Genomic DNA, 43,612 nt, shown 5'->3' with positions numbered 1-43,612 from the left:
CTTGGCAAAGTACGCTGCGGCCTTTTTTAGGATGTCGCGCTCCTCGGTCACCCGCTTGAGTTCAGCCTTGAGCCAGCGCACCTCCTCGGATTGCGATACCTGCCCTTGCGGCTCTGCCACGGGCTGGCGTCGCTGTTTGATCCACTGGTACAGGCTGTGCTGGCTCACGCCTAACCGCTGCGCGACCTCGGCCACGCTGTGGCCTCTATCCACGACCTGATTGACCGCCTCGACCCTGAATTCTTCGGTGTATCTCTGTGCACTCATCGCACCTCCTGTCTAACCTCTAGTTTGAGGCTCACAGGTGTCTACTGGGGCCGGGGCGATTCAACCTCCGTATGGTGGCAGGTGCAGTCGCGAAACAAGCGCTCCGTGGCGCTCGACCTGCGCAACCCGGAAGCGCAAGAGATTGCACGAGAACTGATTGCTTCAGCCGATGTGCTCATTGAGAATTTTCGCCCCGGCACGCTGGAAAGCTGGGGGCTGGGCTGGGATGTGCTGTCGGAACTGAACCCGGGCTTGGTGATGTTGCGTATCTCTGGCTACGGGCAGACGGGGCCATACCGTGACTTGCCCGGGTTCGGCGCCATCGGTGAAGCCATGGGCGGCCTGCGCCATCTCACCGGTGAGCCTGGTCGCATACCTGTGCGATGCGGCATCTCAATCGGCGACACGCTCGCCGCGTTGCACGGCACGATCGGCATTCTCACTGCGCTGTACCACCGCAAAGTGAACGGCGGCAAGGGCCAGGTCATCGACGTGGCCTTGAACGAGGCCGTGCTCAATGTCATGGAAAGTCTGATCCCGGAGTACAGCGCGTTTGGTGCTGTACGAGAGCCTGCAGGTAGCGCCTTGCCGGGTATCGCGCCGTCGAATGCCTATCGTTGTGTCGACGGCTACATCCTGATCGCTGGTAATGGTGACAGCATCTTCAAGCGCTTGATGCACACCATCGGGCGCACAGATCTCGCGGACGATCCTGCCTTTGCCAATAATGCCGGCCGGGTCGCCCGAGTTGAAGAGCTGGATGGCGCCATTGGCAGCTGGACGACATTGCGGACGGTGGAAGAGGCATTGTACCTGCTGGCTGAAGCGCGCGTACCGGCTGGCAAGGTCTATACCGCCAAGGACATCGTTGAAGACCCGCATTACCGTGCGCGGGACATGATCCTCTCGCAGTGCACCCGTGAAGGGGACACGTTGGAGGTACCGGGCGTGGTCCCCAAATTGGAGGGCACACCGGGCACCGTTCGTACCGCTGCGCCGCGCTTGGGAGAGGACACCAATGCTGTGTTGCGAGAACTTGGCATCACCGATGATCAGATCGACGTGCTGCGGAACAAAGGAGTCATCGCATGAGCGCCTGGAACGGGAATCGCCGCCGCATCCACATCCAAGAGGTCGGTACGCGGGATGGATTGCAGGCTGAATGCACATTTGTGCCCACTGAAGAGAAGATTGCGCTGATCGATGCGCTGTCTTCTTTGGGCCTAGCCAAGATCGAAGTCACTGGATTCGTTTCACCCAAGGCGATTCCCGTCCTGGCCGACGCAGAGGCTGTGATGAGAGGAGTCCGCCGCGTGCCTGGCACGGTGTACAGCGCGCTCGTGCCGAACGTACGGGGCGCCGAGCGCGCGATCGACTGTGGGGCGGATGAGGTGAACCTCGTCATGTCGGCCACCGAAACGCACAACCTCGCAAATTTGCGCATGACCCGAGAGCAGTCGTTTGGCGGGCTGCAGGAAGTGGCCGCATTGGCTCGCAGGGCTGGGGTCCGCATCAATGTCTCGCTCTCATGCGCATTCGGCTGTCCGATGGAAGGCGAAGTCGAGATGGCAACCGTGCTGGACTGGGTGGAGCGCTTTCACACGCGGTTGGGCGCCGACAACGTCACGCTGTGCGATACCACGGGGATGGGGTATCCCACTCAGGTGAACACACTGGTGCGAGCGTTCCGTGAACGTTGGGCCAATGCGGCGTTGACGCTGCACTTCCATAACACCAGAGGCATGGGGCTCGCCAATGTGCTGGCGGCAATCGACGGCGGCGCAGACCGCTTCGACGCTTCACTGGGTGGCATTGGCGGCTGTCCGTACGCACCTGGGGCCACCGGGAACATCTGCACGGAAGATACAGTGCATGCGCTGGAACTGATGGGCTACGACACAGGGGCCAACCTGGGTGGGCTGGTGGCTGTATCGCGTCGCCTTCCTGCGTTGGTGGGACACGATACGCCAAGTCAGATCGCTAAAGCCGGACAACGGCTTCAACTGCATCCCGCTCCGCACGACCTCGAGGCGATACGAGCGCGAGCAGAGGCGCGAGTCTGACAACGTACTCAGCGCAATCCAGTCTGCCGTTTGCTGTTGGGGGGTGGGGCAGGCTCCACTTTCGGAGCTTGCGTGTCCGCCCCTTCGACTGACCAACACTTCTGCCATCGGAAGACGGCATTGCTCGCCGGGGCTTGATCACTGTACAAGCGCGTGGGTAGGCCGTCTTAACTGATCTGTCTATGGACCTTGGGGGCGGCCGGCCGTCGATCCGGTGGCTCCGTAATTGCGGGAAGTCCAGTTATTGTCGTTGGTGAAAACCCAGTCGGAATAGCTTTCCTTGCCTTCGAACGTTTGGAACGGAGGAGGGAAGTTCGCGATCTTGATCGGAACCCGTTGCGATGCGCTGTGAAGGCCAATGATCCCACCGCCTGGTGCTTGCAGAAGAACCCAGTCATCTTTGGACGTCAGAGGATCGACATAGATCTTCCGAAGATGCCGCCGCACATTCGGATAGCGGGCATCCCTCAGCAAGTCCTGAAGCGTCATGGGATAGCGGGAAGTCCCGGCTGGCGTTGCGCGCGAATAGCTATCAAGCGCAGCACGATATTGTTCGCCAACATAGAGCAGTTCTTCTTCTGCCATGCGGCGTTCGATGAGAGCTCCCAATGTCAAGGCGGTAGTTGTAGTTATGCCCAGCACCGCCACAAGAATCAGGACTCCAAGATACGTGAGACCGGCTTCTTTGCGACACCGGCAGCCGCTATAGGTCCGCATAGGGCGTTCCCTCGGCCGTTTGTCCAGATGCCGAACTCTTCAAGGTATACACCGCGCCCTTCGTCGAGTCGTCTGGTGGGATGATCACCCACGTACTGTTGCTGCCGGTCAGTGGGTCGACAGGCAGTGCCCTGAGGTAGTGGTGGTCCACCAGATCTTGCAATGAGTCCGGATAGTGACCCGTGTCATCGTAATACTTGTCGATTGTCTCCCTGGTGACGCGCAGATTCTCTTTGAGGACCGTCTCCTTGGACTTGTCGATGCTGTGGAAATACCGAGGCAGTGACAGTGTTAGCAAGAATGCGACGATCGCTAGCACCACCAGCAACTCGATAAGTGTGAACCCATCATGGGGCGGGCGCATCAGAGATGAGAATCGTGCTCTCGTGGACATGGCTTACCAGCGACGATATGGAATGCCATTGAGACCGGTTGCGGGAGACCGTGAGTACACGTCGTAGACGTCGTCCCCTTCCTGCGGGTCGGACGCCTCGCTTGAGTAGCTACGCTTTCCCCATATCTGGTCTTCTCCAAGGCGCATGTCGCGTTGCATTGGGTCAAGCGGAATCCGCCGGAGAAAGTAGATCTTTGCCTTCTTGGGGTCGCGCGCGTCTTCGATTCCCTCAACCAGTATCCTCAGAGAGGGGGGGTACCCGGTGCTGTCGATCGTGTGAGGGATTCTCCCTTCGTCCGACGCTCGTTTGTACGCGTCTATCGCAGTGCGTATCTCTCGTAGCGATCGTCTGAGTTCCTGCTCGCGTTGGCGCTGTACCGTTACCTCAGCCAGCGGCACCACCAACGTGACCAGGACGGCCATGATTGCAAGTGTTACTAGCAACTCAATCAGCGTAAAACCCAATGCGGAACGATGATAGGTCAGCGCCGGCATGGTATTCAGAATCAAGGTGTGATCTTGATGGCTTGAGGACTTGGGGACGATGCATTGACCGAGGTCCCGTTGAGCCCGACCGGTGCAATCGTCACCAACTGCAGTTGAGCTGCATCTGCTGCTGCCATCGCGCGCAGCGAGAGTGTCACTAATACGCCTGACGATCCCGCACCCGAGTCGTCTCCCTGGCCCGCCGCGCTGCGCGTGTTGGTGACATAAATCTGCCCCGCATTCTGATCAACCCGCTCGTTGAAGGCCGTCGCAGCACCTCCTTGCTTCATGAGGTCTCCTTCCGTGACGGATAGAACCTGCAGGAGCTTCGGATCAAACGAAAGCGCGTAGGGAATGCTGGTAATGGGCTGCGACGGCTGCATCCAGAGCTGCGCGGAGAACGTCTCCCCGACTTTCACCTGCGACGGCGCTTGCCATCTCATTAGTCCCTGGGTAGTACTGCTTCCGGCATTGTTGCCACTGTTGGTTGGGGTAGGCGAAGGCAGAGCGCCTGTGGGCGGTGTTGGCGAACCTGACAGAGGGGCCGGTGCACTGTCGATTGCGGGAGCAATGCCGGAACTGGACGGGGAGTCGGGTGCGGATCGGGATGAGAGACCATGCAGACTCGATTCAGTGCCAGCTGCAAACTCAATTTGCGTGAGGTCCGGGCGAGGTGTGTTTCGAACGAGCCGCGGCGTGATCGACAGTACGATTTCATTTTTCGTCGTCTGATTCAGGCTGCTGGAGAACAACCGTCCAATTCCTGGGATGTCGCCAAGCCCAGGGACCTTGTTCGTTGTACGCTGGTCCTGATCGTTAATGAGACCCGCGAGGACTTGGTTCTCTCCATCTTTTAGGCGGAGAACCGTTGATGCGGTACGCGTGCCGATTTGATATGCCAGCGTTCCGGTGGTGGTCGTGACCTGATTGGCGATACTGCTGACTTCCAATGAGACCTTGATGGCGATCTCATTGTCAATGGAGATGACCGGGGTGACCTCGAGCTTCAGACCGACATCAAGATACTGAACGCTCTGCGCTACAAATCCGGTCGACGTTGAGGTCGTTGTGATGTTGGGAACGCGGTCTCCGATCAGGATCTTGGCGGTCTCTCTATTGCGCGCGCGGATTCGAGGGTTCGCCAGGAGATTGACATCTCCATCCACTCCGCGGGCGTTGATGTTTAACGGCGAAAGCGTTGCGCCGACGCCGCTTGGTGTTAGGTGTAGAAGATCATTGAGCGTCACGCTCCCGCCGGAGGTGGATGGCAACGGGACCAAGGAAAGCTGCTCGGGAAACTTAATGCCGAGCTCGGAAAGGCGAGTGCGATTGACTTCGAGGATTTCGACCTCCAGCATAACCTCCGGTTCAGGAAGATCGTGAAGTGCGACAAGCTTTTCTGCAGCGCGAATTGCATCCGGAGTGTCTCGCATGATGACCATGTTCTGCTTCTTGTCGACAACGACGTCGCGAGACTTTAGGATGGTCTTCAGGGTTCCGGCCACCTGTTCCGCATCCGCGTTGGAGAGGAAGAATGACCGTACGGCGAGCGGTTGATAGTCCTTAAGCTTTGCCGGTGTGTTTGGGTAGACCAGAATCGTGTTCCGATCAAGGATGCGTTGCTCCAACTGATTGGTTAGCAGCACAACGTCCAAGGCATCCTTGATGGATGTTCCCTTCAGGAAAATCGTCGTCTTCTGGTCTCCCTTGATGTCTTTATCAAAGACGAAATTGATGCCGCTGGTACGAGCAAACACTTCGAAGACCTGCTTGAGCGGTGCATCCTTGAAGTCGATCGAGAGTGTCTTCTTAAGCGCTGAAGAGAGTTGAGGCGAAGCGGAGTTCTTTGCGGCCGTTTCCTCAAGTGCGCTCCATAGTCGGAGTGCTGCAGGATTGACGGGGTCCTCCGACAGCACGGTACGCAGTGCGGATCGAGCTCCATCCTCATCCTTCTTCCGAACCGCAGTCTCTGCCTCCTGCACAAGCTTGGCATGCCGTGCAGTTCGTTCCATCAATTGCAGTCCCGTTCTCGCAATCGCGTTACTTGGATCGACGGCGAGTACCCGACGATAGTAAGTTTCGGCGGTTCTTGAGTCACCACGGCTAATTGCTCCGGCACTTTGCGCAAGCCAATTCGCGACGGCTTGTTCTCTGAGCGTCAGATACATCTCGCGCAGTTCTGGGTTGGAGGGCTTCTCCACCAGTGCTACCTTCAAACGTGCGAGGCTTTCTTCCACCTTCCCTTGACTATAGAGCTGGCGAGCTTCCTCCTTGGCTACGTTTGATGTGGCGCAAGCGCACAGCAGGCCCGATAGGACTAAAAGCAGTAGAGGATTCCGACAAGTGAGCATGCGTGTTTAGCCAGCAGTCATTCGATCGTGAGGGTCTGCGATTCGTTCAACGGCAGGTACTTCATAACCAAGGTCGGGGGAGCGATGGAGATGACCTGATAGGAAGAATCGATACGCTCGCCCGCTTTTGTGATTACGGTGGTGCCTTCCCGGCTCAGAAAGACCGTCCATACGCCGTTGTCCTGCTGTTTCCCTAAATAGCTGAATGGCAGGGCTGGGGCGGACGGCGGTGGCGGAGGTGCGGGCGGTGGCGGCGGTGGCACCCAAGTTTGACTGGTGAATACCGATGTCGCCCCATCTGCTATCCGTGAGCCCGTAGTTTCGGCCCTTGGCGTGAGCGCAAGAATCATCACGCTGTTGCTGGGGTTGGCACGGCTAGTCGCCACTACTGCTGGAGCGCTTGCAGAAGCAGTGGAGTTCACGTTCGATGTGGAGTCCGATCGATCAACTGAAACGCTACGGGCGGAACTCGTTGGCCGGCTTTGTTTTGCATCGTCAACAACGGAGTTGGACGGTGTCCGGTCTCCAAGGGCGGAGATTGCCGCTGCGCTGATGAGTCCCAATACGAGCAGAACGTGGCGGCGTTTCATAGGGTCCCCTCTGTCGCCGAAGGTGTGGGGGGCGTTGAATCGAGTGTGGGGCTCTGTCCTCTAAAGTACAGCGTGAACTGGAGCTTCGCCTCGATGCTTGGGTCGCTGATGGACGCGCGCTTGAAGTGCAGCCCATCAAGAGCGGCATACGGGATGGCCTTGAGTGCCTGGTCGCAGAATTTTCGGATGTTGGAATAGGACCCACGCACTGGCAGTGTGATTCGATATGCGTAGTAATGGCCGGCCCGCTCATAGACGACCTGGTAGTCACCCTGCTTGAGTGCGAGAGCGGTGTCACCTGCGATCTGGAAGAACGTACTGATTGGTGTCTCGATCTCTGGATACCTACCGAGAGCGCGATAAAAGACTGCCAGGTGCTGAGTTGACGTGGCTTGCGGCACAACAACTTGGGGGGGCGGGTGCGACAGCTCAGCACTGGCTTTCGCAAACTCAGTCTTTGCATGCTCCAGCGCGACGCGTTCGGACGGCAACCACCAGGCGAACAGGGCGACGGATATCACTGCTAGAACAACAACCGCCGGGATCATCCAGCCCATTCGTATCAGGCCAATGTGCAGACGTAAAGCTAGCGGCTTCATTTTCTGACTTCGCTCCAGTTGGCTTCAAACTGAAATCGAAGCGGATGCATTGAATCCTGCTCGTTGAGCTCGTGTCTGGTCAGCAACACACTTTCGAAGTGACCACGTGACCTCAGTTGCGTTAGATAGGCCAACATGCCAGCGGAGTCTGGCGCCTCAGCCGTTCCCTTCAGTACGTTGCGCTTGGCATCGGGCTCAATCGATAGTAGAGCGATCTCCTTGGGGGTGGACGCCTCAACGTCTTGCAGCAACTGTCGCCAGGGCAAATTGAGTTGACTGATTGCTTTGTTCACGGAAGCAGCTTGGTCGGCCCTGATCGGCAGGCTGGTTTCATTTGTTATGGGTTTTTGGCGTGCGGCCATCCGTGCACGTACGCTCGCCGTTCGACTCTCGATTTGTGTCCGTTGCATTCCGGTGTGCACAGATTCCACAGCTACTATCCCGATGCATAGCAGCATAGCCACACAGGCAGCGAAAGAACTACGAGTGACTTTGGCGCGAACCGTCGGCCCCAGGCGGAAGTCGATGTCGAACGAAGGGAGGTACTGCCAGACGGTAATCCGTCGTGGCCGCTTCGACACTTGGAATGCCATCTCCGGAGATGCGCTTTTCTCGAGTTCAGGAGGGATGTCACCGCGACCATATGCAACCCTTGGGGCCTGCCGGTCAAGGCGCATTGCCTCCACTTGAACGGCTTCATGCAACGCGCTGACGGACTGCCAGATTTCGTCAGGCCATTGCACGCTGCGTATCGCGTGAACCCGCCGCTTGTCGCAAACAAGGAGCGTCACCGCAGTGCCTTGCCGGCTCACAAGCCAACTCTCCGAGGATGGCGACAGAACATCGACGTCCCGCCGCCAGACCTCCAACGGAGCCGCTGCGATTCGCTGTACACGTAGCTTGCGCGCACCGACGAATCCGGTCAGTGCATCCAGTAGGGTTCCCCGGACTCCAGCGGCAAGAAACGGATGGCGCGAGTCCCATGCTGCAGCGATATGCCAGTCTTCGGGCTTTAGTCCGTAAAGCGTTGAGAAGCGCAGCGATGCTGCACCTTTCAAATCATCGATTCCCGTTGCGTTGCTGGGTGGTGTGACCAGAAATAGGCGTACTAGCGGTGATGACACCACAATACTGACGCGAGCATAGCGGGGAAGCACAGTCGGCCCAATTGACATGAGCCCAGTTCGCAAAGCTCGCTCGTAGGGGCCCGGCTGCAAGTCAACGGACTGCAGTAGTTCTGCCTGTTCATCACCATGGCCCGTTGGCGCCCACAATCCCAGATCGGTTTGCGACACGGTGAGCACAAACTCTTTATGCTTGAAGAGTGACACGCTTCACCTCCTCCAGCGTTGTTTCACCCGTCCGCGCTAAGTCAAGTGCGGCCTCGCGCAAGCTTCTCGTTCCAGTCTTTCTGGCTGCGTCCTTGATATGTCGGATAGGAGCCTTCGCAACGACAAGCTCTCTGAGTTCGTCGTTGAGAACGAGAATCTCGGCGATCGACTTTCTGCCAAGATATCCCGTACCTCGACAATCGCCACATCCACGGCCAGCACGCAAGGTGAAGTCAGTCAATTCTGCAGAAGTGAGTCCGAGACCCTGTACCAGTTCGTCGGACGGGCGGACGTGCTCAGCACATCGTGGGCAAACCATACGGACGAGGCGCTGTGCCCAGATACCATTAAGCGCCGAAACAAAAGCGTACGGATCGACCCCCATGTGGGTAAATCGGCCAAATACGTCGAAGACGTTGTTGGCGTGTACGGTTGTCAGGACCAAATGACCTGTTAGGGCTGACTGGACGGCGATCTCTGCGGTTTCACGGTCCCGTATTTCACCAACCATGATCTTGTCTGGATCGTGGCGGAGAATGGAGCGCAGGCCCTTGGCGAACGTGAGCCCCTTCTTGTCGTTCACCGGAATTTGAAGTACACCTGGGAGCTGGTACTCGACGGGATCCTCAATCGTGATGATCTTGTCTCGGCCATTGTGGATTTCCGAGATGGCTGCGTACAAGGTCGTTGTTTTGCCCGATCCGGTAGGGCCGGTCACAAGCAACATGCCGTAGGGTTCAGCGGCCAGGCGACGTAATGCCACCAACGATTTCCCATCGAATCCGAGGGCTTCCAGTGTCAAGGCTCCATGGGCTTCGATCATGGCTCGCTTGTCCAGGATTCGGATGACGGCATCCTCACCGTGAATGCTGGGCATGATTGAGACCCGAAGATCGATTTCCCGGCCTCGAGATTCCACTCTGAAGCTACCGTCCTGGGGTACGCGCCGTTCGGCGATATCAAGTTCGGCCAATACTTTCAGTCTTGAAATGACCTGCTCAGCGAGTTCTGCTCCCGATAAGGAGGCAGCGTGATCCAGTACACCATCGACCCGGTACTTGACGGCGAGACCGGTCGCCGTGCTCTCTAGATGGATGTCGGATGCCCCCACGCGCAAGGCGTCGTAGAGCGTCGAGTTGACAACTTTGACTACCGGGCTCGCCGTGTCATTGACGGAAACGTACGAGAGAATCTCGGTGGTGCGTGACGAGCCTGGACTATCGCTAACCGACGCCGAGAGCGTATCGATTGCCCGTACCAATTCCTCTTGCCTTGCTAAGTAGGCCTCGATGTCGGGTTCCAGTGCCAGTCGAAACGTGATGGGCTGATCGGCCTGCGCTTCCAGCCAAGTTTGTTGATCAATATCTTGCGGGTCCGTGATCGCCGCGCATATCGATCCGGCCTGATTCCTGAATAGGACGGCACAGCGCTGCATCGCACGCGCAAGCGGTAGAAGATCAAATGCGGGCGTCTGCGCGTTCAATTCATGCAAAGCGAGCGCTGGCATGCCAAACAAGGCGCCCACCTGCTCAAGTGCGGCATGCGGCAGCAGGTTGCCGATAACCTCCAGCTCGCTGGAGATCGACCGGCCGGAAGCTCGAGCAGCAACCCGTGCGGTTTCAAAGAGAACGATATCTGCTTGAGTGCCGTCTCTCATTGGAGACTCCCGGCCAAATCAAAGATTGGCATGTACAGAAGCACCACAATGAATCCTACAATCACGCCGATGACGGCCATTAGGATTGGCTCAAAGGCGCGCATGAAGCGATCGATGAATCGAATCACATCGCCGTCGTAAAACTCCGCAGCTTGGGTCAGCATTGCGCCGAGTTGGCCAGATTGTTCTCCCACGCGAAGCATCCGCAGCGAAATCGTCGTGGTGAGCCCGTTGGCTTCGAATGCAGTGGAGAGTGCTCGGCCATCTCGTATCTCCGTTTCAGCCGAGATCAAGCGTTTGCGCGACGCAACCGATACAGTTGAACGTGCAGTCGCAAGGGCATGCATTGCTGGAATGCCGCCTTCAAGCAACATGCCGAGGGTGAGATACAGCCTCGATAGCTCGTAGAGTTGAAGGTGATACCCAATCGTTGGTAGTTGCGTGGCAATGCGTGCAAGCCCGCCGGTTTGGATCAATCGCCGAACTCCGCCTACTGCAAGGATTGCAATTGCCAAGACAGCACCGAGCATCACCCAAGCGTGTTGCGCGGCGAGTTGTCCCCAGTCCAGCATGCGTTGAGAGAGCCAGGGCAGCTCGCGGCCACTATCTTGGTATACCAATGCAAAGCGCGGAACGACGTAGCAAAGCAAAAATACCGTGACGGCAAAGCCGACAGTGATCAGGACAAGCGGGTAGATCGAGGCACTGACGACTTTCGTGCGAATGCTGTCTACGCGCTTCTGATATTCGACAAAGCGCCCGAGCGAGCGCGGCAAATCGCTGGTTCCCTCCGCCGCCTGCATGAGGCCGATGTAGAGAGGAGGAAAGTGGTCGGCTTGCTCTGAGAGGGCTGCCGAGAATCGTCGACCTTCTCGTAGAGCAGCCAGCAGTCGGTCCAGAATGTCGCATGTCTCTGGCGCCGTCTCCTTTTCTCTGAGCGCTTCGATCGCTTCAAACAGGCTCAATCCAGCCTTGATCAAGGCGAGCAATTCCTGGCTGAACAGTAGCAACGAGAAGCGCTTGGAGGACGAAAGTTGCGGCGTTTGTGCTGACCGAACGCGCTTGATTGACACGGTTTGTAACGCCAACGCTTCGATTTGCCGGCGCGCATCCTGTTCATCCCGAGCGTCGAGAACGACGGTCGAGATCATGTTTGTGGCAGAGAGGGTCTTAGCTTCGTAGCGCATTGCACTCTCGTGACCTATTGACTCACGATGTCGGCGTTCTCACCCGTTCCGCCGGGTTGACCGTCTTTGCCACGTGAGACGATCTCAAAGTCGCCTTTTGTACCTGGCGCGCGATAGGCGTAAGGGCGTCCCCAAGGGTCTGGTGGGACATCTTTCTTAAGGTAAGGACCGTTCCACCCATTGGCATTGGCTGGGCGGTGAAGGAGTGCATCAAGCCCTTCTTCGGAGGTGGGGTAGCGGCCAACATCCAACCGAAAACTATCTAATGCACGTTCGAAGGCTTCGATCTGACTGCGGGCTACTGTGACTTCGGATTTGCCGATCTGAGAAAAATACTTTGGCCCGACGTAAGAGGCCAACAAACCGATGATCACGACAACGACCAGCAGTTCAAGCAAGGTAAATCCATCTTGGCGGGGAGGTATCGACGGTCGGTACGAGAGACGACTGCGATTTTCTAGGTGACTCAAACAGTTGGTGTGGGGCACGGTGTGCTCTCGCTTCTACGTTTGAACTTGCCACGACAAGAACGCGCGCTGTGAAGATACTCAGTGCAGGGTTGCTCGTTGAGCTGTTTCGCCAGTCAAGCTTTCGAGAAAGTGAACAAGATCGGTCTTTTCTTCTGGGGTTAAAACTATAGGTCGGCCATTCTGATTAGACCGATAGTAAATTTCTTGATCGACCGCTTGCGCAAGTGTGTCGATACTTCCGTCATGCATGTATGGCGCGGTAAGCGCTACATTGCGCAGGCTGGGTGTGCGGAATTGCCCGATATCCGCGGGGTCGAGCGTGACAAAAAATCGACCTAGTTCTGAAATGTCTGTGTCGCTGAGGACTGTGGCATCAGCAGACTGTTTTCCGTGGCGTGCGGCGACGGCATGCTTAGTGATGTCTGCCAACCGGGTTTCAATTCGACTCATCCCGATATGTAGGCCATGAAATTTTTGATCGGAGAAGGATGCGCTTGATGGTCCGATCTGATGGCAAGTTGCACATTGCGCTCTTCCCAAAAATAAGGTTAGCCCACGTCGCGCACTTTGTGACAACGCAGTTTGCTCCCCACCATAGTAGTAATAGTCGAACGCCGAGGCCCCGCCGTTCAGTGAACGCACATAAGAAGCAAGCGCTTTGGCGATAGAGTCTTCGTCGATCGAGGCTTGTGTGATCCCGAATGCTTGAGCAAATAGGGCGGGATAGGACGGATCAGCTCGGACGAGCGCCACCAGTCGCGCGGTATTCGGTAACCCGTGCTCTCTTGGGTTGACAAACGGATCCAACGCCTGTGCTTCCAGTGTGGTCCGGCGGCCATCCCAGAATTGGGTTTCCATGACGCCGGCATTCAGAAGGCTGGGGGCGTTGCGCGTGCCGACTAAATTATCGACACCTCGAGATATCGATAGTCCGTCGCTAAAGGCACGATCTGGCTGATGACAACTTGCGCAGCTTATTTTCCCGCTCGCGCTAAGACGATTGTCAAAGAAAATTTTCCCGCCCAACGTCACCTTTTCGGCTGTGGGAGGGTTGTTTGCGGGGTGCCCTACTGTTGGCAGACCAATATGCCCTCCCACGGACTCTCCGTAGGAATACGTGAAAAGCGCTGCCCCCGAGATGGCGATAACCGCTCTCTGTAGTATGTGCACCGTCGATTTGCCCCAATGGACCTCGATCTCAACTTCTTCCCGTATCGATAAGTACGGCTTTCAATGATTAGGGGGTGATTGGCTTGACTGCAAGAAAAATTTGGTGGGGTATCCAATTTAGGTAATTGTGTAAATCTATCCCGCCCGAAGAGGGGTGTCCTTGAAGCCCGGTGTGGCGTCTGCTATACACGACCAGATGTGCCATCATCACAGGAAGGAGAGACAAAAAATAGAGGAAATAGAATCCCCTAAGAACGAGAAGTTTGACCGCTGAGCCTTATCTGCGGCTGCATTTAACCAAATCAAAACGATATTTCACGCGAAGGTTGTGGCGATAAAGCTCTATCGCTACGTCTGTTGCGTCCTTGTTTCGGGAGAAAACTCATGCTGAGTCGGGGCGTAGCTTCGGTCGCTCGTTGGTTGTCTCGATTTGGCAGCGCTACTCGGCGCGCGGTCGTGGTGGCTTTGGCTGGCTTGGTACTTGTTCAGTCGGCCTCCGGTGGAACATATAACTTCAGCTACGACGAGTTGGGGAGGCTGACTGGCGTCTCTGATGGCGCGGGCAATACGGCTGTTTACGCTTACGACGCGGTTGGCAATATCACGTCGGTCTCGCGAGGCAACGCCGCGGTTTCGATCCTGGGATTCACTCCGAGCAGCGCATCTGTTGGGGCCAGTGTCACGATCTCTGGTACCGGGTTCTCCGCGACTGCAAACCAAAACACGGTTCAATTCAACGGCGCGACAGCAGTGGTCAGTTCCGCGTCAGCTAACCAGTTGGTTGCCCAGGTACCAACTGGGGCTGGCACAGGGCCGATCACCGTTGTCTCACCAAATGGTTCAGCGACAAGTTCGACGCCGTTCACGGTGACTCAAAGCTCGGCACCAAGCATCAGCGGATTTTCTCCGGCGATTGGTGTTGCAGGGACTACCGTAACGGTGAGCGGAACGAACTTCAGAACAACGGCGAGCGAGAACAGCCTTAAGTTCAATACTCGATCTGCAACAGTAGCTGCCGCCACTGCGACAACGCTCTCAGCGACGGTGCCCGCGTCGTCGACTTCCGGCCAGTTGTCGGTTGGGACAGCTTACGGGCAAGCAATAAGCAGCGAGGATTTCTTTGTTGTGCCTCCTCCCCGTACGGTCGCAGATGTTGCGGTGACCGGTCGCATGACGATTGGTAGCAGTCAGACTGTGTCGTTTCCAACGTCAGGGAAGATTGGTTTGATCGTTTTCGACGGAGCAGCCGGTCAAAGGCTGAACTTTCTAGTTACGACTTCCAGTTTGGGATTTTGCTCAAGCGGCAGCATTCAGCTTCTCAAACCAGACGGGACTAGCCTCGGAAGCACCAACAACATATGCAGCGGTACGTTGTTGGAGCCGGTGGTGGTGCTCCCGAACACTGGGACGTACACCCTCGTTATTACTCCTTCCAGTATTGACAATGGAAGTGTGACATTCGCGCTCAATAGCGTTCCGGCAGATCTGACTGGCACGATAGCGATCGATGGGTCGCCCGTTACTTTGACGACGACTTCGGCTGGTCAGAACGGCAATCTGACCTTCAGTGGAACAGCAGGGCAGCGGGTCAGCGTACAAGTCACACAAGGTATGTCTGCGTACTACCTTGGCATTCTGAGTCCCGATGGCACGGATCTCTATCCGTCACCAGTGCAAGGCGGTACCGCGTTCATCGGGCCTGTAGCATTACCAGTAACAGGGACTTACACCATTGCGCTCAAGCATTCCGGGGCGAATACCGGTAGCACAACGTTTCTCCTATACAACGTCCCACCTGACGCGACCGGAACAATCGCAATCGACGGAGCAGCGTCAACGTTGACAACGACCGCTCCAGGCCAGAATGGTAGCTTGACATTCACTGGTACGGCGGGGCAGACGATCAGTCTGAAGGTTACGCAAGGCATGCCCGCGTACTACCTCGGCATTTTGAATCCGGATGGTACGAATCTCTACCCTTCGGCGATGCAGAGCGGGACGGCGTTCATCGGGCCATTGACCTTGCCTGCGAGCGGGACCTACACAGTTGCACTCGGGCACTACGGCACGAATACAGGGAGCACCACTTTTGCATTAAGCACCGTGGTTACCGATGTAAGTGCCACGATCGCTATCGATGGCCCCTCGATAACGCTGACCACTACCTCGCAAGGACAAAACGGCAGTCTGACGTTTAGCGGTACTGCCGGCCAGAAGGTTAGCTTGAATATCACGCAAGGCATGTCGCTGTACTACCTCGGCGTAAAAAATCCGGATGGCACGAATCTTTATCCGGTGACGATGCAAGGGGGGACTGCATTTGTAGACCCAATGGTCCTGCCCGCAACGGGGACATACACGGTAACCCTGGGGCACTACGGATCCTATACCGGTAGCACGACGTTCACTTTGTATAGCGTGCCGGCAGACACGACTGGAATAATCGTCGCTGGCGGACCGTCTGTGACGCTGACGACAACGGTCCCAGGTCAAAATGGCAGTCTGACTTTCAGTGGTACGGCTGGGCAAAAGGTGAGCCTCAATATCACGCAAGCGATGACCAGATATTTTCTCGGGATTCAGAATCCCGACGCAACGAACCTCTACCCGTCGGCGCTTCAGTACGGGACGATATTCATCGAGCCCATGGTTTTGCCCGCTTCTGGAACGTACGTGATCACTTTGGGGCACAACAGTTCCTATACAGGAGGCACGACATTCACCTTGTATAGCGTGCCGCCCGACGCCACAGGAACGATGGCGGTGGGTGGTCCCTCCGTGACGTTGACGACGACCGTTCCAGGTCAAAACGCCAGCCTGACATTCAGCGGCACGGCAGGACAGAAGATCAGTCTCAATATCAGCCAGGCAATGAACATCTACAGCCTAGCGATCCAAAATCCGGACGGTACAAGCCTTTATCCATTGACGCGCCAATACGGAACGGCAAACGTCGGATCGCTGACGTTACCTGCGGACGGGACATATACGATCACGTTGGGGCACTACGACGTCTATACGGGTAGTACGACGTTGACACTGGACGCAGGCTCCTAATACGAGCGCGATGATGAGGAATGACGTGAACCTCCGCATTTCAGGATTGACCGCGACTCGGTTGGGGAAATTCGTATTTGGGCGGCTAACTCGGTTTGGTGCGGCTTTTCTTCGCGTGATTGCGACAGTCATCGTCGGGCTGCTGCTTATCCAGTCTGCCACCGCGGGGACATATAACTTCAACTACGACGAACTGGGAAGATTGACCGGCGTTTCTGATGGCGCAGGCAATACCGCTGAGCGTACTCACTACTGGGGCATTGAGTTTGCGGGCAACGGGGGCCTACACCATCAAGTTCAGCCCGGCGGGCAGCGGGACGGGGAACCTCACGTTCACGCTCTACAACGTGCCTTCCGACGTGACGGGAACGATCACGATTGGTGGTCCGGCGGTGACGTTGACCACAACTGTTCCGGGACAAAAGGGGAGCTTGACCTTCAGTGGGACTGTGGGCCAGAGGATCAGCTTGGTGACTAGTCAGGACACGGTGGGTGGCTACAGCCTCGCGATTCTGAATCCTGACGGGACCAATCTGTTTTCATCGTCTTCAACTGGCGCGCTCTTTTCTGGAGCATTGACTTTGCCGGCGACGGGGACCTACACCATCAAGTTCAGCCCCGCGGGGAGCGGGACGGGGAGTCTCACGTTCACGCTCTACAACGTGCCTTCCGACGTGACGGGAACGATCACGATTGGCGGCCCGCCGGTGACGTTGACAACGACTGCGCCAGGGCAGAACGGCGGACTCACGTTCAGTGGTACCGCTGGTCAGAAGGTCAGCTTGGCGACAAGCCAGAACAATTTGGGAGGGTACAGCCTCACGATTCTGAATCCAGACGGCACGACTCTGTACCGGTCGTCGGGTACGTATGGAACGTTGTCTACCGGAACATTGACTTTGTCAGCTACTGGAATCTATTCCATCACGCTCAAACCGATTGGGGCCGGAATGGGAAGTCTGACTTTCACCCTCGGTACCGCACAGTAACTTGGAGAGCAACATGTATATCGCAACATCCGCACCTGTGCGGTACAAGACGATGAGTGCATTTTTGTATCTCCTACCGCTAGTGTTCTGGGTACTTTTGTTGTGCTCGTGGACTAGTCACGCTAAGGCCGCGGCTCTTGGGGTCGCTCCTGGTCAAAGTGCAACGCTTCTGCCCGACGGGCGATGGCTGCTGGCGGGCGGGGACGGCGAGGCGGCCGGTAGATCTCAAGTACTCAACCCGGGGGCACAGCAGCCCGTTGCTCTTCCTCTTAGGTTGCTTACGCCACGTAGCCACCACAGCGCAACCGTGCTGCCAGACGGCCGCGTTCTGATCTTCGGTGGAGTGGGCAAGGATGGTGGTGTCGTAAGGAATGCGGAGCTTCTAGATCCGCAGGCACAGTCCTCCAGTGATCTCGGAGATATCGGCGTCATCCCGCGGACCGCCCACACGGCTACCGTCCTCATGGACGGCTCTGTTCTGATTGCAGGTGGTGTGTCCAGCAAAGGGGTGCCCGTCGTGCAAGGCGACCTATGGGACCCGGTTGCCAAGCAAGCGCTTGGGGTGCGTGCCCAAATGGCAGTGCCACGGGAGGGCCACACCGCGCAGTTGCTTCCGGATGAACCCGTGCTGATCTCGGGTGGACGGGATGCAGCGGGCAATGCCGTTGCTACACCCGAGTTCTATTTTCCACGGCAGCAGCGGTTTGATTTGGCTCCTTCCGCGCTCGCTAGCCTGTCGCAGAGCAACACGGATGCCCCGCAGGTACGAGATTCCCAACCGGCAGACAACGCCACCGGCGTACCAATTTCCTCGCGAATTGCGGTTAGCTTTTCGAAGCCACTGTCAGTGACGAGTCTCAACTCAAAGACCGTTACCCTGCTCGGGCCGACGGGTTCCGTCTCCGTTAATGTCGTACCGGTCGAGCAAGGTCGATTGCTGTTCGTTACACCTCAAGCTGATCTACAGCCTGGCGCTCGTTACACACTTTTTATCAATGCCGCGGTTGATGAAGCCGGCAACCCGCTACCGTTCACCGCGATTGGATTCACAGCGGGGAATTTGAGTGGAGGGACAGGCACGGGTGCATCATCTATCGGGTCGTCCAGCACGTCAGCGCAGTTCAACCAACAGACATCGGTCCAGGCGGGCAACTCGGCCGCGGTAGCTGCACAGACGCCTTCCGCCCTCCAGCCCGCGCTGGCCCAAGGGGCAGCCACACAATTGTTGGCTGCGTTATCGACGCAGCACTGGATTCCTGCTGCGGCGCATCTGCGCGGAGACTGGCGCGTCAAACTTCCTGCGTCACCATTGCAGAAATTGCCGCCACTAGCGGCTGCTCCCGGGGTGACCGCGCTTGCCGGGCAAGTACTTCTAATGAATGGCGAAGCGGCAGTAGGCGTCACGCTCAAGCTCGATGGGCAGACAACACACACGGACGCAACAGGGCGATTCCTGATTCCGGCTTCGAGTCCCGGCGCCAAAACTCTCATCATTGACGGGACTAGCGCGAACCGTCCTGGCAGAGCGTATGGTTATTTTGAGGTGTTGGTTCTGCTTGAAGGAGGCAAGACAACGCCGCTGCCGTACACCAGTTGGATGCCGCTGATTGACACGGCCCACACCGTCAAGTTCGACTCACCGACCCGAAGCGAGGTCGTGATAACGACGCCGTATATCCCGCAGCTTGAGGTACATATTCCTAAGGGGACTGTGCTTCGCGACCGCTCCGGGCGCGTGATCAACGAGCTTTCGATTACACCGATCCCCATTGACCGCTCACCGTATCCGCTGCCCACGCGGTACGTGCCCGTGTACTTTACCCTGCAGCCAGGTGGTGCTCGGATTCAAGGCGTGGATGCTGCCAGCGCGCAGGGTGCTCGCGTTATCTATCCGAACTATCATCACGATGCGCCTGGCAGTGTGTTGGACTTCTGGAACTATGACCCGGTGCAGAAGGGGTGGTACGTCTATGGGCAGGGCAAGATTGCGGCGGATGGTCAGCAGATCGTGCCGAATCCGGGTGTGTCCATCTATGAGCTGACTGGCGCGATGGTGTCGAGGCCCAGCAACGCACCGGACAAAGGGCCGCCGCCGGGAGGCTGCTCGGACGCGCCAGGTGGTTCGAAGAAGTCAACACCTGGGCCGGCCGCACCCGAGAATCCGTCACCGGACGCGGATCCTCTCTGTCCCAAGAAAACGGATCCTCCAGATCCTGAAAGTACCCCGAGCCGAGATGCATCTCCGAAAGATGGCAAAGGAGCGCCGTCGCCGGCAGGGTGCGGAGGAGACCCCGTTGATTGCTATACCGGATTGTTTTTACATACGCGGACTGACCTTACGGTACGTGGCACTGTGCCCTTGAGCATCACTCGAACGTATCGGCAAGGTGACAGCGTTTCGCGAGCGTTTGGTATCGGCACGAATCACCCCTATGACATCTTTACAGTTGGAGATACGTTCCCGTACACATACCAGGACCTGATATTGGCAGATGGCGGCCGGATTCACTTTGTGCGAACTTCGCCTGGAACTGGCTATACGGACGCCGTTTACGCTCATACTGCAACCCCTACAGCGTATTACGGCGCGGTAATCACCTGGGCCAACGGAAGATGGCAACTCAAGATGCGAGACGGCCGCACAATGTACTTTGCTGATTGTGCAGGATGCGTTAGCAGCCGTCTTGCAGCGTTGACGGAGTTCGATGACCGGCTTGGAAACAAGATCATGCTCACGCGTGATGCAGCCGGCAACCTTACGCAGGTCAGCAATCCTGACGGCCGTTACATTAGTCTGACCTACGACAGTTCCAATCGCGTTACGCAAGCTACCGACAACATTGGTCGCGCTGTTGCTTACCAGTACGATGCAAACGGCCGCCTAGCGCAGGCAACCGATGCGGATGGCGGAGTAGAGAGATACAGCTACGATGCGTCGAACAACATGTTGACCGTCACAAAGCCCAATGGGCAGCTAATGGTCACGAATCAGTACGACGCAAACACTCGCGTATCTCAGCAGACGCTCGCGGATGGGGGCGTTTATAAGTTCGCCTATACGCTCGACACAAACGGTAATGCAGTCCAGGCGGACGTGACGGATCCGCGCGGCAACGTCCGCCGGATGCGCTTCAACAGCAGTGGCTATGTGACATCTGCGACCAATGCTTTGGGCTTGCCAGAGGCCCAGACAACAACATTCGAGCGGCAAGCGGGTACAAATTTCTTGCTTTCGCAGACCGACTCGCTGGGACGCAAGACTGGCTTTACGTACGACACCGCGGGGAATCTAACCGCAATTTCTTATCTTGCAGGAACGTCACAGGCAGTAACGAAGACATATGCTTATGAGCCAGCGTTCAATCAGGTGGTTTCCTACACGGATGAACTCGGTCATACAACCAGCTTCACTTATGACTCGTCGGGTAATCGCATAGCGGTTACAGACCCACTCGGAAATGCAACAAAATTTAGCTATAACGGCGTGGGGCAAGTTATAGGTATCACCAACGCGATGCGGAATGCCTCGTCACTATCATATATTCAAGGGGATCTCGTTGCGGTAACAGATCAGCTGGGGCGCACCTTCAAGCGATATACAGACGGAGTGGGGCGCCTGTTGTCGATTACAGACCCGCTCGGAAACATGTCGAGTTGGGACTATAACGGGCGGAGTCTACCGGTGAAGCATACCGACGCGAAGGGAGGTGTTACGACATTTGCATACGATGTCGATGGGAATCTGACGAGCTTGACAGACGCGCGCGGTAACCAAACCAGTTTCGGGTACGACGAGAAAGATCGTCTCGTGACTCAGACTGATCCGTTGCTACACAACGATCGGTTTAGCTACGACAGTACAGACAATCTGACCCAAGTGACCGATCGGAACGGCAAGGTCACGACCTTCGCCTACGATGGCCTAAGTCGGCGTACCGCAACGGCATATGGGCAGACGCTTACCGGCGGACAACTGGGCGCGCCAGATGCTACCGTCACTTCCACTTTCGATATGGGCAACCGCGTTACTCAGATTGCCGATAGTGTGGGGGGCTCTATCTCTCGCACCTATGACAGCCTTGATCGTTTGATTGGCGAAACGTCGCAGCAGGGAAGTATCAGCTATAGCTATGACTCGTTGGGCCGCCGGACGAGTCAGACTGTCTCGGGTCAGACCGCCGTAGGGTATGTCTACGACAATGCAAATCGACTGATCGGCATTTCGCGAGGTAGCGCACAAGTTGGATTCACCTACGATGCGTCAAGCCGGCGTACAACTTTGACCCTCCCCAATGGCATTGTCGCTAACTACACATATGACGCCGCAAATCAGCTTACTGGGATGAGCTTTGCGAAAGGCGACTCACAACTAGGGAACCTGACCTACACCTACGATACCGTCGGGAGACGCATACAAATGGGGGGCTCCCTCGCCAATATGGCGTTACCCAATGCGACGACGGGGGCGACCTATGACGCCAACAACCGATTGGCGAGTTGGCAGGGTGTGAATCTCACATACGACAACAACGGTAATCTGCTTAGTGATGGCAGCTTGTCATATGCATGGGATTCACGCAATCGGTTAAGCAGCTTGAGCGGCGCGGCTACAGCAAGTTTTACCTATGATGCCATCGGGAGGCGTAGTGGCAAAACGGTCGGTTCGACAGAAATTGGCCTCTTCTACGATGGGCAGAATGTCGTACAGGAGCTGTCTGGGAGTTCGCCAAGCGCCAATCTTCTGACGGGTGGCATTGACGAAGTCTTTAGTCGCACGGATGCTTTAATGGGTACACGGCACTTCGTGACGGATGCTCTAGGTAGCACTATGGCGTTGACTGACGATGGCGGCTCAATCAAGACCACCTATGCGTATGAGCCCTTTGGAGCCGCAACCGCCAGCGGCGAGGTCAGCAACAATGCGATCCAGTACACGGGACGTGAAAATGATGGTACCGGGCTTTACTACTACCGGGCCCGCTATTACCACCCTAGGTTCATGCGCTTTATTTCATCCGACCCCATAGGATTTGCTGGCGGTATCAACACCTACGCTTATGTGGGAGGAAGTCCTATTGGCTCTATTGATCCGAGTGGTCTTTCCACAATCGGGTATGACGGTAACTCGCATAACATTGTAGTAACAAGCGGCTCGGGCACTCCGCTTGCAAGTTTCCCCGCAAACAATAACACCACAGCAACAAGCAATGGGCCTTGGCCGAATGGCGTATTTCCTTTCAGTCACTCCAATCCGCACCCTGAAAGTGGAGTCAACGGACCATATGGGTCACATGGCATTCTCGTTTTCAACGTTCCAGGACGAAGCGGGATGGGTCTTCACTCAGGGAGAGCAAATAGTGGCGCACAAGACCATCCAACACTCGGATGTATACGCACAACGGATGAGGCGATGCAATTCGTTCGTGAGCTTAATTTGACTGATCCGGTGACCTCTATAAGAGTTATAAACAATAACCCCAATGCTCCTCAGTTCGGCGGGCAGCAGTAACTTTGTGGGAGGGAAGGTTATGACTTGCGCTAAGTCAGTACGTGCCTGCTTATTTTTATTTTTCCTCGCCCTTTGTGGTTTGGGATCCATGCCGGTTGCCCGAGCTGCGGAATGCTCTCCAGAAATGAGTAGGCGGGCAGTAGCCTTGCTTCCCGATGCTAGCGATAGTTGGAGTTCCCTTTTAAGACATCAAACTACCTTTTTGCCTTGTGATGATGGAGAGCTTGGCGAAGGTTATTCTGCTGCAGTGGCCTATCTCTTTTCAAGTAAATGGGGGCAGTTGGAAGTATTTTTGGATATTGCAAAAGAAAATCCTGATTTTGGACGTTGGGCGATGCACCATATTGATGCCACCGCATCTGATGAAGAGCTAAATTCAATAATTTCAAATGCAAATTCTTGTGCGGGGGGGATAGTTAAAAGAAAAATTTGTAATTCTATAAAAAATTATGCAAAAGATGCATTGATTGAGTCTAGGCGGATGAGAGGGGCGAGATAAGAAAAGGCGTGCGAGGGAGCACCCGATTTGCATTGGCACCACCGTTGAGTGGCTTCGATAAGCCGACGTTGTTTTCTGCGTGCGATGTCCGTTCCAGTTATCCTGCGCACACTGTAGAGTAGGACAAACAGGTTTCTAGATACCTAACACCCCAGTTAGTCGAGAGAAACACGCCGTGTTGTGCCGGTGAGATTTCACCTGGCGTTGACGTATTGCCGGCGCCGCCATCGTCACCACAGATCGTGTGGTCTGGTAAACGGAACAGCCACGCCTTTCAACGCGGTGCGTCGAGGCAGCCCGTGGTCTGGCCTATCACCGCGGTGGCGGAAAGCGTGTCGCCATCGCTCCTGCCCGGCATCAACCCCGGAAACCGTTGTGCGAGCATCGATTTTCCGGTGCCGGACGGTCCAATCATCAACATGGGACGATGGCCGGAGGCCGCTCCTCAGCGCGGGAGCGAGCTTGCTGTCCGGCGCGCTCAGGTGGCCGCACACCTTGACGTGTTCTGGCAGCACTTTCGTACCGCTCACCGGCGCCGCTTCGGCGGCGTTCTCAGTGGGCAGCAAGAAAGCGCGCGGGGGCGATGCGTTGCCATCCGCGGCGGAGCCGCGCGACAGCACATATGCCATTACACCGCAAACCGGTCGCAGGATGCGGGGTGATGACACCTCGTCCACAAACTTCCGTGCCCTGAATGCACAATTGATTGCGCCGCTTACACTTAGGTACTGATAAAAGACAAGCATCTCCCCAAAAATAGATTTCTCTACCCTAAATACGGTATCTAGTGGATCTACGATCGGCGGCAGACCTATTCGGACCTAGCGTGAATCTCAAGACTGACTATCGGAATCCGATCTTTTAAAAAATGGATAGCCGGTGTGGGAGAAGCACGGTCAACTATCTGTTATGGGGCTGCGTCACACAGCGCACGTAGGACGCTCTTCGTTGCGTTTGATAACAAATAGTGCATCAGAAGTTTGCCGGCAATATGGATTTTGTCAGCATCAAGTTAGTTCGGACGAATTACCCCATCGACCAAAAGAGGAAAGCCCGATTCCTTGATGCAAATGTGCGCGTTTGCTATACCGGACAAACCGCTCGGACCGCCGGACAAGCAAGTTGTGAGACGGAGCCGATAAGACATAACGCTATGGGCGGCGATGCTCGCAGGTATTGAGCGGTCGCTGTGAGCGACCTAGGGGCCAGTTGATAAGTAGGCGGGGGAGCCGGATATGGTGTTCGTCCAAAGCGTGCCTCAGACAGGCACGCGTCACAGCGATTCCCACCTTCGCGCCACTTCGTTGTAGCCCTTTGAAGTCAAGGCTGTCTTGTATTGAGACCCTGCCTTCGTTTGCATTGGGAGAACGGCATGTACTCTCGAACCATGGCTGGCGACGCGGAGAGCAATGTGAGCTCGTCGACTTCCGTTCTCACAACGCGTCAGTCCATGCGTGCACGCATTCACCGTCTGTGGCTCTCAATAGGGGTGCTGGTGAGTTGTCTCTGGCTGCTACCGGCGATGGCCGCGGCTCCGGTGGTAGTACCAGGTCAGAGCGCAACACAATTGCCGGACGGCCGATGGCTGCTGCTGGGCGGAGAGGGGAAGACCGCAGCAACCGCCGCGCTATTCAATGCAGCAACCCAGCAGACCACACCGCTCACCTCAGGCCCCCTCACTCCGCGCAGCCACCACAGCGCTACCCTACTACCCGACGGAAGCGTGTTGGTTTTCGGAGGCTACGCGCAAGACGGCAGCGTCGTGCACAGCGCTGAGCTGCTCAATCCAACGACCCAGTCATTCACGTCACTGGGTGACATAGGACTGATAGCACGAGCTGGGCATACTGCTACCGTCATGATGGACGGCTCAGTATTGATTACGGGCGGCGTCTCAGACCAGAGCACCGTTGTTGCACAGGCTGACCTATGGGATTCGCTAGGACGGCAAGCGCTGGGCATTCACGCCCAGATGGTATTTCCGCGCACGAATCACTCTGCTCAGCTCTTGGCCAATGAGCCAGTTCTGCTCTCGGGCGGGCGCGATAGCGCGGGGAAGACCATCACCTCAGACGAACTTTATTGGCCGCAGCAGCAACGCTTCGCTCTGCCGGATAACATCACAACTACCCAACTCGCAGCGTCAGGCGTGTCGGCGCCGCAGGTCCAGGAATCGCTGCCGCTGGCAAACGCCACAGACGTACCGATCACCGCTAGGTTGGCGGTGCGCTTCTCCAAGCCGATGGCGGTGACTAGCCTGAACGCTCAGAGCGTAACGTTGCTCGGACCAACCGGCTCGGTTGCAGTCAACGTCGTCCCGGTAGAGTCAGGTCGGATGCTATTCGTCACGCCGCAGGCCGACCTTCGCCCGGGAGCTCGCTATACGCTGTTTATCAATGCCGCGGTAGACGAGTCAGGGGCGGCATTGCCATTCACGGCGATCGGTTTTACTGCTGGCAGTCTGTCTGGCGGTGCGACTCCGACACCATCGGCGATTGGGCGAGGTTCTAGTGTGGGTGCGGCACCTACCGTGGCGTCGACTTCTACAACTAATAGTTCGTCGCCCCAAACCGCCCAGATCACATCTCCTGCGCCGACCCCAGGCCAGGCCGCAACCGCCGCCTCGGCACACGCTGCACCTGCGCAGGGCGATGACACATGGATCCCAGGCCCCACGCATCTGCGTGGAGATTGGCGAATCAAACGGCCGCCCTCACCCTTACAGCAGATGCCGCCGCTTGCGGCGCCCGACGGAATGACGGCGCTGGCAGGCCAGGTCCTGCTGACGAACGGCGAGGCAGCGGTAGGGGTGACGCTCAAACTTGATAACCAAACTACACAGACAAACGTTACCGGGCGGTTCCTGCTGCAAGGATTGAGCGCGGGCGCGAAGACACTAATCATCGATGGCCGGAGCATCAACCGTCCCGGCAAAACGTACGGGTATTTCGAGGCGATGGTGAGCCTCGAGGCTGGCAAGACTAACGCGCTGCCGTACACCAGTTGGATGCCGCGCATCGACACGGTGCACAGCATCAAGTTCGATTCGCCCACCACCAGCGAGGTGGTCATCACCACGCCCTTCATTCCACAGCTTGAGGTTCACATCCCGAAGGGTACGGTGTTGCGCGATCGCAGCGGACGCGTGATCCACGAGCTATCGATCACGCCGATTCCGGTGGACCGTCCGCCGTTCCCACTGCCGACGCGTTATGTCCCGGTGTACTTTACGCTGCAGCCGGGCGGAGCACATCTGGAGGGTGTCGATGCAGCCAGCGCGCAGGGTGCGCGGGTGATCTACCCGAATTACCACCATGATGCGCCGGGCAGCGAACTGGACTTCTGGAACTATGACCCGGTGGAAAAGGGGTGGTATGTCTACGGGCAAGGCAAGATCGCTGCGAATGGCGAGCAGATCGAACCGAACCCTGGGGTTGCGATCTATGAGCTGACTGGGGCTATGGTTTCCTTGCCCAGCAACGCGCCGGCAGGAGGGCCACCGCCGGGCGGCTGCCATGGGGGCAGCGGTGGCTCGCCCAACAGCTCGCCAGCGCCCGCGGCGCCACCGAACCCTTCAGGCAATCCTGATCCCGACTGCGGCAAGAACGGCTCGCCTCCCGGCCCTGAAAGCACTCCCGCTCCGGGCGGTGAAGGCGATGGTGGGAAGGGAGCCCCGACGGCTGGCGGTTGCGGCGGAGATCCAGTGGATTGCTCCACAGGCCTGTTCCTGTTGACCAGAACCGACCTGACTGTAAGGGGTTCGGTCCCCATTAGCGTGACCCATACTTATCGCCAGGCGGACAGCATCTCCCGTGCGTTTGGGATCGGCACTTCGGATCCCTACGACATCTTTACCGTTGGCGATATGAACCCGTACACCTATCAGGATCTGATCTTGCCGGATGGGGGTCGCGTTCACTTCGTACGGACCTCGGCAGGAACCAGTTGGACCGATGCGGTCTACACACACACCGCGACTCCAAGCGAGTACTACGGTGCAGTCATCAGCTATGTCGGGGGCAAATGGAAGTTGAGAATGCGCGACGGCCGCGTTATGTACTTCTACGATTGTCCGGGCTGTTCCAGCAGTCGTGGTGCAGCACTGCGCGAGTTTTACGACCGGTTAGGCAACAAGTTGACTTTGACGCGAGATGCTAACGCCAACCTGACACAGATTGCTAATCCGGATGGCCGCTACATCAACCTGACCTATGACAGCTCGAATCGGGTCACGCAGGCCACGGACAGCATCGGACGGACCGTCGGTTATCAATATGACTCCGGCGGTCGTCTCGCACAGGTGACCGACGCGGACGGTGGCGTTGAGAAGTACGCTTACGACACGTCAAACAACATGCTCACGGTCACCAAACCGAACGGGCAATTGATGGTCACGAATCGGTACGACACCAACAATAGAGTCAGCCAGCAGACGCTCGCTGATGGAGGCGTGTACCAGTTTGCTTACACACTTGATACGAATGGCAACGTTACGCAAACCGATGTGACCGATCCGCGCGGCAAGGTGCGCAGGGCGGTATTCAACAGTAGCGGCTACGTTACCAGTGCAACCAATTCCTTCGGCTTGCCCGAAGCACAAACGGCCACGTTCGAGCGGCAGGCTGGCACCAATCTGCTGCTGTCGAAGACCGATGCGTTGGGGCGCAAGACGGCGTACACCTACGACTCGATAGGCAACATCACCAGTGTTACCTGGCTTGCGGGTACGTCACAAGCGGTAGCAGTCTCCTATACCTATGAGCCCACGTTCAACCAAGTGACATCGGTCACCGATGGGCTCGGTCATACCACCACGTACAGCTATGACAGTGCGGGTAACCGTATCTCGGTTGCCGACCCGTTAGGGCATACGGTGCAGTTCGCATACAACGTAGTTGGGCAGGCCACCTCTGTGACAGATGCACTGGGTAACGTGACCACGCTTGCATATAACGACGGAGATCTCTTTGCGGTGACGGACCCGCTGGGACGCACAGTCAACCGCTATACCGACGGGGCGGGGCGGCTTCTGTCGATCTCGGATCCCTTGGGCAATCTCACGCGCTATGACTACAGCGGGCGAAGCCTGCCGGTCAAGCTTACCGATGCGGTCGGCAACGCCATCACGTTTGCCTACGATGGCAACGGCAACCTGACGACACTGACAGACGCGCGCAGTGGACAGACCACCTTTACCTATGATGCGAAAGACCGGCTTGCCAGCAAGACCGACCCGTTGAGCCACACCGTAAGCTACGGCTACGACGGGGCCAACAACCTGACGCAGGTGACCGACCGCAACGGTAAGATCGCGACTTTCAGCTACGATGGGCTGAGTCGGCGCACTGCGGCAGCCTATGGGCAAACGCTGGTTGGAGGCACGCCAAGTTCGCCGGATGCGACGGTCAGCTATACGTATGATGCGGGTAACCGTATTACGCAGGTCGTCGACAGCGTTGGTGGAAGTGTCTCGCGCAGCTACGACAGTCTAGATCGACTGACCAGCGAGACGGCGCCAAAAGGCAGTGTCAGCTACGGCTATGATGCGGCCAGCCGTCGAACCAATATGACGGTGGCAGGACAGACCGCAGTTAGCTACGCCTATGACAATGCAAACCGCCTAACCGGCATTACACAGGGCGGTGCTCAAGTAGGGTTCACCTACGATGCAGGCAATCGACGCTCCAGCTTGACGTTACCGAACGGCGTGGTAGCGAGTTACACCTATGACGTGGCGGGCCAGCTCACCGCAATCAACTACGTCAATGGTGGCACAGGGTTGGGTGATCTGAGCTATGCATACGACGCTGGCGGGAGACGCATCCAGATGGGTGGCACCTTGGCCAGCATGACGCTGCCCGCCGCGGTGAGTGGCGCCGCCTATGATGCCAACAACCGGCTGACCAGCTGGGCCGGCGCCAACCTGACCTACGATGCGAATGGCAATTTGCTCACTGATGGCACCCTGACCTACGCGTGGGACTCGCGTAGTCGGCTCAGCGCATTGACGGGCGGCGCAACGGCGGGCTTTATCTACGATGCGGTCGGTCGACGCAATACGAAGACCATTGGCAGCACTACGACCGCCTTTATGTACGACGGGCTCAATGTTGTGCAGGAGCTGAACGCTTCAAACACGGTGACGGCCAACCTCCTAACGGGGCTGGATGTTGACCAGACCTTTAGCCGCACGGACACCGCACTAGGGGCTCGCAGCTTCGTAACCGATGCGTTGGGCAATACGGTGGCGCTTACCGATAGCACGGGAACGGTCAAGACCAGTTACGGGTACGAGCCCTATGGAGCCACCATGGTGAGCGGTGAGAGCAACACCAGTGCGGCGCAGTACACCGGACGGGAAAACGATGGGACCGGACTGTACTATTACCGAGCCCGGTATTACCACCCGGGGTTCGGGCGCTTCGTGTCGGCGGATCCGATAGGGTTCGGCGGCGGACCGAATGCATACGCATATGCCCAAGGGAACCCGCTAAGGTATGTAGATCCTCTGGGCCTGTTCATAATGAGCACGCTTGGCGGCGGAATGAATGTGACACTCGATGAAGCAGCCACGTATGGTGAGCCTGGCAACGCAGCGGCAGCAGCAGGATTGGCCACTGCAGGCGCCGGCGCAGCTGCTTGCGCATTTGGGGAAGGATACTTCGGGCTATTAACTCCACAGACCCGAACAATTATTGGCATCATTAGGGGGCTCGCGAAGGGGCTCCATCAGGACGCGGAGCCGCCCCCAACACCTCCACCGCCGCCGACATTAACCCGGCCTGCGTCATCTAATTCAAAGCCACCACCGCCCCCGCCAGGAATAAATTAACCTCCTCGCAGCGCATGGGAGTATAGAAATGAATCGCACTGAAGAGCAGGAGACGAGCGGTGAACCTAGTGTTGCTGAACTACTCACTAAAGCCTCAAAACTGTGTAAGAGGGCCGACTATTCGAAAGCATACGAAATCTATTACAAGTTAGCTCAGTCAGGTCATGCCGAGAGCCAAGTCTTCCTCGGTTGGATGTATTCGCAGGGTAAGGGAATTCGTGCGAGCCAAGAAGAAGCCGAACATTGGTACACGCGGGCAGCCAAGCTTCGCTCGGCAAGCGGTGCTTTCTATCTCGGGGGATTACTTGCACGACAGGGGAGATTCAATGATGCGATAACTTGGTATAAGAAATCTGCGAATGCAGGCTATTCCCCTTCGCAATTCCGCCTTGGTGTTGCGTATTTGGAGGGTAGGGGGGTTCCACAAGATTTGGAGATGGCCATCCATTATCTAGAGGCGGCGAAACACAATGGAAATGTTTTTGCTTGGCGGCAACTCGCCGTATTGGATATAAATGGACGTAGGGGAATGGTGAGGCGCATCATCGGCAGCATAGAATTTTTAACAATGTTCATATATGGAGTTGTCGCTGCTTTGTGGAATCATAATTCAGATGATTTAAAAGGGTGACCACATCAAAATTCCGGTGACTTTGCGGATTGAGATTGGCGCCGCCTCGGGCAGGTCGTCGCTTCTCTAGTTGTATTTGGAGATACGTTAGCTGCCGCCGCTATACCTGGCCCAATGTCCGAAGCCGCGGCGGGAGCCGTCGTGCTGTGAGCGGGTGCGGGCAATTAATTCTGCCTTCACTGACTTTGCATGGGGATGACAGCAGTTCTTCCCGAAACCCATGATCGGTAAGGTGCGGTCGAGCTGCCCTGAATTTGAAGCGGTCACACTAAAAATGTATTTCGGTTGAGTTTTGAAGTCGCCGTGTTGAGGTAACAGTTTCCTAGAGTTTGTCCTAGGTGCTGTTTGACCTGGGAGAACAGCATGTACGCTCGAATAATGGTTGGTGAACGCGTGTTTCTGCAGATGCTCGGCCGTACGTTCCTGTGTTCTTTGCTGGTCGCGAGCGGTCTACTAAGTACCGCATCTGCGAGGGCTGCTGTCTACAACTTTGGCTATGACAATCTGGGGCGTTTAACGGGAGTCAGTGACTCATCGGGAAACGTTGCGGGCTATTCGTACGATGCTGCGGGAAATATCACCTCAATCACACGCAACACCGCTGCAGTCAGCATTCTTCAGTTTTCACCACAAAGCGGTCCGGTGGGTTCAACTGTCACGATTTCCGGCTCGGGTTACTCCTCGACCGCCAGCCAGAACTCGGTCACGTTTAACGGCACGGCAGCCTCAATCACCTCAGCGTCTGCCACGCAGCTCGTAGTTCAAGTGCCCACAGGGGCCACCACCGGTGCTATTTCGGTGAGCTCACCCGGCGGAAGCGCCACGAGTTCTGCCGCGTTTTCCGTTGGACAGGGTATGGCGCCGACGATCACGGGATTTAGCCCTACGGTCGGTGTTGCTGGGAGTTCCGTGAGCGTTAGCGGAACGAACTTTCAGACGGTGCTTAATGAGAACAATCTGACGTTCAATACGCGTGTCGCACCAGTCAGTGCTGCGACAGCGTCGAGCCTTACTACAAGTGTGCCGACGCTCTCGACGTCCGGGAAGCTGGCCGTAACGACGCCAAATGGTCGAGCTACAAGCACGCAGGATTTCTTTGTCCCGCCCCCTCCGCATGTTGCTGCGGATGTCACCCAGGCTGGCCGCATGACCATCGGTGGTACTCAGACCGTTTCGATCGCCACTGCAGCAAAAATTGGCTTGATCCTGTTCGATGCTATCGGCGGCCAAAAGATCAGGTTAAAGATCACAAGCTCCAGCTTCAGTTCATGCAGCAATGGTGCTATCCAGTTGATTCAACCGGATGGAAGTGCCGGATCCAACATCAACTTATGCAATGGGACACTTCTCGACACCACATCTCTGCCCCTTACTGGCACCTACACATTGATGGTAGCCCCGAGCGGCTCCGACACTGGCAGTATTTCGTTTACCTTGAGCAGCGTCCCTGCAAATGTGACCGGCACAATATCGCCCGGTGGAGCATCTACTACTTTGACTACCACCACACCTGGGCAAGATGGCAGCCTTACGTTTAGTGGTACTGCGGGAACGCGTATTAGTCTCTTGACCAGTCAGGACACAATGGGCTGGTACAACATTGCGATTTTGAGCCCGAGCGGTACGAACTTGTATGCAAATCACTTTACAGGCAGCCTATTTGTCGATCCGATAACTCTGCCGGCTACTGGCATCTACACCATTTACCTTGGGCACGACGGGGACTCCACCGGGAGCTTGACCTTCACGCTGTACAGCGTGCCGCCTGACGCGACTGGAACGGTTACAGTCGATGGCTCGTCAGCTACCGTTTCCACAACTGCACCCGGCCAGGACGGGAAGGTTTCCTTTAGCGGTACAGCAGGACAGCATATCAACATCAATCAGAGCGCCTCCGCCTGCTATTTCCTAACGGTGCTGAATCCTGACGGGACTAGCTTGTACAGCCGATCGTACACATGTGGATCGTCAACCATCGGCCCACTAACTCTACCGGCTGCAGGAACGTACACCATCTTGGCGGGCCACTCGGGGACAACCACTGGCAGTTACACGTTCACTGTTACCACCGTACCAACGACTGTTACTGGAACGATCTCTATTGGTGGTTCGCCGGTGACGCTCACGACAACTGTGGCAGGTCAGGATGGCCAACTCACGTTCAGTGGGACAGCCGGGCAGAAAGTCAGCCTCGCGACAAGTCAAGTCACCATGGGCTGTTACTACCTGAACATGAAGAATCCGGATGGTTCGAATTTGTACTTTCAGCAATTCTGGTGTGGGGCTTCATCCACCGGAACCCTCACGTTACCCGCAACCGGTACGTACACCATTAACTTGACTCACAACGGGAATTCGACGGGAAGCCTCACATTCACGTTGAGCAGCGTCCCTTGACGTGAGGACTTGTTGACGAGGTTCCGCGCCGGCATTCGGATCTACCACCAAGCACTGTGATGGAATCTTGGATCTGGCGCACGCCATAGTCCACGGGGGGCAACCGTTCACCACAGACGCCTCTCGCGTGTGTCCCGCCGGTGAATGGGAGTGGATGTGGCATGTCGTCGCCATATCGATCCATTGCGATAACTATTCTTATCGCAATAGCCGCATGGAAGCACTAAACTCGATTCCATGAAAACGCGTCTGCTTCCCGTCGATCCTGCCGTCGGCACCCCGTCTGAGTTCCCCGATGCCGCCGAACTGGCGGCGCTGCGTGCCTGGCATGCCGGCTTGTCGACCCGCGATGCCGTTGAGCGCTACCTGGGCGAGCGCCTGACGCCAGGGCAGTCCTCACGCGGCGTGTTAGGCCGCATCCGGCGTCAGCTCGCCACATTTGCACGCCGGCGGCAGCGCGACGATCTGGCCGCGCTGTTTGAGATGCTGGCAACCGAGCGCGCCAAACAGGGCAGGGCCGCCGACCAAGCGGTCGAGCTGCTCCGCGCGCTGCCGGTGCCAGCCCCGCTTATCAGCGATGACGTGGAACTGTGGCTGGACGCGCGCACTGTCGCCGCGCTACGCGCTGCCGGCATCGACACCCTGGCCGACCTGACCGTACGCGTGCCGCGCCGACGCCGCTGGTGGGCCGTCATTCCCGGCTTGGGGCAGGCCAGCGCGCGGCGTATCGAGGCGTTCTTTGCCGAGCACCCGGAATTGACCGAGCGTGCCCGGGCGCTGATCGCAGAGCAGGTCCGCGGCGTGGTGGTGCCGTGGGAGCAATTGCGCCTGCCGAACGAGGTTGACGGCTCTCAGGGGCAATTCCGCGCGCCGCGCGAGTCTTGCGTGCTCACCGCCGACAATGACTACGAGGCCGTCCAGGCTTGGCTGTCGCTGCACGAATCGCCCGCGACCCAGCGGGCGTACCGTAAAGAAGCAGAGCGCCTGATCTTGTGGGCGATCGTCGAACGCGGTCGGCCGCTGTCGTCGCTCACCACCGAGGACGCGATTGCTTACCGGAGCTTCCTGCGCCGGCCGACGCCGCGGGAACGCTGGGTCGGCCCGGCGCGCCCACGCACCTCCGTCGAATGGCGGCCATTCACGGACGGGTTGTCGGCCCGCTCGATCGCCTACGCGTTGTCCGTGTTGGGGGCCATGTTCCGCTGGATGATTCAGCAGCGCTACGTGCTGGCCAACCCGTTCGCGGGCATCAAGGTCCGCGGCGGCGGCAGAACGGCCGCGTTGGATGCCTCGCATGCTTTTACCGAGGGCGAATGGGCGCTGGTGCGGACCATCGCCGATGGACTGGAGTGGTCGTATGGCTGGGAGGCGCCAGCCGCTCGGCGGCTGCGCTTTGTATTGGATTTCGGCTATGGGTGTGGCTTGCGTGCGAACGAGCTCGTTTCGGGGAAGCTCGGTGATATCGAAACAGATCGGCAGACTGATCAGTGGATCCACCTGGTGGGGAAGGGCGGTCGCGTCGGGAAGGTCGCGCTGCCGCCGCTGGCGCGAGCAGCGCTTGATCGCTATCTGGTGGAGCGAGGATTGCCAGTGACGCAGACGCGTTGGGATCCGCGAACCTCACTGATCGGCGCGCTAGGGCTAGACCCCAACGGCGGGATCACCGGGGCGCGCCTTTGGTATGTGGTCAAACGGTTCTTCCTGACGGCGGCCGACGTGATTGAAGGCGATCACCCTGTGCTGGCTGAGAAGCTCCGAAAGGCCAGTCCACATTGGATGCGGCATACGCACGCCACCCATGCTCTGGAGCGCGGCGCAGAGCTGACCACTGTGCGAGACAACCTGCGGCATGCGTCCATCTCGACGACGTCGATCTATCTGCACGGCGACGATGTGAAAAGATCTCGGCAAATTGGTGATGCGTTTGGCAAGCGCTGATGCAGGATCAGCCTCTACCTTGAGCGGCTTTACCGAGGCGCAATGGCAGTTCCTGAGCAGCATCGCCGGGACCTGCCACACGGCGATGCCCGCACAGCACGGATACAGTGTCTGTTGCGCTTCGACTACGCACCTGGACAGCGGATCTCGGAGCAGGCGCAGGTAACCATCGGCGATCTGCAGCGACAGGATCCGGCCGCGGACTAGCGAGGCACGTGGACGCTGTCGTTCGCGGGAAAGGGGAGCCGAGCCCCGGAGGTGCATGTGCCCGCACCGGTCATCAGGCGCTACGCGACTACTTGGCCGGGCGCGGCCTGGGCCGCGAGTTCGAGCGCACGCATCAGGAAACGCTGCTAGTCGGCCGCATCAAGACCAACGGCCAGGCGGTCAAGCTGCGGGGGCGCAGTTGGATGCAATCTGAAAATGGATCTTTGCCCAGGCGACCGAGATGCCGTCCGCGCGATTTGAAAGAACTGGTGGCGCACGTCAAGGATATGTCGGGACTGACAGCAGGAGACGACGAACTTCTTGCGCTTATATCGTCCGAGCCGGCAAAGGCGGACGGCGGGAATTTGATCGTGATCTAGCTTCTGACATTCCGGCAGATGCTTGGACTACGGTCTTTTGTACCACGCGAAGCGGCGCCTAACGAATGGCTCCGAGGGCAAGCCCAATTACTCCAAGGGTCGCTAATGCTCCCGCTGAACGGTGGAAGGCGCATAGGGTCCATTTTGGCGCTGCACGGGCGCAGTTATGCGCCTGTGGGTCGATTGGCATGCCTTCAGCAGCCCCTCCTTAAGTTGGGTTATGTGAAACTGCCATGCACCGGAATATATTTCATAATCACACGTTCGAGTGAAAGAGCATTTTGAGGATGTAATCATCCACGACTGCGCCTGCGAGGTGGCGTCTAGGCGCGGAAATAGGCTCACGGAGTGTTGGGCATGACGAAAAAGGGTTCGCGATCGGACGCGACCGCATCCACAAGAGCGACGGTCTATCAGCTCTGCGTAGCTGTGGCGCAGTGCTTCGCGCTAAAGCCCGACCAGAAGCTTCTCATAGAGCGATTGGGGGACATCACGCTCGAAGGGCACACGCAGTTTGAGGTAAAGCGGTATCACAGCAAACCTCTGACGGATGGCAGCGAGAACTTCTGGAATACGGTGTACAACTGGATGGATGCGCGGTTCCCCCAAGAACGATACGCCTCGCTCATCCTTTTCACGACTCAAGCTTTTGGCACCACGGCCCGATTGCGATACTGGAACGAAAAGGGGCGTGCAGCGCGACTGGACCTGCTATGCGAAATCCATGCGGCTCATGCCGATGAGTTCGAAGTCGCCCAGGGCACCGACCAGCAGGCCAAGCGTAGCAAGGTTCTGGAGTTACAGGACTGGATCCTCGATCCGATTCGCCGCGACCTACTGGAGCTTATTGTGCCGAAGATCTACATCGAAGCATCGGCGCCGGACCTCAGTGAACTATACAAATCGATCCAGATCGAGCAGCTCCGTGTCCCAGCCGAAAACAAAGGTCCGATGATGGACGCCTTGCTTGGCTTCGTCTGTCGTGCCGACCAACCCAAGGGGGCAACTTGGGAAATCGATTTCCGCGATTTTGATACGAAGCTGAAGGAGTTGTACGAAATTCACGGAAAGGCGACTCGATATTTTCCGGAGAAGCCTCACCCTAGCCGCATATCCGAGGTGCCGATGGGCACCTCCCAGGACCCGTTCGTCCGCAAGATCCTGGACATTGACTATGAGGAGGTCATTCCCGATGCGATCCATCACTATCAGAATGCGATGACGCTGATCGAAACGCACATCAAGGGCTATCTGATTGAGCCATCTCGGTGGAAGGGCTATCACAGCGATGTCCTCGATGTCTTTAACGCGACCTACCGGAAGGCCGCGCGGAACTGCGCCGATGAAATACGTGCGTCACAGGATTTCTATGATGACGTCCACGGCGCTGGGGCACCGAAGTTTCCAGGTTACGACGACTCGCCGACCTGGTTCCGCAATGGACTGCTGCACGTTGAGATGAATAACAGCCAATTGCAATGGAAGCTCAAAAAAAGAAGATCGACGTAGTCGAAAATCTCTTCATACTGCACAACAACCCCTTCCTGTTTTCCGAGCTTTTCACCGAATTCTATGGGGCGATGGGGCCACAAAAGAATGGTGTTTTGCTGGCTTACCTTGTCTTGCCCCTGGTCTTGCCGGAACAGTCGAGGAACGTGTTGCACAAAGATCGTGGCAGGACGCGTCTCCCGACGTTTGCGGCGAAGACCGAACGTCTGTATGGATTGCAGGGCCGGATCGATACCTATCGTGCCATCACCAACGTTACCCTCCAGCATCTCCTGAACTGTGGTCGCCTCTCGATAACGACAGACTTGTCGCTCGAGGTCTGTGGTGAAGTTGTCGACGAACCGTTGGCCCCGCGCGAAGCTCTTTCCGCCTCAAGAAAACTCGGAACGATCTTTGCGCCCTATGACGTACCGACGATCTTTCGCATGCTTGGTGTTATGTCTCTATGAAAGCCCACATCCTTCACATCGGCGTCGTTGATAAAAACGACGCCGTACACGCAGTGACCTTCTCGACTGGCGTCAACGTCATCACTGGGCGTTCGTCTACTGGCAAGAGCGCACTGATCGAGATTTTTGACTATTGTTTTGGAAGCTCCGCGTTTACGGTACCGGTCGGCGTGATTACTGACCATGCGATTCTGTACTTCACCGTGCTGATGCTCAATGATACGGCCATCGTTCTGGCTCGTCGTCCGGACACAGGGACGGCATTTTTCAAGGAGGAGCTTGAGACTGAGCGAGTCAAAGAGGCCCGCACATTGAATAGCGCTTACTTCGACGAGAAGTTCTTCTATTCAACAGATCTCTTCAAGAAGAACTTGATACGAAGTTTTGGCGTCGTGGTGACCGACGTTGATGAAGATCTGTCGGCTCGCGAGGCACGTTTTAATAAGGCCCGATTGGCAACCCCGTCAGCAAGAAGCTTTACGTCTTTCATGCTGCAACACCAGAATCTGGTCGCCAACAAGCACGCGGTCTTCTATCGCTTCGACGAGCGCGAAAAGCGCGAGCAGGCGATCGACCACTTGAAGGTGTTTCTGGGTTTCGCCAAGCAGGAGTACTTCCTGTTAAAGCAAAAGCTCAACGAACTGGAGCAAGAAGAGCGATCGTTGAAGCGCATGGCGCCAAAGCGCGAAGCGCAGATTGACGAGGCCAAACGGAAAGTCGCCCTCGCAAGGTCCGAGTACGAAGCATTGTCTGGATTATCGCCTCCAGTGGATTTGGCTACGATGTACGCGAACCCAGCGGCTGCGAGAGACAGGATCGAGGCTATGTCCGTCGCACTGTCGGCAGATACAGCGGGGCACGTGCGACGACGGCGTGAACTGGAAATGGAGTACAGCAAAACCGTTGCATTGCTACGGGAGCACGCAACAAATCTGCATGGAATCGAGTCGTCCATTGCCTTCGCGATTCAGTATGACAAGCGCAAACAGGATATTCCTCTTCCGGTAAAAGCGGATTTGCACACAAGTGCTTGCCCATTCTGCGCGACGCCCACGGAAGCCGTCGAGCACAGTGCGAACGCCTTAAGCTCGGCGATTGAGTGGCTAAACACCGAGTTGCTCCGATCCAACTCGCGGCTGGCGTCATTTGAGGAGGCACGTGCTAAGGTGAAGAAAGATATGCTTCCCGTCCAGAATCTGGCTGCGGAGCAGGAAGGCGAGCTCAAGAGGTTGAACGCGGAACTTGCCAAGATGGGCAAGCTGAAGAGCCAGTATGAGATGGCAGTTGCGGCGAAAGGGCGTCTAGAAGAGGCACTACTCGCACTTGCCAGGGCGGTGAGCCGAAAGGACGAGAGTGACTTGGCTCAACTCCGCATAAGCATCGCCAAGCTTCAGGCAGACCTGAAGCGCAGATTCGACGTTCAAACAAAGCTTGCTCAGGCCGAAGAACGCATCGCGAAGATTCTAGATGATCTCGGCACGCGATTCGACTTCGAGGACTCTTATAAGCCTATTCGCTTGCGGTTCTCGGTGGAGACGTTTGATCTGTGGCACGAACCCGCAAAGGATAAGAAGGTCTTCCTGCGATCAATGGGCAGCGGGGCCAACTGGCTATCCTGCCATCTTGCGCTGTTCCTCGCGCTACATCGCTATTTTTGCGAGCTCGGAGACAAGTGTGCGATACCGCCGATCCTTTTTCTAGATCAGCCGAGTCAAGTGTACTTTCCCGCCTTGCTGGACAACGGCGCCGAATTCAATGCGATCCAGGATCCCACCCGTACCTCGGCGCATAAAGTGGACGAGGATCTGCGCGCAGTGACAAACATGTTCGACCAGCTTGTTTGGTACTGTGAAGACACGTTCAAAGAGACTGGAATCCGTCCACAAATCATCGTCACTGATCATGCTGATAAGCTGGCACTCGCGAACCAGGTCGAATTCGAATCACTGGTTCGAAAGCGTTGGCGCAAGCCCGGAGAAGGTTTTATTTCGGCGGGACCGCACGACGCCGCAATGGGGTAACGGCGCACACATGACGTGCTGATCGGGACGTAGCCTTCCGCGCTACGCGTATCTCCAACATTTGTGCGGCTAGACCAAGACCACAAAGGCAGTTTCCGGGGCAGAAAAGAGCTGTATACGTCACTTTTGTCGTGACCGCAACGCTTGCCCCAGCTTCCTTGCCGAGGGTGCCACGGAAGACAGGCCGGTAATGGCTACAGTGGCGTGGGACCAATGCATGCAAGCCCACTTAACGGAATCGTGGGATCTAATGCAATCAGCAAAATTCGCCAACGCAACGCTGGTACCAAATGGCCGAAATGGGCAAATTTGCCATTAAGAGGTAGCGTTCCGTAGGAAAGTGGCGAATTTCGGCCCATGTTTGCGTTGGAGCGGTGTCTGCACTCCTGAAACGACGCAACACCTGCAAACATACCCTGCCATCGCATAATTTGTGTTATGTAAAATCGCCACCCCGGGCCAAATCTTGTTCTCAATCAAAGTCTTACCTTGTTTTACCCCTTGTTGGTGGTTCTGCGCTGCATAGCTCTGACACCATCATGCTGCGCGGTTCCAATGGACCGCATCCCGTGCAAGCCCGGCCCTCGCGCCGGGCCTTTTTTCGAGAAAAACAAGATGAAGTCTCACGATCACAAATGGGGCCACTTGGGGGAGTTGGAGCTTTACGCGCACGCGCCCGAAGTCATGCTTGCCCGCACCCTGCGCGTCACCGTCAAAACTCTGCGCGCCTGGCGCTCTGGCTCCAGTCCCGTGCCCTGGTGGGTTCCCGAACTCCTACGCCTGCGGGCTTGGCAGCGTGACGCCGACATGCGCGCCATGGGCTATCGCCGCCTCGGCATCGCCGGCACCGCCACCGTCTACACGCTTCCCGCGCGCCCTCGATACGTCCCCGCGTCGCCTACGCTTTCCCTCATCGACCAACCCGAACAGATGCGAGCCTGACATGCGAAAGTTCATCTCCATTTGCAACCGTATCCCCACCTGGGCTTATGTCGCCTTCATCGCTGCATTCCTTGCCGGTTCCATCTTCATGGATCATGCGACGAATGTGAAAGACGCCTGCGCCTATGCAAAACAATACGGACTCCATCAGGATCACTGTTCCCCGTGAACTCGCATGGCCATGAAAAAACCCCCGGCTTTTGACCGGGGGTTTTTCTTTGCATCAGCGCTTCTTCTTGAAGCGGCCTTTGCTGTCGCGTGCCGGCGTGCGGCGCTTGCGCTTGTGTGCCATGGTGGCCTCCTTCAGTAGAGAACGTTCCCCGACTGGTCTTTGATCGTCAGGGTTCCTTGTTGCTGTACCCATGCCTTCACCGAAGGCATGCGAGAGAGCACCCACGCGGCAATGAGCACGCCGCCAAGAACGATGATGCCCTCGCGCACGATTTCGTGCGGGCTTGGAATCCACTTGTTCACGGGTGGCCCTCCAGGTGGCGGTCCAACCGTTCGTGTGCGGACTTGCCCAGGTCGATTGCCTTGCGCAGGTCCGCCCGGATGCCGCCATAGATGCCGCTCGCCGTGGCGATAGCACCGACCAGCAGCTTGAGCATGTCTAGCGTCATCCAGTCCATGCCCGCCCCTTACTGCTGGGGCGTGGTGTTGCCCTTTTCGGGCAGGAACACGGCCAGGGCGGCCAGCACGCAGCCGACAACCTGCGATGCCACGCTCACCTTGTCCGGGCTGGCTCCCAGTTGCACAGCGAGACCACCAATGCCGGCCCAGGTGGACGGCTCACGCAGACGATTCCAGAAATACATACGACCCCCTTGGTCAGTTGAACACGTACGACAGAAAATCACTTGCTGGACACGCGAAACTTGCGTCCCACGTCCGCCCTTCAGCCTTGGCCCGCTCGCACTCAGTCATGTTCGTGCGCGGCACGCCCAGGCCATCACCAATGCCGAGCACCACGCCGCTTGTTGCTGCCACGGCGCCCTGCCCGATGGTTTCACCGACACCGCCCGCCGCATCCACAGCCGCAGTCCCCAGGTCTTTTTTTTTGAAGACGACATAGGCCGCGACCAGCAGGCCGCCCGCGATCAGCATGGCTTGCCCCGATACCTGCATTACGCCCCCTACAGGATGCGCATCACGCCCGGAATGGGCGATGCTTGATTGACCGGCACCGCTTGATACGGTGCATTCGGGTCCGTTGCCAGCTTTGCGCCGCCCGTGTTGGTCGGGTCGATGTAGTTCCCGACCGGCGCGCCGTTCATGAACATGCCGCCGCCCGGCGCATCGTTTTGGCCTTGCGGAAACAGGTCGCCAGCGCTCAGGCGCTGCCACATGTCGCCGTACCAGTCGGACGGCTCCTTTGGCGCGTAGGTGTACCAGCCGTTTGCAGCCGGCATCGTCTCCGACGCCTCGGGCGCGCGACGCCGGGCCACGGCCCACAGCGCCAGCCCGCCGAGCATGAGATACATGGTTTTCATGCTGCGCCTCAGATGAACAGCGGTGCGTTGAACAGGCCCGGTGCCGGCGAGATGCCCGACGCTGTGTCGTTGGCCGGCCCGAAGACGCTGCGCACGTACTGCGGTGCGTTGAACAGCGTTCCGCCGAACATGCCCGAAGGCGTGTAGGCGTCACCGCTGTACGGGTTGCCCGTCGGCGGCAGCAGCGTGCCCAGCACGGCCGGCGCGTTCGCCATCACACCGTTGGGCGCGTTTGCTGCCTGCGCGTTCTGCGTCTTGTAGACCACGAGGCCCAGCACCGCCGCCGCGATGCCAATCAAAATCATGTCGTTTTTGCCCATGCTTGCCGCCTATGCGTAAAACTGCGCCACTTCCGAAGCGCGCCGCGAAACCAGCGCACCATTGACCACGCCGCTTGCCTTGTTCCAGCGCGGCAACTGCTCGCCGGCCGCGCTGTAGTCGCCTGCGTTCAGCAGGCTCACCAGCGTGGACTTGGCGAATGCTGGTGCGCCCACGTTGAAGGCGAACGAAACCAGCGCATCGAATTGGTTCTGCGTCAGGGGCGCCGTGACGTTGTTGGCCACCGCCTGTTCTGCCCATGCCACATCGCTTGCCAGCAACTGCGCGGCCTGATCGCGCGTCACGTTGGTCAGGTTTTCTCCTGCCTTGATGAGGTGGCCGTAACCGATCGAATAGCCCTTGTGGTCCCAATACGGCGTTGCACTGAACCCCTCGCGCTGCGCCAGGGCCTGAAGGCCCGCATCACTCAGATGCATGTCACTCCCTCCGAAACTCACGATGCCGCCAAAGAGCGACGAAAAATCTGGCATGCCCGTATCGTTCTCAGGGTCCGGGTTGTCCACACCAGAATCCCCGCCGCCGTTCGATGCCTGTGCCGACTGCCACCACACGTACGCCGCGACACCCAGCGTGGCGGCCGCGATGATGGCGGCCGGTCGCATTACTGGTTTTCCTCGTAAAACTCGAATGTCGTTGGCACGTCCAGGCCGTTTGCCGCCCCGCTGTTGATCGCAAGCGCCTTCCCTGGCGGCAAGATGATCGGCTCGGACAGCGGCATGGTCATGGTGGTGTTGACCCCAAAGAACATGGCGAAGACGACATTTCCCGTTGGCGCAGCAACTTGCGAAATGCCTTGCTTGAGCGAAGTTGAAACCGTCCCGCCTGCCAGCTTTGACTCTGCCCCCGTACCGCCACCCAGCGACGTGCTGGAGATGCGCGCGACGATGGCTTGCGCTGTCGCCCCGTTGGTCAGGTTGATACGCTCGATGATCGCGTTCTTCCCGCTGCCCGGTGGGTTCCACAATTGGTTGATCGTGTATTGCCCCGCGACTGCAGCAGTCGTCAGATACCCAAGGAAGGCGCCACCGCCCAACGTCCGCGACTTGCCTCCATCCACGACCTGCACCGTGCCCGTGGTGTTGGTGTCTTTGAAGTCCCCTTGACCTACCAACACTTGCCCGATGATGGTCTGCGCGTTGGC

The 43,612-nt window shown here is 57.5% G+C and carries 36 protein-coding genes and 1 pseudogene (1 of these 37 cut by a window edge); 16 read left to right on the top strand and 21 right to left on the bottom strand.

The genetic code is table 11. The annotated features are described in order from the left end of the window. On the bottom strand, positions 1-267 hold a 267-nt coding region (locus BM136_RS22810), incomplete at its 3' end, for a transposase (RefSeq protein ID WP_139219364.1). A gap of 24 nt (positions 268-291) precedes the next feature. Between BM136_RS22810 and BM136_RS22805 the strand changes: the two genes are divergently transcribed. Both BM136_RS22805 and BM136_RS22800 read left to right on the top strand, forming a co-directional pair. Continuing rightward, the gene (locus BM136_RS22805) at positions 292-1,359 is read left to right on the top strand and encodes a CaiB/BaiF CoA transferase family protein (protein ID WP_302848174.1); all 1,068 of its coding nucleotides are present in this window, start codon (positions 292-294) and stop codon (positions 1,357-1,359) included. Next, the gene (locus tag BM136_RS22800; protein ID WP_092976116.1) at positions 1,356-2,330 is read left to right on the top strand and encodes a hydroxymethylglutaryl-CoA lyase; all 975 of its coding nucleotides are present in this window, start codon (positions 1,356-1,358) and stop codon (positions 2,328-2,330) included. Before BM136_RS22805 ends, BM136_RS22800 begins: the two co-directional genes overlap by 4 nt. A 180-nt stretch (positions 2,331-2,510) precedes the next feature. On the opposite strand, the gene BM136_RS22795 is transcribed toward BM136_RS22800, so the two are convergent. The 11 genes from BM136_RS22795 to BM136_RS22750 all read right to left on the bottom strand — a co-directional run bounded on the left by BM136_RS22795 (position 2,511) and on the right by BM136_RS22750 (position 13,144). Next, positions 2,511-2,915 carry a hypothetical protein gene (locus tag BM136_RS22795; protein ID WP_368073450.1) on the bottom strand — a complete coding sequence of 135 codons (405 nt, stop codon included), beginning with the start codon at positions 2,913-2,915 and terminating at the stop codon, positions 2,511-2,513. Between the two features lie 118 nt (positions 2,916-3,033). Then, the gene (locus BM136_RS22790) at positions 3,034-3,411 is read right to left on the bottom strand and encodes a type II secretion system protein (RefSeq protein ID WP_092976113.1); all 378 of its coding nucleotides are present in this window, start codon (positions 3,409-3,411) and stop codon (positions 3,034-3,036) included. A gap of 33 nt (positions 3,412-3,444) precedes the next feature. Next, a complete protein-coding gene (locus BM136_RS22785) occupies positions 3,445-3,936 on the bottom strand; it encodes a type II secretion system protein (protein WP_092976110.1) in 492 nt (163 codons plus the stop codon). 11 nt (positions 3,937-3,947) lie between these two features. Then, positions 3,948-6,164: a cohesin domain-containing protein gene (locus BM136_RS22780; protein ID WP_254775737.1), complete on the bottom strand. Its 2,217-nt coding sequence runs from the start codon at positions 6,162-6,164 to the stop codon at positions 3,948-3,950. Positions 6,165-6,295: 131 nt separating this feature from the next. Beyond that, a complete protein-coding gene (locus tag BM136_RS25260) occupies positions 6,296-6,868 on the bottom strand; it encodes a hypothetical protein (RefSeq protein ID WP_139219399.1) in 573 nt (190 codons plus the stop codon). Then, positions 6,865-7,467 (bottom strand): hypothetical protein, encoded by a 603-nt coding sequence (locus BM136_RS22775; protein WP_092976104.1) that lies wholly within the window; start codon positions 7,465-7,467, stop codon positions 6,865-6,867. The genes BM136_RS25260 and BM136_RS22775 overlap by 4 nt, the downstream gene beginning before the upstream one ends. Then, positions 7,464-8,798: a hypothetical protein gene (locus tag BM136_RS25255; protein WP_139219398.1), complete on the bottom strand. Its 1,335-nt coding sequence runs from the start codon at positions 8,796-8,798 to the stop codon at positions 7,464-7,466. The genes BM136_RS22775 and BM136_RS25255 overlap by 4 nt, the downstream gene beginning before the upstream one ends. Next, positions 8,779-10,455 (bottom strand): GspE/PulE family protein, encoded by a 1,677-nt coding sequence (locus tag BM136_RS22765; protein ID WP_092976098.1) that lies wholly within the window; start codon positions 10,453-10,455, stop codon positions 8,779-8,781. Before BM136_RS22765 ends, BM136_RS25255 begins: the two co-directional genes overlap by 20 nt. After that, on the bottom strand, positions 10,452-11,642 hold the full coding sequence (locus BM136_RS22760; RefSeq protein WP_092976095.1) for a type II secretion system F family protein: 1,191 nt from the start codon (positions 11,640-11,642) through the stop codon (positions 10,452-10,454). The genes BM136_RS22765 and BM136_RS22760 overlap by 4 nt, the downstream gene beginning before the upstream one ends. Before the next feature lie 14 nt (positions 11,643-11,656). Beyond that, on the bottom strand, positions 11,657-12,067 hold the full coding sequence (gene gspG / locus BM136_RS22755) for a type II secretion system major pseudopilin GspG (protein ID WP_175537207.1): 411 nt from the start codon (positions 12,065-12,067) through the stop codon (positions 11,657-11,659). A gap of 123 nt (positions 12,068-12,190) precedes the next feature. Further along, positions 12,191-13,144 (bottom strand): cytochrome-c peroxidase, encoded by a 954-nt coding sequence (locus tag BM136_RS22750; protein ID WP_254775739.1) that lies wholly within the window; start codon positions 13,142-13,144, stop codon positions 12,191-12,193. Between the two features lie 522 nt (positions 13,145-13,666). Here BM136_RS22750 and BM136_RS22745 point away from each other — a divergent pair. The 4 genes from BM136_RS22745 to BM136_RS25250 all read left to right on the top strand — a co-directional run bounded on the left by BM136_RS22745 (position 13,667) and on the right by BM136_RS25250 (position 23,336). Beyond that, on the top strand, positions 13,667-16,339 hold the full coding sequence (locus BM136_RS22745) for a beta strand repeat-containing protein (protein WP_092976086.1): 2,673 nt from the start codon (positions 13,667-13,669) through the stop codon (positions 16,337-16,339). 218 nt (positions 16,340-16,557) lie between these two features. Beyond that, positions 16,558-17,328 carry a hypothetical protein gene (locus BM136_RS22740; RefSeq protein ID WP_092976083.1) on the top strand — a complete coding sequence of 257 codons (771 nt, stop codon included), beginning with the start codon at positions 16,558-16,560 and terminating at the stop codon, positions 17,326-17,328. A 13-nt stretch (positions 17,329-17,341) separates the two neighbouring features. Further along, complete coding sequence (locus BM136_RS22735; RefSeq protein ID WP_092976080.1) at positions 17,342-22,837, top strand: RHS repeat-associated core domain-containing protein; 5,496 nt, start codon at positions 17,342-17,344, stop codon at positions 22,835-22,837. Positions 22,838-22,856: 19 nt separating this feature from the next. Then, positions 22,857-23,336 (top strand): hypothetical protein, encoded by a 480-nt coding sequence (locus BM136_RS25250; RefSeq protein WP_139219396.1) that lies wholly within the window; start codon positions 22,857-22,859, stop codon positions 23,334-23,336. 274 nt (positions 23,337-23,610) lie between these two features. On the opposite strand, the pseudogene BM136_RS25775 reads toward BM136_RS25250, so the two are convergent. Beyond that, positions 23,611-23,766: pseudogene (locus tag BM136_RS25775) on the bottom strand (ATP-binding protein); the annotation flags it as partial. A 942-nt stretch (positions 23,767-24,708) separates the two neighbouring features. Here BM136_RS25775 and BM136_RS22725 point away from each other — a divergent pair. The 10 genes from BM136_RS22725 to BM136_RS25475 all read left to right on the top strand — a co-directional run bounded on the left by BM136_RS22725 (position 24,709) and on the right by BM136_RS25475 (position 40,811). Further along, complete coding sequence (locus tag BM136_RS22725) at positions 24,709-30,168, top strand: RHS repeat-associated core domain-containing protein (protein ID WP_092976074.1); 5,460 nt, start codon at positions 24,709-24,711, stop codon at positions 30,166-30,168. 28 nt (positions 30,169-30,196) lie between these two features. Further along, entirely contained in the window at positions 30,197-30,799 is a 603-nt protein-coding gene (locus tag BM136_RS22720) for a tetratricopeptide repeat protein (RefSeq protein WP_092976071.1), read from the top strand. 363 nt (positions 30,800-31,162) lie between these two features. Continuing rightward, on the top strand, positions 31,163-33,196 hold the full coding sequence (locus tag BM136_RS22715; RefSeq protein ID WP_092976068.1) for an IPT/TIG domain-containing protein: 2,034 nt from the start codon (positions 31,163-31,165) through the stop codon (positions 33,194-33,196). Between the two features lie 237 nt (positions 33,197-33,433). After that, positions 33,434-35,134: a site-specific integrase gene (locus BM136_RS22710; RefSeq protein WP_092976065.1), complete on the top strand. Its 1,701-nt coding sequence runs from the start codon at positions 33,434-33,436 to the stop codon at positions 35,132-35,134. Positions 35,135-35,349: 215 nt separating this feature from the next. Further along, positions 35,350-35,721 (top strand): hypothetical protein, encoded by a 372-nt coding sequence (locus BM136_RS22705; protein WP_139219395.1) that lies wholly within the window; start codon positions 35,350-35,352, stop codon positions 35,719-35,721. Between the two features lie 357 nt (positions 35,722-36,078). Further along, complete coding sequence (locus tag BM136_RS22700; RefSeq protein WP_092976059.1) at positions 36,079-37,230, top strand: hypothetical protein; 1,152 nt, start codon at positions 36,079-36,081, stop codon at positions 37,228-37,230. Continuing rightward, positions 37,200-37,679 carry a three component ABC system middle component gene (locus BM136_RS22695; RefSeq protein WP_092976056.1) on the top strand — a complete coding sequence of 160 codons (480 nt, stop codon included), beginning with the start codon at positions 37,200-37,202 and terminating at the stop codon, positions 37,677-37,679. Before BM136_RS22700 ends, BM136_RS22695 begins: the two co-directional genes overlap by 31 nt. Beyond that, entirely contained in the window at positions 37,676-39,700 is a 2,025-nt protein-coding gene (locus tag BM136_RS22690; RefSeq protein ID WP_092976053.1) for a DUF3732 domain-containing protein, read from the top strand. Before BM136_RS22695 ends, BM136_RS22690 begins: the two co-directional genes overlap by 4 nt. Before the next feature lie 615 nt (positions 39,701-40,315). After that, complete coding sequence (locus tag BM136_RS22685; RefSeq protein WP_175537203.1) at positions 40,316-40,642, top strand: hypothetical protein; 327 nt, start codon at positions 40,316-40,318, stop codon at positions 40,640-40,642. A gap of 1 nt (position 40,643) precedes the next feature. After that, positions 40,644-40,811 carry a hypothetical protein gene (locus BM136_RS25475; protein WP_175537202.1) on the top strand — a complete coding sequence of 56 codons (168 nt, stop codon included), beginning with the start codon at positions 40,644-40,646 and terminating at the stop codon, positions 40,809-40,811. 134 nt (positions 40,812-40,945) lie between these two features. On the opposite strand, the gene BM136_RS25470 is transcribed toward BM136_RS25475, so the two are convergent. The 8 genes in view from BM136_RS25470 to BM136_RS22660 are tightly spaced (at most 29 nt apart) and all read right to left on the bottom strand, a layout consistent with a single transcriptional unit that may run on beyond the window. Continuing rightward, positions 40,946-41,116 (bottom strand): hypothetical protein, encoded by a 171-nt coding sequence (locus BM136_RS25470; protein WP_175537201.1) that lies wholly within the window; start codon positions 41,114-41,116, stop codon positions 40,946-40,948. Next, positions 41,113-41,271, bottom strand: a complete 159-nt coding sequence (locus tag BM136_RS25465) for a hypothetical protein (RefSeq protein WP_175402342.1) — start codon at positions 41,269-41,271, stop codon at positions 41,113-41,115. The genes BM136_RS25470 and BM136_RS25465 overlap by 4 nt, the downstream gene beginning before the upstream one ends. A gap of 9 nt (positions 41,272-41,280) precedes the next feature. Next, the gene (locus BM136_RS25460; RefSeq protein WP_175402341.1) at positions 41,281-41,457 is read right to left on the bottom strand and encodes a hypothetical protein; all 177 of its coding nucleotides are present in this window, start codon (positions 41,455-41,457) and stop codon (positions 41,281-41,283) included. A 13-nt stretch (positions 41,458-41,470) separates the two neighbouring features. Next, positions 41,471-41,746 carry a hypothetical protein gene (locus BM136_RS22680; protein ID WP_139219394.1) on the bottom strand — a complete coding sequence of 92 codons (276 nt, stop codon included), beginning with the start codon at positions 41,744-41,746 and terminating at the stop codon, positions 41,471-41,473. A gap of 29 nt (positions 41,747-41,775) precedes the next feature. Continuing rightward, positions 41,776-42,132 (bottom strand): hypothetical protein, encoded by a 357-nt coding sequence (locus BM136_RS22675; RefSeq protein WP_092976044.1) that lies wholly within the window; start codon positions 42,130-42,132, stop codon positions 41,776-41,778. An 8-nt stretch (positions 42,133-42,140) separates the two neighbouring features. Then, positions 42,141-42,452, bottom strand: a complete 312-nt coding sequence (locus BM136_RS22670) for a hypothetical protein (RefSeq protein ID WP_092976041.1) — start codon at positions 42,450-42,452, stop codon at positions 42,141-42,143. 9 nt (positions 42,453-42,461) lie between these two features. Beyond that, the gene (locus BM136_RS22665) at positions 42,462-43,073 is read right to left on the bottom strand and encodes a lysozyme (RefSeq protein WP_092976038.1); all 612 of its coding nucleotides are present in this window, start codon (positions 43,071-43,073) and stop codon (positions 42,462-42,464) included. After that, positions 43,073-43,612, bottom strand: the 3' portion of a protein-coding gene (locus tag BM136_RS22660; RefSeq protein ID WP_092976035.1) for a hypothetical protein. The gene runs 219 nt beyond the window's last position; only the last 540 of its 759 coding nucleotides appear in the window; its start codon lies off the right edge, out of view; the stop codon is at positions 43,073-43,075. Before BM136_RS22660 ends, BM136_RS22665 begins: the two co-directional genes overlap by 1 nt.

The sequence above is a fragment of the Ralstonia sp. NFACC01 genome, from assembly GCF_900115545.1.
GTDB classification, from domain to species: Bacteria; Pseudomonadota; Gammaproteobacteria; order Burkholderiales; family Burkholderiaceae; genus Ralstonia; species Ralstonia mojiangensis.
The sequence above is the reverse complement of the archived record's forward strand: the minus strand, read 5'-3'. Positions and strand labels throughout refer to the sequence as shown.

Excerpts from the sequence above, each read along its gene's own strand:
- BM136_RS22785 (WP_092976110.1), bottom strand. The coding sequence starts at position 3,936 with ATGCCGGCGCTGACCTATCATCGTTCCGCATTGGGTTTTACGCTGATT.
- BM136_RS25250 (WP_139219396.1), top strand. The coding sequence starts at position 22,857 with ATGACTTGCGCTAAGTCAGTACGTGCCTGCTTATTTTTATTTTTCCTC.
- BM136_RS22700 (WP_092976059.1), top strand. The coding sequence starts at position 36,079 with ATGACGAAAAAGGGTTCGCGATCGGACGCGACCGCATCCACAAGAGCG.
- BM136_RS22725 (WP_092976074.1), top strand. The coding sequence starts at position 24,709 with ATGTACTCTCGAACCATGGCTGGCGACGCGGAGAGCAATGTGAGCTCG.
- BM136_RS25475 (WP_175537202.1), top strand. The coding sequence starts at position 40,644 with ATGCGAAAGTTCATCTCCATTTGCAACCGTATCCCCACCTGGGCTTAT.
- BM136_RS22710 (WP_092976065.1), top strand. The coding sequence starts at position 33,434 with ATGAAAACGCGTCTGCTTCCCGTCGATCCTGCCGTCGGCACCCCGTCT.
- BM136_RS22775 (WP_092976104.1), bottom strand. The coding sequence starts at position 7,467 with ATGAAGCCGCTAGCTTTACGTCTGCACATTGGCCTGATACGAATGGGC.
- BM136_RS22680 (WP_139219394.1), bottom strand. The coding sequence starts at position 41,746 with ATGCTGATCGCGGGCGGCCTGCTGGTCGCGGCCTATGTCGTCTTCAAA.
- BM136_RS22765 (WP_092976098.1), bottom strand. The coding sequence starts at position 10,455 with ATGAGAGACGGCACTCAAGCAGATATCGTTCTCTTTGAAACCGCACGG.
- BM136_RS22760 (WP_092976095.1), bottom strand. The coding sequence starts at position 11,642 with ATGCGCTACGAAGCTAAGACCCTCTCTGCCACAAACATGATCTCGACC.
- BM136_RS22800 (WP_092976116.1), top strand. The coding sequence starts at position 1,356 with ATGAGCGCCTGGAACGGGAATCGCCGCCGCATCCACATCCAAGAGGTC.
- BM136_RS22745 (WP_092976086.1), top strand. The coding sequence starts at position 13,667 with ATGCTGAGTCGGGGCGTAGCTTCGGTCGCTCGTTGGTTGTCTCGATTT.
- BM136_RS22790 (WP_092976113.1), bottom strand. The coding sequence starts at position 3,411 with ATGCGCCCGCCCCATGATGGGTTCACACTTATCGAGTTGCTGGTGGTG.
- BM136_RS22675 (WP_092976044.1), bottom strand. The coding sequence starts at position 42,132 with ATGAAAACCATGTATCTCATGCTCGGCGGGCTGGCGCTGTGGGCCGTG.
- BM136_RS22665 (WP_092976038.1), bottom strand. The coding sequence starts at position 43,073 with ATGCGACCGGCCGCCATCATCGCGGCCGCCACGCTGGGTGTCGCGGCG.
- BM136_RS25260 (WP_139219399.1), bottom strand. The coding sequence starts at position 6,868 with ATGAAACGCCGCCACGTTCTGCTCGTATTGGGACTCATCAGCGCAGCG.
- BM136_RS22685 (WP_175537203.1), top strand. The coding sequence starts at position 40,316 with ATGAAGTCTCACGATCACAAATGGGGCCACTTGGGGGAGTTGGAGCTT.
- BM136_RS22695 (WP_092976056.1), top strand. The coding sequence starts at position 37,200 with ATGGAAGCTCAAAAAAAGAAGATCGACGTAGTCGAAAATCTCTTCATA.
- BM136_RS22740 (WP_092976083.1), top strand. The coding sequence starts at position 16,558 with ATGGCGCAGGCAATACCGCTGAGCGTACTCACTACTGGGGCATTGAGT.
- BM136_RS25465 (WP_175402342.1), bottom strand. The coding sequence starts at position 41,271 with ATGGACTGGATGACGCTAGACATGCTCAAGCTGCTGGTCGGTGCTATC.
- BM136_RS22735 (WP_092976080.1), top strand. The coding sequence starts at position 17,342 with ATGTATATCGCAACATCCGCACCTGTGCGGTACAAGACGATGAGTGCA.
- BM136_RS22715 (WP_092976068.1), top strand. The coding sequence starts at position 31,163 with ATGTACGCTCGAATAATGGTTGGTGAACGCGTGTTTCTGCAGATGCTC.
- BM136_RS22690 (WP_092976053.1), top strand. The coding sequence starts at position 37,676 with ATGAAAGCCCACATCCTTCACATCGGCGTCGTTGATAAAAACGACGCC.
- BM136_RS22720 (WP_092976071.1), top strand. The coding sequence starts at position 30,197 with ATGAATCGCACTGAAGAGCAGGAGACGAGCGGTGAACCTAGTGTTGCT.
- BM136_RS25460 (WP_175402341.1), bottom strand. The coding sequence starts at position 41,457 with ATGTATTTCTGGAATCGTCTGCGTGAGCCGTCCACCTGGGCCGGCATT.
- BM136_RS22795 (WP_368073450.1), bottom strand. The coding sequence starts at position 2,915 with ATGGCAGAAGAAGAACTGCTCTATGTTGGCGAACAATATCGTGCTGCG.
- BM136_RS22670 (WP_092976041.1), bottom strand. The coding sequence starts at position 42,452 with ATGGGCAAAAACGACATGATTTTGATTGGCATCGCGGCGGCGGTGCTG.